This window comes from Methylobacterium radiodurans (assembly GCF_003173735.1).
In the GTDB taxonomy this organism is placed as follows: domain Bacteria; phylum Pseudomonadota; class Alphaproteobacteria; order Rhizobiales; family Beijerinckiaceae; genus Methylobacterium; species Methylobacterium radiodurans.
The window spans coordinates 1,804,824-1,857,543 of the sequence record NZ_CP029551.1 but is presented as its reverse complement, the minus strand read 5'-3'; the positions used below and the strand labels follow the sequence as shown (position 1 = coordinate 1,857,543).

63 protein-coding genes and 5 pseudogenes (2 of these 68 only partly in view) are annotated in these 52,720 nt (G+C 66.7%); 26 read left to right on the top strand and 42 right to left on the bottom strand.

Annotation, left to right across the window (positions count from 1 at the left end):
- The 4 genes from DK427_RS08510 to DK427_RS08495 all read right to left on the bottom strand — a co-directional run.
- Positions 1 to 140 carry the 5' end (the start) of a helix-turn-helix domain-containing protein gene (locus DK427_RS08510; RefSeq protein WP_109950899.1) on the bottom strand. It extends 244 nt beyond the left edge of the window, so only the first 140 of its 384 coding nucleotides appear in the window; the start codon lies at positions 138 to 140; its stop codon lies off the left edge, out of view.
- 105 nt (positions 141 to 245) lie between these two features.
- The gene (locus DK427_RS08505; protein WP_109950898.1) at positions 246 to 1,046 is read right to left on the bottom strand and encodes a SapC family protein; all 801 of its coding nucleotides are present in this window, start codon (positions 1,044 to 1,046) and stop codon (positions 246 to 248) included.
- A gap of 36 nt (positions 1,047 to 1,082) precedes the next feature.
- Positions 1,083 to 2,486 carry a methyltransferase regulatory domain-containing protein gene (locus tag DK427_RS08500; RefSeq protein ID WP_162559747.1) on the bottom strand — a complete coding sequence of 468 codons (1,404 nt, stop codon included), beginning with the start codon at positions 2,484 to 2,486 and terminating at the stop codon, positions 1,083 to 1,085.
- 248 nt (positions 2,487 to 2,734) lie between these two features.
- Entirely contained in the window at positions 2,735 to 7,201 is a 4,467-nt protein-coding gene (locus tag DK427_RS08495) for a beta strand repeat-containing protein (RefSeq protein ID WP_162559746.1), read from the bottom strand.
- Between the two features lie 129 nt (positions 7,202 to 7,330).
- Here DK427_RS08495 and DK427_RS26190 point away from each other — a divergent pair, with 129 nt between their 5' ends.
- Entirely contained in the window at positions 7,331 to 7,585 is a 255-nt protein-coding gene (locus tag DK427_RS26190) for a hypothetical protein (RefSeq protein ID WP_162559745.1), read from the top strand.
- Between the two features lie 169 nt (positions 7,586 to 7,754).
- Positions 7,755 to 8,309, top strand: coding sequence for a helix-turn-helix domain-containing protein (locus DK427_RS08490; protein WP_109950895.1), 555 nt, complete (start codon positions 7,755 to 7,757; stop codon positions 8,307 to 8,309).
- Between the two features lie 100 nt (positions 8,310 to 8,409).
- Here DK427_RS08490 and DK427_RS08485 read toward each other — a convergent pair whose 3' ends face one another.
- The 3 genes and pseudogenes from DK427_RS08485 to DK427_RS08470 all read right to left on the bottom strand — a co-directional run bounded on the left by DK427_RS08485 (position 8,410) and on the right by DK427_RS08470 (position 10,471).
- Positions 8,410 to 8,832: a helix-turn-helix domain-containing protein gene (locus DK427_RS08485; RefSeq protein ID WP_109950894.1), complete on the bottom strand. Its 423-nt coding sequence runs from the start codon at positions 8,830 to 8,832 to the stop codon at positions 8,410 to 8,412.
- 240 nt (positions 8,833 to 9,072) lie between these two features.
- Positions 9,073 to 9,840, bottom strand: a pseudogene (locus tag DK427_RS27020) (SapC family protein).
- Positions 9,841 to 9,859: 19 nt separating this feature from the next.
- Positions 9,860 to 10,471 carry a hypothetical protein gene (locus DK427_RS08470; protein ID WP_162559743.1) on the bottom strand — a complete coding sequence of 204 codons (612 nt, stop codon included), beginning with the start codon at positions 10,469 to 10,471 and terminating at the stop codon, positions 9,860 to 9,862.
- An 11-nt stretch (positions 10,472 to 10,482) separates the two neighbouring features.
- Here DK427_RS08470 and DK427_RS26185 point away from each other — a divergent pair, with 11 nt between their 5' ends.
- Positions 10,483 to 10,737 carry a hypothetical protein gene (locus DK427_RS26185; RefSeq protein WP_162559742.1) on the top strand — a complete coding sequence of 85 codons (255 nt, stop codon included), beginning with the start codon at positions 10,483 to 10,485 and terminating at the stop codon, positions 10,735 to 10,737.
- A gap of 91 nt (positions 10,738 to 10,828) precedes the next feature.
- Here DK427_RS26185 and DK427_RS08465 read toward each other — a convergent pair whose 3' ends face one another.
- From DK427_RS08465 to DK427_RS08425, 10 genes are all read right to left on the bottom strand, one after another.
- Positions 10,829 to 11,989, bottom strand: coding sequence for an ATP-grasp domain-containing protein (locus DK427_RS08465; RefSeq protein WP_162559741.1), 1,161 nt, complete (start codon positions 11,987 to 11,989; stop codon positions 10,829 to 10,831).
- Between the two features lie 327 nt (positions 11,990 to 12,316).
- On the bottom strand, positions 12,317 to 12,565 hold the full coding sequence (locus DK427_RS27520; RefSeq protein WP_425452575.1) for a DUF6894 family protein: 249 nt from the start codon (positions 12,563 to 12,565) through the stop codon (positions 12,317 to 12,319).
- 448 nt (positions 12,566 to 13,013) lie between these two features.
- A complete protein-coding gene (locus DK427_RS08460) occupies positions 13,014 to 13,481 on the bottom strand; it encodes a hypothetical protein (protein ID WP_109950889.1) in 468 nt (155 codons plus the stop codon).
- Between the two features lie 123 nt (positions 13,482 to 13,604).
- Positions 13,605 to 13,805 carry a hypothetical protein gene (locus DK427_RS08455; RefSeq protein ID WP_109950888.1) on the bottom strand — a complete coding sequence of 67 codons (201 nt, stop codon included), beginning with the start codon at positions 13,803 to 13,805 and terminating at the stop codon, positions 13,605 to 13,607.
- 2 nt (positions 13,806 to 13,807) lie between these two features.
- Positions 13,808 to 14,035, bottom strand: coding sequence for a peptidoglycan-binding protein (locus DK427_RS08450; RefSeq protein ID WP_109950887.1), 228 nt, complete (start codon positions 14,033 to 14,035; stop codon positions 13,808 to 13,810).
- A gap of 2 nt (positions 14,036 to 14,037) precedes the next feature.
- Positions 14,038 to 14,307: a Pam3-gp28 family putative phage holin gene (locus DK427_RS08445; RefSeq protein WP_109950886.1), complete on the bottom strand. Its 270-nt coding sequence runs from the start codon at positions 14,305 to 14,307 to the stop codon at positions 14,038 to 14,040.
- Between the two features lie 347 nt (positions 14,308 to 14,654).
- The gene (locus DK427_RS08440) at positions 14,655 to 15,353 is read right to left on the bottom strand and encodes an NlpC/P60 family protein (RefSeq protein ID WP_109950885.1); all 699 of its coding nucleotides are present in this window, start codon (positions 15,351 to 15,353) and stop codon (positions 14,655 to 14,657) included.
- Between the two features lie 1,026 nt (positions 15,354 to 16,379).
- Entirely contained in the window at positions 16,380 to 17,450 is a 1,071-nt protein-coding gene (locus tag DK427_RS08435; protein ID WP_245930846.1) for a phage terminase large subunit family protein, read from the bottom strand.
- Positions 17,428 to 17,898: a hypothetical protein gene (locus DK427_RS08430; RefSeq protein WP_109950883.1), complete on the bottom strand. Its 471-nt coding sequence runs from the start codon at positions 17,896 to 17,898 to the stop codon at positions 17,428 to 17,430. The genes DK427_RS08435 and DK427_RS08430 overlap by 23 nt, the downstream gene beginning before the upstream one ends.
- A 182-nt stretch (positions 17,899 to 18,080) precedes the next feature.
- On the bottom strand, positions 18,081 to 18,686 hold the full coding sequence (locus DK427_RS08425; protein WP_109950882.1) for a hypothetical protein: 606 nt from the start codon (positions 18,684 to 18,686) through the stop codon (positions 18,081 to 18,083).
- Positions 18,687 to 19,163: 477 nt separating this feature from the next.
- On the opposite strand from DK427_RS08425, the gene DK427_RS26180 reads away from it, so the two are divergent.
- Complete coding sequence (locus DK427_RS26180; RefSeq protein ID WP_162559740.1) at positions 19,164 to 20,720, top strand: hypothetical protein; 1,557 nt, start codon at positions 19,164 to 19,166, stop codon at positions 20,718 to 20,720.
- Complete coding sequence (locus tag DK427_RS08420; protein ID WP_162559739.1) at positions 20,717 to 22,021, top strand: acyltransferase family protein; 1,305 nt, start codon at positions 20,717 to 20,719, stop codon at positions 22,019 to 22,021. The genes DK427_RS26180 and DK427_RS08420 overlap by 4 nt, the downstream gene beginning before the upstream one ends.
- 389 nt (positions 22,022 to 22,410) lie before the next feature.
- Here the strand turns inward: DK427_RS08420 and nusG are convergent, their stop codons facing one another.
- The 14 genes from nusG to DK427_RS27340 form a co-directional block, all read right to left on the bottom strand.
- Positions 22,411 to 23,280 (bottom strand): transcription termination/antitermination protein NusG, encoded by an 870-nt coding sequence (gene nusG, locus DK427_RS27015; RefSeq protein ID WP_245930845.1) that lies wholly within the window; start codon positions 23,278 to 23,280, stop codon positions 22,411 to 22,413.
- Entirely contained in the window at positions 23,280 to 24,260 is a 981-nt protein-coding gene (locus tag DK427_RS08410) for a hypothetical protein (RefSeq protein WP_109950880.1), read from the bottom strand. The genes nusG and DK427_RS08410 overlap by 1 nt, the downstream gene beginning before the upstream one ends.
- Positions 24,260 to 25,720, bottom strand: coding sequence for a replicative DNA helicase (locus tag DK427_RS08405; protein WP_109950879.1), 1,461 nt, complete (start codon positions 25,718 to 25,720; stop codon positions 24,260 to 24,262). The genes DK427_RS08410 and DK427_RS08405 overlap by 1 nt, the downstream gene beginning before the upstream one ends.
- Complete coding sequence (locus tag DK427_RS08400) at positions 25,717 to 25,911, bottom strand: hypothetical protein (protein ID WP_109950878.1); 195 nt, start codon at positions 25,909 to 25,911, stop codon at positions 25,717 to 25,719. The genes DK427_RS08405 and DK427_RS08400 overlap by 4 nt, the downstream gene beginning before the upstream one ends.
- Positions 25,911 to 26,147 carry a hypothetical protein gene (locus tag DK427_RS08395; RefSeq protein WP_109950877.1) on the bottom strand — a complete coding sequence of 79 codons (237 nt, stop codon included), beginning with the start codon at positions 26,145 to 26,147 and terminating at the stop codon, positions 25,911 to 25,913. The genes DK427_RS08400 and DK427_RS08395 overlap by 1 nt, the downstream gene beginning before the upstream one ends.
- A gap of 4 nt (positions 26,148 to 26,151) precedes the next feature.
- Positions 26,152 to 26,826: a methyltransferase gene (locus tag DK427_RS08390; protein ID WP_109950876.1), complete on the bottom strand. Its 675-nt coding sequence runs from the start codon at positions 26,824 to 26,826 to the stop codon at positions 26,152 to 26,154.
- Positions 26,823 to 27,074, bottom strand: a complete 252-nt coding sequence (locus tag DK427_RS08385; RefSeq protein ID WP_109950875.1) for a hypothetical protein — start codon at positions 27,072 to 27,074, stop codon at positions 26,823 to 26,825. The genes DK427_RS08390 and DK427_RS08385 overlap by 4 nt, the downstream gene beginning before the upstream one ends.
- Complete coding sequence (locus tag DK427_RS08380; RefSeq protein WP_109950874.1) at positions 27,071 to 27,628, bottom strand: hypothetical protein; 558 nt, start codon at positions 27,626 to 27,628, stop codon at positions 27,071 to 27,073. The genes DK427_RS08385 and DK427_RS08380 overlap by 4 nt, the downstream gene beginning before the upstream one ends.
- 28 nt (positions 27,629 to 27,656) lie before the next feature.
- Positions 27,657 to 28,127, bottom strand: coding sequence for a hypothetical protein (locus DK427_RS08375; RefSeq protein ID WP_109950873.1), 471 nt, complete (start codon positions 28,125 to 28,127; stop codon positions 27,657 to 27,659).
- Between the two features lie 78 nt (positions 28,128 to 28,205).
- The gene (locus DK427_RS08370; RefSeq protein ID WP_109950872.1) at positions 28,206 to 28,418 is read right to left on the bottom strand and encodes a hypothetical protein; all 213 of its coding nucleotides are present in this window, start codon (positions 28,416 to 28,418) and stop codon (positions 28,206 to 28,208) included.
- A complete protein-coding gene (locus tag DK427_RS26175; RefSeq protein WP_162559738.1) occupies positions 28,415 to 28,834 on the bottom strand; it encodes a hypothetical protein in 420 nt (139 codons plus the stop codon). The genes DK427_RS08370 and DK427_RS26175 overlap by 4 nt, the downstream gene beginning before the upstream one ends.
- A gap of 1 nt (position 28,835) precedes the next feature.
- Positions 28,836 to 29,012: a hypothetical protein gene (locus DK427_RS26170; RefSeq protein ID WP_162559737.1), complete on the bottom strand. Its 177-nt coding sequence runs from the start codon at positions 29,010 to 29,012 to the stop codon at positions 28,836 to 28,838.
- A gap of 2 nt (positions 29,013 to 29,014) precedes the next feature.
- On the bottom strand, positions 29,015 to 29,440 hold the full coding sequence (locus DK427_RS08360) for a hypothetical protein (protein WP_109950870.1): 426 nt from the start codon (positions 29,438 to 29,440) through the stop codon (positions 29,015 to 29,017).
- A complete protein-coding gene (locus tag DK427_RS27340) occupies positions 29,440 to 29,571 on the bottom strand; it encodes a hypothetical protein (RefSeq protein WP_281276981.1) in 132 nt (43 codons plus the stop codon). The genes DK427_RS08360 and DK427_RS27340 overlap by 1 nt, the downstream gene beginning before the upstream one ends.
- A gap of 90 nt (positions 29,572 to 29,661) precedes the next feature.
- Here DK427_RS27340 and DK427_RS08355 point away from each other — a divergent pair, with 90 nt between their 5' ends.
- On the top strand, positions 29,662 to 30,165 hold the full coding sequence (locus DK427_RS08355) for a hypothetical protein (RefSeq protein WP_109950869.1): 504 nt from the start codon (positions 29,662 to 29,664) through the stop codon (positions 30,163 to 30,165).
- 20 nt (positions 30,166 to 30,185) lie between these two features.
- Here the strand turns inward: DK427_RS08355 and DK427_RS08350 are convergent, their stop codons facing one another.
- Positions 30,186 to 30,455 carry a helix-turn-helix domain-containing protein gene (locus tag DK427_RS08350; protein ID WP_109950868.1) on the bottom strand — a complete coding sequence of 90 codons (270 nt, stop codon included), beginning with the start codon at positions 30,453 to 30,455 and terminating at the stop codon, positions 30,186 to 30,188.
- Between the two features lie 96 nt (positions 30,456 to 30,551).
- Between DK427_RS08350 and DK427_RS08345 the strand changes: the two genes are divergently transcribed.
- The gene (locus DK427_RS08345) at positions 30,552 to 31,250 is read left to right on the top strand and encodes a LexA family transcriptional regulator (RefSeq protein WP_109950867.1); all 699 of its coding nucleotides are present in this window, start codon (positions 30,552 to 30,554) and stop codon (positions 31,248 to 31,250) included.
- 749 nt (positions 31,251 to 31,999) lie between these two features.
- On the opposite strand, the gene DK427_RS08340 is transcribed toward DK427_RS08345, so the two are convergent.
- Positions 32,000 to 32,257 carry a hypothetical protein gene (locus DK427_RS08340; RefSeq protein ID WP_109950866.1) on the bottom strand — a complete coding sequence of 86 codons (258 nt, stop codon included), beginning with the start codon at positions 32,255 to 32,257 and terminating at the stop codon, positions 32,000 to 32,002.
- A gap of 451 nt (positions 32,258 to 32,708) precedes the next feature.
- On the opposite strand from DK427_RS08340, the gene DK427_RS08335 reads away from it, so the two are divergent.
- The 6 genes from DK427_RS08335 (at position 32,709) to DK427_RS08315 (ending at position 34,457) form a co-directional block, all read left to right on the top strand.
- Positions 32,709 to 33,131: a hypothetical protein gene (locus DK427_RS08335; RefSeq protein ID WP_109954068.1), complete on the top strand. Its 423-nt coding sequence runs from the start codon at positions 32,709 to 32,711 to the stop codon at positions 33,129 to 33,131.
- On the top strand, positions 33,131 to 33,523 hold the full coding sequence (locus DK427_RS08330) for an HNH endonuclease (RefSeq protein WP_109950865.1): 393 nt from the start codon (positions 33,131 to 33,133) through the stop codon (positions 33,521 to 33,523). Before DK427_RS08335 ends, DK427_RS08330 begins: the two co-directional genes overlap by 1 nt.
- 108 nt (positions 33,524 to 33,631) lie before the next feature.
- The gene (locus DK427_RS08325; RefSeq protein WP_162559736.1) at positions 33,632 to 33,838 is read left to right on the top strand and encodes a hypothetical protein; all 207 of its coding nucleotides are present in this window, start codon (positions 33,632 to 33,634) and stop codon (positions 33,836 to 33,838) included.
- A complete protein-coding gene (locus DK427_RS08320; RefSeq protein ID WP_109950863.1) occupies positions 33,838 to 34,050 on the top strand; it encodes a hypothetical protein in 213 nt (70 codons plus the stop codon). Before DK427_RS08325 ends, DK427_RS08320 begins: the two co-directional genes overlap by 1 nt.
- Positions 34,050 to 34,214: a hypothetical protein gene (locus DK427_RS26165; RefSeq protein ID WP_162559735.1), complete on the top strand. Its 165-nt coding sequence runs from the start codon at positions 34,050 to 34,052 to the stop codon at positions 34,212 to 34,214. Before DK427_RS08320 ends, DK427_RS26165 begins: the two co-directional genes overlap by 1 nt.
- 3 nt (positions 34,215 to 34,217) lie before the next feature.
- On the top strand, positions 34,218 to 34,457 hold the full coding sequence (locus DK427_RS08315; protein ID WP_109950862.1) for a hypothetical protein: 240 nt from the start codon (positions 34,218 to 34,220) through the stop codon (positions 34,455 to 34,457).
- A 56-nt stretch (positions 34,458 to 34,513) separates the two neighbouring features.
- Here DK427_RS08315 and DK427_RS26160 read toward each other — a convergent pair whose 3' ends face one another.
- Entirely contained in the window at positions 34,514 to 34,783 is a 270-nt protein-coding gene (locus DK427_RS26160; protein ID WP_162559734.1) for a hypothetical protein, read from the bottom strand.
- Positions 34,784 to 35,211: 428 nt separating this feature from the next.
- Here DK427_RS26160 and DK427_RS08310 point away from each other — a divergent pair, with 428 nt between their 5' ends.
- From DK427_RS08310 to DK427_RS08285, 8 genes and pseudogenes are all read left to right on the top strand, one after another.
- The gene (locus DK427_RS08310) at positions 35,212 to 35,709 is read left to right on the top strand and encodes a hypothetical protein (protein ID WP_109950861.1); all 498 of its coding nucleotides are present in this window, start codon (positions 35,212 to 35,214) and stop codon (positions 35,707 to 35,709) included.
- A gap of 25 nt (positions 35,710 to 35,734) precedes the next feature.
- On the top strand, positions 35,735 to 36,358 hold the full coding sequence (locus tag DK427_RS08305) for a hypothetical protein (protein ID WP_245930844.1): 624 nt from the start codon (positions 35,735 to 35,737) through the stop codon (positions 36,356 to 36,358).
- The gene (locus tag DK427_RS08300) at positions 36,355 to 36,744 is read left to right on the top strand and encodes a hypothetical protein (RefSeq protein WP_109950859.1); all 390 of its coding nucleotides are present in this window, start codon (positions 36,355 to 36,357) and stop codon (positions 36,742 to 36,744) included. The genes DK427_RS08305 and DK427_RS08300 overlap by 4 nt, the downstream gene beginning before the upstream one ends.
- Positions 36,744 to 37,361, top strand: coding sequence for a DUF1643 domain-containing protein (locus DK427_RS08295; RefSeq protein WP_109950858.1), 618 nt, complete (start codon positions 36,744 to 36,746; stop codon positions 37,359 to 37,361). Before DK427_RS08300 ends, DK427_RS08295 begins: the two co-directional genes overlap by 1 nt.
- Positions 37,358 to 37,492, top strand: a pseudogene (locus tag DK427_RS27335) (helix-turn-helix domain-containing protein); the annotation flags it as partial. The gene DK427_RS08295 and the pseudogene DK427_RS27335, both read left to right, overlap by 4 nt.
- Positions 37,493 to 37,509: 17 nt before the next feature.
- Positions 37,510 to 38,574, top strand: coding sequence for a tyrosine-type recombinase/integrase (locus DK427_RS26155; protein WP_245930843.1), 1,065 nt, complete (start codon positions 37,510 to 37,512; stop codon positions 38,572 to 38,574).
- A 460-nt stretch (positions 38,575 to 39,034) separates the two neighbouring features.
- A complete protein-coding gene (locus DK427_RS26150; protein ID WP_204165289.1) occupies positions 39,035 to 39,316 on the top strand; it encodes a hypothetical protein in 282 nt (93 codons plus the stop codon).
- 26 nt (positions 39,317 to 39,342) lie between these two features.
- Positions 39,343 to 41,661, top strand: coding sequence for an MHYT domain-containing protein (locus tag DK427_RS08285; RefSeq protein ID WP_109950857.1), 2,319 nt, complete (start codon positions 39,343 to 39,345; stop codon positions 41,659 to 41,661).
- A gap of 56 nt (positions 41,662 to 41,717) precedes the next feature.
- Here the strand turns inward: DK427_RS08285 and DK427_RS08280 are convergent.
- The 3 genes and pseudogenes from DK427_RS08280 to DK427_RS27330 form a co-directional block, all read right to left on the bottom strand.
- Positions 41,718 to 41,888, bottom strand: a pseudogene (locus DK427_RS08280) (IS5/IS1182 family transposase); the annotation flags it as partial.
- Positions 41,889 to 42,001: 113 nt separating this feature from the next.
- The gene (locus tag DK427_RS08275) at positions 42,002 to 42,832 is read right to left on the bottom strand and encodes a GGDEF domain-containing protein (RefSeq protein WP_162559731.1); all 831 of its coding nucleotides are present in this window, start codon (positions 42,830 to 42,832) and stop codon (positions 42,002 to 42,004) included.
- A 26-nt stretch (positions 42,833 to 42,858) separates the two neighbouring features.
- Positions 42,859 to 43,590 (bottom strand): methyl-accepting chemotaxis protein, encoded by a 732-nt coding sequence (locus DK427_RS27330; RefSeq protein ID WP_109950855.1) that lies wholly within the window; start codon positions 43,588 to 43,590, stop codon positions 42,859 to 42,861.
- A 656-nt stretch (positions 43,591 to 44,246) separates the two neighbouring features.
- Here DK427_RS27330 and DK427_RS08265 point away from each other — a divergent pair.
- Positions 44,247 to 45,101, top strand: a complete 855-nt coding sequence (locus DK427_RS08265; RefSeq protein ID WP_109950854.1) for a S49 family peptidase — start codon at positions 44,247 to 44,249, stop codon at positions 45,099 to 45,101.
- 62 nt (positions 45,102 to 45,163) lie between these two features.
- On the opposite strand, the gene DK427_RS08260 is transcribed toward DK427_RS08265, so the two are convergent.
- The gene (locus tag DK427_RS08260; protein WP_109950853.1) at positions 45,164 to 45,406 is read right to left on the bottom strand and encodes a hypothetical protein; all 243 of its coding nucleotides are present in this window, start codon (positions 45,404 to 45,406) and stop codon (positions 45,164 to 45,166) included.
- A gap of 235 nt (positions 45,407 to 45,641) precedes the next feature.
- On the opposite strand from DK427_RS08260, the gene DK427_RS08255 reads away from it, so the two are divergent.
- The 3 genes and pseudogenes from DK427_RS08255 to DK427_RS27515 form a co-directional block, all read left to right on the top strand.
- On the top strand, positions 45,642 to 46,574 hold the full coding sequence (locus tag DK427_RS08255) for a glycine--tRNA ligase subunit alpha (protein ID WP_109950852.1): 933 nt from the start codon (positions 45,642 to 45,644) through the stop codon (positions 46,572 to 46,574).
- A gap of 45 nt (positions 46,575 to 46,619) precedes the next feature.
- A pseudogene (gene glyS / locus DK427_RS08250) lies at positions 46,620 to 48,371 on the top strand (glycine--tRNA ligase subunit beta); the annotation flags it as partial.
- A pseudogene (locus tag DK427_RS27515) lies at positions 48,351 to 48,878 on the top strand (DALR anticodon-binding domain-containing protein); the annotation flags it as partial. The pseudogenes glyS and DK427_RS27515, both read left to right, overlap by 21 nt.
- Before the next feature lie 253 nt (positions 48,879 to 49,131).
- Here DK427_RS27515 and DK427_RS08245 read toward each other — a convergent pair.
- The 3 genes from DK427_RS08245 to argH form a co-directional block, all read right to left on the bottom strand.
- Positions 49,132 to 49,788, bottom strand: a complete 657-nt coding sequence (locus DK427_RS08245) for an invasion associated locus b family protein (protein WP_109950850.1) — start codon at positions 49,786 to 49,788, stop codon at positions 49,132 to 49,134.
- Positions 49,789 to 49,915: 127 nt separating this feature from the next.
- Complete coding sequence (locus tag DK427_RS08240) at positions 49,916 to 50,185, bottom strand: hypothetical protein (RefSeq protein WP_109950849.1); 270 nt, start codon at positions 50,183 to 50,185, stop codon at positions 49,916 to 49,918.
- A gap of 92 nt (positions 50,186 to 50,277) precedes the next feature.
- A complete protein-coding gene (gene argH, locus DK427_RS08235; protein WP_109950848.1) occupies positions 50,278 to 51,678 on the bottom strand; it encodes an argininosuccinate lyase in 1,401 nt (466 codons plus the stop codon).
- 45 nt (positions 51,679 to 51,723) lie between these two features.
- On the opposite strand from argH, the gene tlpA reads away from it, so the two are divergent.
- Entirely contained in the window at positions 51,724 to 52,356 is a 633-nt protein-coding gene (tlpA, locus tag DK427_RS08230; protein WP_109950847.1) for a thiol:disulfide interchange protein TlpA, read from the top strand.
- Between the two features lie 100 nt (positions 52,357 to 52,456).
- Here the strand turns inward: tlpA and DK427_RS08225 are convergent, their stop codons facing one another.
- Positions 52,457 to 52,720, bottom strand: partial view of a response regulator gene (locus DK427_RS08225; RefSeq protein WP_109950846.1) — the 3' portion only. The gene runs 2,145 nt beyond the window's last position; the window shows 264 of its 2,409 coding nt (coding positions 2,146-2,409); its start codon lies off the right edge, out of view; its stop codon occupies positions 52,457 to 52,459.

Genomic DNA, 52,720 nt, shown 5'->3' with positions numbered 1-52,720 from the left:
TAGACCGGCGAGCCGATCTCGGCCGAGAACGAGCGCTGCGAGTGGCCCGCCTTCTCCCGCAGGTGCTTCAGGAGCTTGCCCGCGTCCTTGCGCAGCTCCTGCGTCTCCGGCGACGACAGCTTCTGCGCGTTCGTGTACATCGTGCCACACCCCTCAGCCGAACGAGAAGAACTCTATCCCAAACGAGGGATGAGCGCGAACCGCTTTCTCGAGCCGTCCGCAGTGCGCCCCGCCCCCGATCGCCCTCAGCGCCCGATCTTGCTCCAGTCCCAGTCAATCGTGCTGTCGTTGGGCAAGGTGATCAGCGGCGGTATCACGCTCGTCTGCTGCGTGGCCCGAGCCTCGGACTGAGCACGGATCTGGGCGAGGCGACTGAGGCGGGCCAGGTTGCCCATCGACAGAAGCTGCGCGTAGGCGACCGGCAGAACGCCGCGGCGGCGCAGGGCGAGGAAAGCGCCGTCCTCCAATGCGCCAAGCCGTGACTCGGCCACCCGATAGAGCCCCTCGATCGCGCGTGGCCCTTCCTCGCCCTGCACGGTGATCGGCCAGGGCTCGATCACGCCGGCCTCGGCTGCCGCATCACAGGCCTCGACGACCAGCGCCTCGCTGCGCGCCGTCTCTGCCAGGAAGGACCAGACGCGCTGGACGCCAGGGGCGAGGCCGCCGTCTTCGGCGAAGAATGGTTCGCCCTCGCGCCCGTCTGCAACCAAGCCATTCGCCTCATCGATGCAGAGCGTCGGCTCGCCGTCGCGGCGCGCTCCGATCAGGAAAGGATGCCCGCGGAAGGTTGCCGGAACATAGCTCGCCAGCCAGCCGCCCGCGGCATCGACGAAGAGGTTCTGACCCGGCACGAGGCCGAGGACGGCCGCGAGCGTCCAGTGTCCGTCGCGCCGGACGAAGGCGAGCGGCAGGGCGAGCGCGGCCGAGGTGAGTTCCGCCGCCGCCAGCGGCGCGAGAACCGTGGCGGCCGCGAAGCGGTAGCTCTCGATGCCCTGCCACCGCAGGCTCGCGTGGCGCAGTGGGGTGACCGGGTGGATGCGGCTCATCGTGTCGGGTCCAAAGGCTCGGCAGAGGGTATCGATCTAGATCACGCCGAGTTGGCGCCAGAGCGGGAGCTTCTCGGTGAGGAAGCCGTGCGCCTCGCCCTCGGTACGCGCGCGGATCACGCGCGGCTCCGTCTCCGGCTTGCCGTCCGTGAGGAAGGCGAGGCCGAGTGGCTGCATGCGCTCGGTGAGGGCCGCGCTCATGGTATCGGCCGTCTCGCGCGTCCCAGCCCGAAGCGCGGAGAGCATCAGGAGTTCGAGGTTCGTGGCCTGGACGCCGGAGCCGGCGAGCGGGGCGGCAAGGAAGTTGTAGGTGCGGCCCTGGCTCATCTTCTCGGCAAGGACGCTGTTCAGGCGCTGTGCGGGCGCGAAATCCATCGTGGGGGTTGCCGGCAGCGGCAGCACCTGGCCGCCGTGAACGAGCAGCGTCAGAGCCTGCAGGACGGTGCCCGCGCCGCCGGCCTGGAACACCGGCAGCGCGGCGATCTCGGAGAAACTCGCCGGCCCCTGCGCGAGGCGGTCGGCGATCGGGCCGTACAGCTCCGCCTTGCCGGAGAGGTCGCCCATCAGAGTCGGGAAGGTGAAAGTGACCTTCGCGCGCGGCACGGCGAGCGTGAAGCGGGTTCCTGCGATCAGGGCGCTCTGCTCCTGCCCCGTCAGCGCGCCGGTGCCCCGGCCGAACAGGTCGCGCCGAAACTGCTTGTTCGAGGCGAGGTCGCGCAACGTCTCCTTGAAGATGGGATCGGCCTCGGCCTCGATCCGCGTGCGCGCCCCGGCGGGCAAGGCCAGCCCGTCCGCGTTCTCGACCAGCGTCGCGGAACTGACGAAATCGAGCTTGGCGCGCCCGAACATCTCGGCCACGTCGGCGAAATGGAAGATGTGCCAGTTCGCGTTCAGATACTCGTGCGGCAGGTAGCCCCGGTCCATGCTCGCCATGCGCTCGAGGCGCTGGGCCAAGCCGGTGTTTGCGGCGAAGTACAGGGCGCCCTCCTTGGCGAGAGCTTGCGCCAGGTCAATCGCCGCGCCGACCGACTTGTCCGACCGGCCGCTGTTGCGCTTGCCGACCTCGCGCATCAGGCGCTGCATCGGCAGGAACGGGGCCCAGCCGGGCATGCAGTTGTAGGAGACGTAGAGCAGACCGCCGGGTTTCAGGCGCCTGCGCACGATCGTCAGGATGGCCTCGTGCGCCTCAGCCGAGACCCAGCTGAGGATGCCGTGCAGCACGATGAGATCGAGATCGTGCTGACCCTCCTGAGCCACGGCGGCGAGATCTTGGAAGCTCGCTTCGAGCAAGGAGATGTTGGATAGATCCGCCGCCTCCGCCAAGCCGCGAGCATGCGCGATGTGAAGAGGGTTGAAATCGATGCCCTCGAACTGCGTGGCAGGGTTCGAGGCGGCCGCAAGCACGCTGTTCAGTCCCATGCCGATGCCGAGCTCAAGCACTCGCCGCGGGCTCGCGACGGAACCGGGATGCCGGCCGACGGAGAGAGCGGCCAAGGCCAGATGGGCTGGAACAGTCTCTCGGTAGAAGCCCAAGGCGTACGGAATGTCGGCAACGTAGCCTTCGGACCAAGCAGCCATGGTGTGCGTTCCAGTGTCCCTCACAAGAAAACGGCAGGCCACCGTAGGTGGCCTGCCGCAGGAGTTGAGTGGCAGGGGCGGTAAACCGCCCCTGCCGATCCAAGTGCCGATCAGGTCGTGACGAGGAAGTTGGCGGTTTGGAGCGAGCCAACAGCCACGTTGTTGATCGTACCGACCAGTGCGATGTCGCCGGCCCCAACGTCGGTGTTCGCACCCGCGGTCGCCGAGTTGTAGGAGTACAGGTAGGCGTTGCCGGCGTCGTAGGCCACGATGTAGCCGATTTGGGCGCCACCCGTGCTGATCGCGCCGGTGTTGGCCAGGAGAGCCGCGCCGGTCAGATCGTTGGTGAGGACGTTGGCAGCACCACCAGCGTCGAAGTTGAACACCAGCACGTCAGCTGTAGCTGCCGCGGTCACGGCACCCGCAGCATTCGCCGCCTGGATGACAGCATTCTGGCCAGACGCCGTGCCAGCTGTAGTCTGCTCCGCGTCAAGCCGGACGATGTCGTTGGCGGCGGTGAAGCCGCTTGCGACAAACCGGTTAGCCGATGCGACCACACCCGCAGTGCCGGCGCCATCGTTGATGCCGATGGTGTCGGCCGCAGCGTTGGTGGCGTTCAGGGTGATGGTGTTGATGCCACCACCCGTCGCGTTCACGGTGTTACCAGCCGTTCCAGTGAAGGTGATGGTATCGGCACCGGTTCCATCCGTGACCGTGAAGGCACCCGCACCGGTGAAGGTCTGGGAGCTGTTGCCATTGGCCTGAATGATGCCGGCGGCCGCGGCCGAAGACACAGTCTGGATCCCAGCGGTAAGAGTCAGAGCAGTCGCACCAGCGTTGAGAACAACGTTCTCGACGTTGGTCACCGCCGCGCCGCCGCCGCCAGCCGTAGCGAGCGTGAAGGTGCCCGCCGAGTCGGTGAAGGTGAGCGTGTCGATACCGCCGTTACCGTTGATCGTGTCGTTGGCCAGGTTAGCCGCCGATCCGATGATGTTGTCAGCACCGGTGCCGCCGTTGATGGCCTGAGTCCCAGTCCCCCCGAGCGTGGCGGTGTTGGTGCCGTTGCCGAGGTTGTAGGTCTCGATGCCCGCGTTCAGCGTCAGGGTGCCGGCGTCAGACAGGGTGAGCGTCTGCGTACCGGTGGCCGTGATCGTGGTGAACGCGTTGTGCTGGGCGACGCTGAGCGTAATGGTGTTGTTGTTGTTGGTGGCATCCAGCGTCTCGACGCTCGAGAGCGAGAGACCTGTAATGTCAGCCGCCGCACCAGCAGTAATCGCCAGAACGTCGGTGCCTGCCCCACCATTGATGGTGCCGGTCTTGGTCCCCGTCACGTTGAAGACATCAGCACCGTCGCCGCCATTGGCCGTGGCACCGCTGGTGTTGAAGTTCACCGTATCGACGACGCTGCCGCCGTTGAACGTCAGGTTGGCCGAGCCGAGCGTCACGGTCGACGCATTGGCCGACGTGTTGTTGATCGTCGCGGCGGTTGCCGCGTCGGTCGTGAACGTAAGCCCAGTGCCGACAGGCGTGTTGCCGGTGAAGTTGACGACCTCGATCGTGTTGAGCGCAACCGTCTGGTCCACGGCCGTGGTCGTGGTGATGTTGAGCGTGTCGGTGCCGGCCGCGCCCTGAAGGGTAGCGCCGACGAGCTGAGCCGCGGTGGCGTTGATGGTGTCGTTGCCGCCGCCGACAGCGACGCCTTCGACCGAGTCCGCGGCCAACGTCGTGTTGAAGCCGACTTTGTTGGCTGTGAAGGTCACACCCGGAACGCCGAGCGCCGTACCACCGACCAGCAGGTTACCGGTGTATCCAGCGCCCGCCGTACCACCAGCGAAGCCCGAGGCAAACGCGGAGGTCGTGATGTTCGACAGCACCGCCACGTCGGTGACGTTGGTGATGTCGCCACCCACGATCTGGGCCGTCGCCAGGCGAACGTTGCCGGTCGCCGAGTTCGAGTAGGCCACGATCACGTTGCCGTAGGTACCGGAGCCGCCCAGGTTGAACAGCGCCGCGTTGAGCTGCTGCGCGTTGCCAGCCTGGAGAGCCGCCACGCTCGCGTCTAGGACGATGATCTCGGCCTGACCCGCCGGATTGTTCGCCGTAGCTGCAGCCGGAAGAGCACCGGTCAGCGAGGACACGAGCGCGACCGACACGTCGCCGTTCAGGACCGGCAGGTTCGGCACGTTCGTGAAGTCCAGAAGGTCGCCGTTGGCGCCGAGCTGGAAGTCGGTGATCGTGTCGACGACCGGGCTGGCGAGGTTCGCCGCGTTGCCGTTGGCGTTCAGCACGAACGTGTCACGGCCCGTACCGCCGGTGAGGCTGTCCGAACCCGTGCCCGCACCACCGTCGATGCGGTCGTTGCCCGAGCCGCCGACGATCGTGTCGTTGCCCGTGCCACCGACGAGGTTGTTGGCCACAGTGACGTTGTTGATGGTGAAGCCGACCGTGCCGCTCGTCGGAGCGCCGCTACCACGGATCGTGGCACCGGCGTTGGCGAAGGTCACGTTGGCGGTGTTCACGCCGCCCGTGCTGGCCGAAGCGTCGAAGGTCTGGATGGCGGCGCCACCGTTGTTCGCCGTCACCGTGAGGTACTCGTTGCCGGCGACCGTGATAGCCTTGGTGCTGGCATCGGTCGTGATCGCGACCGCGTCAGAACCCTGGGTCGTCAGAACCGAGTTGCTCTGGGTACGGATGGCGATGGTCTCAACACCCGGAGCCGAGATGGTTCCGAAGTCCTGAGCAGTACCACCACCAGTGCTCGTACCGAGGTTGACGTTCAGAACGTCGGTGGTGTTCGTACCGAGCGTCGCGTTGGTCTCGTTGACGGTGATCGTACCGCCTGCCGAGCCACCGTTACCGAAGCCGACAGTGAAGTTGGCGCCTGCGTTGTTAATGGTGGTGGTGTTGGCACCCGTCCCACCGAACACGATGGTGTCGAGGCCGGTGATCTTCGAAGCATCGAGAGCCTGACCACCGGCGGCAACGACACCAGCGACGTTCACGATCTCAACGTTCTTGATCACGTTCGCGGCGTTGACGACCGACTGGAAGGTCGTGGCCTGGACCGTGTCGCGGCCCGCGCCACCATCGACGGAGTCGAGAGCATCAAGGGTGCCGTTGAACGAGATCGTATCGTTGCCCGAGCCGCCAAGGAAGCTCACGGCATCGTTGTTGCCGCCAGCCTGCAGCGCGATGCTCACATTGCCGGTAGCCTTGGAAGCATCGATCGAGCCAGGACCAGCGGCGCCCACGAAGTCGATGCCGGTGCCAGCCGCAGCGTTGCCGATGGCCAGGTTGCCCGAGCCGTCGATGACGAGCTTGGTGAGACCAGTCGCGCCACCGCCGGTCGTCAAGACGTTGAGGTTCGCCAGGGTGGTGTTGCCGTTGACGTGCAGGCTGACGGTTTCGGCGCCGCTGTTCGAACCGGCAGCGCCCTGGATCGTGATAGCCGGCGCCGTTGCGGCCGTCGTGCCGGTGGCCGTGCCGACGTTGCTGACGGTAAGGTCAACCGTGTCGGAACCGCCGGCCAGCGCCGCGTTCTGGAACGTGAAGAGGACTGGGGTGCCCGTAACGCCCGTGTCGCCAACGTTGCTCACGCCGAGCTTCACGGTGTTGGCCGCGATATTCTGGACGCCAACGCCACTACCGACGGTCGCGACGTTCTGAACGTTGACGTTGGTCACGCCCGCAGACGAGGACAGATCCAGGATCTGAAAAGCAGCGGACGAGTTCGTGACGTTCACGACCTCGACCGAGCTCAGAGTCGGCAGGATCGTACCACCAGCGGAACCCGTACCGTTGGCAAGGCCAGCGTTGAGGCTGACGTTGATCGTGTCCGTACCCGCGCCACCGCTGATGTTGTCGCCGTTGTTCAGTACGCCGGGAGCAGCAGCGTTGAAGGTGTCGTTGTTGGCAGTGCCGGTGAGGGTGTCCGGGATGCCCGTAACCGCAGCGTTGGTGAGCGTGAAGGTCTGGCCGGCGTTGTTGCCACCGCCGGTACCGCCAGTCTGCGCGCTGAGCGTGCCCGTCGGGTAGGAGCCCTGGGCAACTGAGTCGAGGAAGGTGAGCGTGTTAGCTGCGTTGACCTGCGTGGCTTCCGGCGAGCCGGCGACAAGCGACAGGATCGAGGCGGCCGAACGGCCCTGGAAGAAGGCGAACTCGCCGGGAACCGGCTGACGACCGAGGATCGCCTGGAAGGTGTCCGAGATGAGCTGGTTGGTGGCGCCCGCGGCCGTGTCGGTCAGGTCGACCGAGCCAGCGGTGGCCGTCGTCTTGGCCTTGAACTCGTCCGAGGCCAGGAGCGTGCCGGTGACCGCCTCGAGGGTACTGCCTTGACGCAGCAGGAACGAGAAGAAGCGCAGGCCGTCCTGATCCGGCACGCGACCGAGTACGGTCTGGTACAGGCGCACGATCGGCGAGATGAACTGAGTGGCCTCGGCCGACAGTTCGATCTGCTGACGCACCTGGGCGTCCGAGATGTCCGTGCGGTTGGCGAAGAACTGGATGCCCGCAGTGTCGGCGTTCCGGAACAGGACGTTCTGATATATTGTATTGAGCTGGGCTGCTGAGAGAGCCATGATTATCCCCATGCGACGCGCAGTCCCATCCAACACTGTTGTGCTGTCAGGATCATGTGCTGCTTCGGACCGGTGGATCGGTCGATGGGTATCTAATTCACGAAACCAATCTCTGTCCAGCGCTTCTTCATGCGCCGTCGCATCTTTTCAGCAGAGTATGAGAAACGACGACAAAAGTATAGAGAAATGCGACTCGCTTTCGCCTTGCTGGTCAGTCGTAACACCCTCACAGTGCATCATATTTTTCAGGGTATGAAAATATCATACTTCGGGATAGCTATTCCGGCGGTGCTCGACAAACGCTCCATGGGCCAGCTCATACGAATCCTGGGACGAGCCTGCGGCAAAATTATCACAACCGGCTGGGCATTACTCAACGATTGATGCGTAGAGTATGCGCACTGATAAACTACCGTCGGTATCTTGACCTCCCTGCTTCCCGGCCCCATGAGTCTCGTAAAAATGCAGTGGTGCTTGTCGGATGCCGTGCGCCTCGACGCTTGCATGCATAAGCTCCATCTCTATAGCACTGGCCTGATCTAGGGATTGATTGATGTCCGCTCGGCCTCAGAAGCTGGCAGATTCTGAAACAACAAGCCTACGGCAGCAGGGTGGCAAGATCGTCAAACAACTGCGCGAGATAATAGGTTACTCGCAGACAGATTTCGCGCTTCACGCCGGCAGCACCAAGGTCTTCGTCTCCATGGTCGAGACTGGCCGTTCCCGCATTCCACCGTCCGAGGTGGCCGCGTGGGCTGTCGCGCTACGGTCGGAACCGCGCGACTTCGCGAAGATGATGATGCGGTACTACGATCCGCAGACGTTCGCGCTCCTCTTCGGGGATGAGGCCGAGGAGCTACAGCAGAAGTTGCAGGCTACCCTAGACGCGCGGGTCGATGAGTTCCCGAAGCGCGGACGTCGGGCCGCGCGCGAGACCGCTAGCCCCGAGCCCATGACGGCGCTGCAGGGGCAGGTCGCGGGACTGGCGGAGCAGGTTCAGATGCTGGCTCGTCAAGTCGAGGCACTCACGAGACTTGGCACGCCGCCTGTGCCGGCGAAACCTTCGATTCCGCCGGCCGCTGATGGCGCCGGCCTGCCTGAGGGCTGAGCATAGAAGGGAGCCCGCCGCGGCGAGACCAGGCATGCTGGCTGGCGGGATTTCTCAGGCCTTCAGGACTTCCCTGCGCCGCTCAAGGGTCCAGCTGGAGCTACGGCAAACCCTCCGGTGGACGAACTGGGTCTTCCTTCGCCGCGACGAGGATGCGCGAGAGGTCTGCGATCGTTTCCTCCAGCACGCGGATTTGCGCGGCTGGGTCGCTAGCCTGCAAGGCCGGCGGGACCGGCCCGAACAGGGTCGCGAAGGTGATCGGGTCGTAGTAGCGCAGGGTGATGAAAGCCAGCGCCCGCTCAGAGACGCCGAAGGCTCGCGCCCAGCCGGCGACGTGGTCTGGCGGCAGGCGTGAGCGCCCGAGCTCGACCTGGTTGACGAAGGTCTTGATCTCGTAGCCCATCAACTTGGCGAGCGAGGCCTGGGTGTGGCCGCTGCGCTCGCGCATCTCCTTCAGGAGGCACCCGCAAGCTTGGCGCAGCGCGAAGGTCTCAGGGTCGGTGCCCTTCTCGGGAGTGGCCATGCGATCGCCTGCCGTTACCGCCAACCGCTCAGGCCTTGGGTTGGGGCAGCGCTCAGCCGGACCTCCGCGCGAAACACCCACGTGTCCGGGAACAACCTCTTTGGTACGCTTGTGTACACCATAACAAACCACTCTGACACGGAAGACGGACCTTCCACAAACGGGAGTTATCTGCAAATTTTTTGCTGCATACCAGGCAGACGCTTTTAACGCCCAAGTTTGCTCCAGTCTCAATCACAATCAATTGCGTCGTCGTTGGGCAGAGTTAACGGAGGTGCCGCGCTCGCCCGCTGGGCCGCCCGAGCCAGCGCCGCGTGCTGCGCGCGCCTGGGCGAGCTTTCCGAGATCCACCGAATTCCCCATGGACAGGAGCTGTGCGTAGGCGACGGCGAGGGCGCCGCCCTGGCGTACGGCGCCAAATGCGCGGTCGTCGAGGCGATTGAGCGCTGCCTCACTGATGCGGTGAAGGCCGTTCACCTGCCGCGGGCCTTCCTCGTCCTGACCCGTGATGGGCTAGGCTTCCAGAACGGCGAAGCTCGCGAGGGTTTCACAGGCATCGACCAGGGTGGCCTCGCTCTGTGCCGTCTGCTCCAGAAAGCGCATGACCTGCGTGACCGTAGGGCTCAGGCTCCCGGCCTCATCGAAGAAGGGCTCACCCTCCCCCGGCGTGACGAGGCCGCTCGATGCATCGATACAGGGCGGCGGCTCACTATCGGCCCGTGCCCCAATCAGGAAGGGGTAACCACGAAGGGCTGCCGGGATGTAGCGGCCGAGCCAGACACCGCCTGCGTCCACGTAGAGGTTTTGGCCGGGCATGAGACCGAGCACGGCCGCCATGCTCCAGTGCCCATCGCGCTCGATGAAGGCGAGCGGCAGCGCCAGGGCAGCCTGGCTGATCTCCGCGGCCGCGAGTGGCGCAAGCGTGGTCGAGGCCGCAAACGCGAAGCTCGAAAAGCCCTTCCAGCGCAAGTGGGCATGGCGCTCGCGGGAGACGGGTTGGATGCTCATGGCGCCTCCCGTATTCGATCTACGCTGCGATGCAAGAAAACGTTGCTAGACGACCCCGAGCCGGTGCCAGACCGGCAGCTTCTCGGTGAGGAAGCTCTCCACGTCGGCCGTGACGACGCGCGCACTCGGTCGGATCGGTGACCGGTTTGCCCTCGCTGAGCCAGTTCACCCCCAGCTGCGCCATGTTGGCGATGACATGCTCGGCGGCGACACGGGCGCTCTGTCCCTGTCCGGTTAGGACGGCCGCGAGGACCAGTATGTCGGTGTTGCTCGCCTGCATACCGGAGCCCGCCACAGGAGCGGCAAGGAAGCTGTAGCTAAGACCCTGCAGCATCTTCTCGGCGCTCAGTCGATTGAGCCGCTGAGCTGGCGCGACGTCGATGGTGCCGTTCTGCGACAACACCGGCAGCACCTGCCCGCTGTGGACGTACAGGGTCACGGCCTGGAGAGCGGCGGCCGCCCCGCCCCTCTGGAACACGGGCAGAGCAGTGATCTCGCCGAAGCTCGCCGCCCTCTCCGCCAGGAGGTCCGCCACGGCGCCATGGGTTTCGGCGTTACCGTTGAGATCGCCGAGCGGGCTCGCGATCGTTAAACTGACTTTCGAGCGCGGCACTGCCAGTGCGAAGCGCACTGAGCACGCGCATGGGTGGATCGGACGAGGGCCGACGCGCGCTCGCGGCCGGGTATCTGCACGGCTGCACTCTGGAGCAAATTCTGGCTGCGTGGCGGTCGGCCTACGATGCGCCGACCTACCGCGAGGGGCGCGCCCGGCTGGCGAGGTTGGGCAACGTGATCCGGCGGTTGGCAGCCGAGGCCGATGCGCGCGAGGAATCGGCGGCGGATCACCATGGACGGCGGGCAAAGAAACGCCCGCCCGGGTGGTCCAGGGCGGGCTGAGGTGTTGAGCTCTTGGGTGCCTGGTGAACGCACAGGACCGGCTAAGGTTCATCCCGCTAAGGGTGAGGCCGCCGGTCGGATGCGTTCGCGCTTAGAACTGCTGACCGCGCGCCTGCTGGCCGCTAATGAGGCTCGTCAATCCAATGCGTAGGTTCGCCCCCAAGTCGCGGCTCAGGTAGCCCAAATATGACCATTCCAGACGGTTTAGGCCCCAGGGCTTGAGCAGGCCGAGGACAAGGCGGCTCGGCGAGCGGATCAAGAAATTCCCTTGCAAGCCTCGCGGCACGGGAGATGTAGCGCAGCCCAAAGTGACAAAATTTACGCCTGTCACCATCGCGACGTCCATGCGGTACCAGAACCGCGGATTGCACTCGATGAAGGCGACACGCCCGTCGGGGGTCCGGCGCACGTCGAAGCCGATCACGCCATCGTAGCCAAAATGGCGGATCAAGGCGGCAGCATGGTGGTCAACCTCCGGCTCCTCGACGCTCTCGACCCCTACCGTCGTACGGCGGTAGCGGAACGTCTCGAGGATCTGCCCGGCCTGACACAGATAGAACACGCAGAGATCGTCGCCCGGAAGGTAGTCCTGGCATAAAACGGGGCTGAAGCTCAGCTTGTCTGGAATCTGTTCGGGCGTGTCCAGCCGCTGGACCCCGTAACTGCCCCACATTGCGGTCGGTTTGATCATCAACGGGAATGTGACGGTGCGGTCCTCGGCTGCCTGCCGCAACTCGTTGGCAGTCGCGAACAGCCGGGTCGGTGGAGCCGGAAGCCCCAGGGCGGCGCAGACCTGCGCGAATTCCCACTTGTCGTCTAGAGCAGCGAAGGTGTCCGGTGCCGGGACAGGGAAGTGCGGCGTTTGCAGGTGCGAACCATGGGCGGCGAGGAGACGCGTGGTGCTGCTACAGCTCGGAAGTACGCAGTCGATGTGGTGCTTCGCGCACAAGACATTGAGGGCCTCGCCGCGGTGTTCGAACAAAGCGCTGAGTGGCTCGTGTGCTGGTATGTAGCGGGTACAGGCACGCGAGTGGCGCAGCTGGGCGGCCTCGCCAGTCCCGAGCACGTATATTTCGTCGAAGGCCTCGGTTGCGCAACGCAAGACCCGGTACTGAAGCCGGAAGCCTTCCGCCAGAAGGAGGGCCTTCCTTGCGGTGCGCACCCCACCGCCTGCCAGCCGCTCCTTACAGGACCCGATGTCTGGTCCCAGAGGTCCGGCGCGCGCCACGACGCCATGAACAGTGTTGTTCACCGGGGCCATCATTTTTGCGAGCGCGCCGGAACTATGATGTGATATGAATTGCTAACGATCGTACGCAATCGAAGATCCATCGCGTCTGGTGCGCTACCCCTTTGTTTCAACCCGGAAGCCGTGTTCGTACGCACAACACGGGATGAACAGATTCGGCACGCGGTGCGCCGAACCACTGCGGGCGCCGGCAATGCCCACCCGGTTGGGCACCGTCATCGGGTTCCTCGCGGCTGAGGCGGAGGTGCAGGACGAAGCTGCGGCCGACCACCCCAGGCAGCGCAGACGAAAAAGCCCGCCGCGGCGGTGAGCCGGGCGGCCCGAGTCTCATCAGGCGGTCTGCGGGATCTTCCACTCGCCCGCAAACGTGACGGTCGCCACGTAGATCTCTTGCCCGTTCTTGTCGCGAACGGTGGCGCGTAGCACACGGTGCTCACCATCTGGCAGAGCGTAGTAGGTCATAGACCCTAGCACTCGATGTGCCTCTGTCCTGGCCTGCTTTGGACAGTTGATACCAGCTTCAAGATCCCCTGGTACAAAATTACCATTGTCATCGGTATCAATTATGTAAGGCGGCATAGTAGTCTCGGACGGGAAGCGACCCTGCCAACGTAGATCAGCAATCGTGGCTTCTGTCGCCCATAAATGATAAACGGCAGTAACAAAAAGCCCGCCGCGGCGGGGCCGGGCGGGCTAAGTGGTAGGGTCCGAACTCCTGCCGCGATCCGAGGGGGCCGGAAGAGAGTGCAGCAGGAGAGCCGGCCGGGGGCTATGCTCGACCGACAGCTCGACGTTACGGCACCTACAGGCCCACGCCTTCACATGGGATACGGGAGGCACGAAAAAGCCCGCCGCGGCGGGGCCGGGCGGGCTAAGGTGTTTCATGCGATGCTGGGCCAACCTGCCGAGGAGCGGAAGGTTCACCCCGGCGGCCCGCGTGCCGCAACCACCCCGCCGATGATCAGCCCGGCCAGCAGGCACGCCAAGGCGACCACGGCGCTGAGATCCTGATCGGGCGCTGGGCAGGTCACGGCGCCCGCTCCCGCGGCAGGATCTCGAACTCCAATGCCGGCAGCATCACCACGATCGACCAGCCGAGCGCGCGCTGCAGCGGGTTGCAGTCGTAGGCCAGCACGCCGAGGATTCGGCCGCGGCCGGGCATGGCGTCGAGCGGCACGTGCGGCCCGATGACCTCGGTCTCGGAGCCGACCTCGCCGTAGGCGTCGAAGCGCTCCGGCTCGAAGTCCAGGCGCCGGCCCATGCCATCGATGATCCACCAGCGCCGCGTGAGCTCGCACTGGCGCGCCCGCACGCGTGAGCCCTGAATCAGCAGGCGCTCGCCCGGACGCACCTGTTTGCCGGGGTTCACGACCTCCCGTGAGAGCTGCCGCACCGGCGGCTCCCGGTCGATCGCCATGGACATGACCCAGGCGAAGGCGATGATCTGCATCTTCACCCAGGCGGCATCGTCCGAGGTGGGCTGCTGCTCTCCCATCAGGCTTTCTTTCGAGCTCGCGTGGCGCGTGAAGGCGGGGCGGTGCGGGCTGGCCGCAGCAGCTGTCGGGGCGCTCCCGGCGGCCATGTCACTGACGCCTCGCTCGGAATGCCGGGCGCATGATCAGCGCTCGCCCTGCGGCGCGCACACGGCCCGCCACTTCGCGTTCAGCGCGCGCAGCTGCCGGCGCGTCTCGGCGGTGTCGGTCCGGCTATAGCGGACCGGTGCCTCGACGGTCTGGCAGAAGCGGGCAGCGTCCGGCACAGGGTCTGGCGCCGAGCAGGTCAGCACGAAGAAGCCGACCGCGCAGGTGAAGGTGGTCATGCTCAGTCCCTCAGGTCGCGGGGATCGTCGGTGGCCTCGGCCGCGGCGGCGCCCGCGGTCCGGGCCCGCTGTTCCTGGCGCTCGGCCTCGCGCAGGCTGTCCGCGCGTTGCGTGGCGGCGCCGAGATCGCGCAGGGCGGCCTCGGCGCGCTTGCGCTCCGCGAGGTCGTTCAGGAAGCGGGCGAGGAAGGCGAGCGCCTGCCCCACCCACCAGCCGGGCGACCAGATCACGGTCAGCGCACCGGGACGACGTTGACCGCCGGCACCTTGTCGGCCAGGGCCGGCGCCGCGGTGATCGTCTGGACGCCCGGCACGGCCGCCGCCGCGGCGACGAGCCCGGTGTTGCGCCGCGCGTACAGGCCCCAGCCGGTCACCGCGATCGTGACGAGCGCGCCGACGATAGCGGTGGAGGTCTCGGCGTCGATCCAGCCGCGGCCAACGGCGATGCCGCCCGCGAACTGGAGGACGGTGCGCAGCAGGGAGGTCAGCTGTTCGCTGTTCATGGTGGCGCTCTCAATATGAGGAGGATGCGCGGCGGGACCCGGCCGGCTCGGGATCTCGGGTGCGCGGCCACACCGCGGGCGGCTTGCGCGTCGAAGGCGGGGATCTCAGTGTGGATCGGCCGCCGAGCCAAGCCCGATCAGCCTACGCCGGCGGTCGGCAGGGCGGTTGCGTTAGTCCCCCCTCACGCAACCGCCCTGCTGCTGGCTGCACCGTGGCTCACCGCCGGTGAGGCGGTCGAAGAGCCAGCGGCCGAGGCGGGCCCAGGGCGACGGGTTCGGCGGGAACAGGACCGGCGGGTCGCTCGCGCGGCGCGGGGCCGGCGGGAAGACGGGGCGGCGATCGTCGCTCACGCCTCGCTCACGCCGGAGCGCGCCCCCGCAATCGAGGTGGGCAGCTTCGCCGCGACCGGCAGCGGCACGTCAGCCGGCCAGCGGAAGGCGGTGAACTCGGACCGCTTGAACGCAGCCACCGAGACCTTGTCACCTTGGTTGCCGCCGAGCAGGAAGATCTGGTCCTTGTTAGCGCCGACCACGAAGCCGGTGTGGCCCTGCCAGGACGAGTTGCCCCGCTTCTTCGTGGCGATGCAGCCCAGCGCCGGCTCGGTCAGGCCGACGCCCCAGCCCTCGAACGATCGGGCCGCAAGGCTGCGCGAGCCGCGCCGGCCTGCCCGCTCCAGCATGGCGTTCACAAAAACGGCACACCACGCGGTCGCGTCGTCCTTCACGCCCGCAAAGCCGGCGTCCTTGAAGTAGGCGATCACCTTCGGGTTGTTCGCCTTGCCGATGCCCTCGACGGTGCCGAGGTCGTGGCTCGCCAGGGTCAGCCACGCGGGCTGGTCCGGCTCAGCACGGCGCTGGGTGACGTCGTCTGCCTGAAGCGCCTTCTGCGTCAGCGGTCCGGCGATGCCGTCCGGCACCAGCCCAGCCGAGCGCTGGAACGCCATCACGGCCGCGATGGTCTTGGGCCCGGCATCACCGTCGGCGCCGGCTGCGCCCAGGTCATAGCCGCGCGCGATGAGAGCGCGCTGGATCTCAGCGACGTCCATGGTGGTCCTCACGATGTCAGGGATCAAGGCCGGCAGGGCCGGCCGGGGTCAGCCCGCGCGGCTCAGTCGCCGGCTTTGCGGGAATCCTTGCCGGCCTTGTCGTCCGGCTGCTTCAGCTCGAGCTTGGTCGTGGCACCGCCGGCCGCGCCTGGTCGCAGGGTGTGGGTGACGCTGGCGATCCGGTAGGTGCCGTCGATGCCCGGCCGCGTGCCGGAGATGATGCAGGTCGCCTCCGCGCGTGCGCGCGGCTCAATGTCGATCTCGACCGTGCCGCCGCCCTTGTCCCGCTCGGAGGTGTTGGCCCGACCCTCGGACCGGTCCTTTGCGTCCTCCTTGCTGGCGGCACGCCCGCGCATGACCTTGGTCGCTGGGCCGGCGCCGGAGGTTTGACCAAGGCGGACGTCGGCCTTCTCCTCCTCGAACCGCGCCTTCTTCCGGTCGAACCACGAGAACCGGACATCGCGGAAGACCGCGCTGCCCTCGTAAGGCTCCATGTCCACGTTGATCAGGTTGTCCGGAAAGGTGGCGCGGATCGTGGGTAGGGCCTGGCCGTTCGGGGCCATGCCCTTGCCGCGCTTGGCCAGCACCGCCTTCTTGCCGGCGAACTTCAGCGTGGCGCCGTACTCGTTGGCCAGCACCTGCGCCATGTGGTGGAAGCTGCGCCCCTCGGCCGCCCAGAAGGCTCGTTTGATCTTCGCCAATTCGGGGTCGATCTTGACCGAGTAGCCGGCCTTTTTGCCCATGTCGGAGAGAAAGTCGCCGAGGGTGCCGTCCTCCTTGGTGGTCTGCTGCCCCTCCTTGCCCTTGCCCTCGGTGTCGTGGCCGGAGGCGTTCAGGATCATGATGCCGCCCTGCCCCTTGCTAAAAGTGCAGCGCGGGGACTTCAGGATCCCGCTGAACACCTGCACGCCCATGATGCCGACGCTGATCTGGGCGCCCTGCCGCGGCATGATCAGGCGACCGTCGTCGGAGAGGATGATGCGGCATGCGCTCGCTCCGGCCGTCAGCTCGACGGCGAGCTCGCCGCTATCCCGGGGGCCGACGCGGGCCACGGTGAAGGCCGGGGTGCCGGCGCGGTCCAGCAGCACCACGGTGTCGTTGGCCTGCAGCAGGTAGCCCAGCCGCGCGGCCTCGGCGGGCGAGATCCGCATGGTGTGGGTCGCGGTGCCGATCCGGGTCATGGACTGAAACTTCGAGCCCTCGCGGTTGCCTTCGAGCTCGCTGGTGGCGGCCGTTCGCGACCATCTCGGCCTTGAACCGCTCGGGGATCAGCACACCGCAGTGCGGGCAGGCCCAGGCCGCGGTCTTCGTCCGGTGCGCGACCACCACGCCCCGGCCGTCGCGCTCCTTCTCCCACTCGATCTGCTCCCAACGCGGCTCGGCGAACTCGCCGCACTCCACGCAGCGGATCTCGTAGACGCGCTGGTCGCTGGCCTCGTACTCCCGGCAGATGGTCGAGGTGTCGGCGTCGGTCGGCGTCGAGCCCCGGATGATCTTGCGGTTCGGGAACGAGAGCGTGCGCTTGATCGCCAGATCGATCGCGTCGCCCTCGTCCGTGACCTCCATGCCGTCCTCCTCGTCAATGAGGAGGACCCGGACGGTGTGACGCCGCAGGTTCCGCGGCGAGCGGGCGGCCACCACCTTGAGCGACCCGCCTGGGAAGCGGCGGTGCCGGATCGTGTTGCGGCCACTCTCGTCGACGTCGCTGGAAAGCGCGCGGGCGACCACCGGGGAGGCGTCGAAGACCGGCTCCATGTCGGACACGACGTAGTCCCGGCAGTCGTCGTCGGTGGGCAGCAGCAGCAGGAGCGGCGCCGGCTCGTTCGCGACGAAGCTCGCCAGCGTTCCCGTCAGCAGGGTGGTGTAGCCGACGCGCACGCACTTCCTGACCGTGACGCGCTCGATCTCCGGATCGGTGATCGCGTCGGCGATCGCGCGCTGGAACGGCCAGAGGCGGATCGGGCCGGCCTTCGCCGCGAGCCCCTCGGGCAGGCGAAGGTTGTCCTCCATCCAGGTTGAGAGCGGCTTGCGGGGTGGGGGCCGGAGCTTGGCGAGGGAACGGGCGACCGCGAGGTCAAGCCGCGTCGGGTTCGGCACGGCTGGCCTCGTCCATCGCATCGCGCAGCGCCCGGTCGACGGTCGCGATGTCGTGCTTCGTCATGTGCGGCGCGAGCTGCGCCACGTCGCTCGGAACGCCGAGGAGGCGCGACCGCAGCCGCACCATCTCGTCCGTCCAGCGCCGCTCAGCCTCGCTGGCGTCGATGGTCTCGCCGCGCAGCACCGCGTTCTTCAGTGCCTGGGCCTCGCGCTGCTCCCGGGCGAGCAGGGCGCGCTCCCGCACCAGTTCCTGACCGCCGCTCTCGTCGCTGCTCCGGCCGGCCGCCTGCTCGCGAAGGCCGGAGCAGTACGCCCGGATCGCCTGCGGGTGCGGGAACAGGCCCCGCGGTGTCCGAGGCAGCACGCCCTTCTCCGCCAGCTCGCGCAGGCGCCGGGTCGAGAGCCCGGTCAGATCGGACAGCGCCTGCGCCGAAATCGCCGCTTCCATGAGGACTCCTGGCGGCGGAAGGCCCCTTAGGGACCCTGTAGGGGGTGAAAAATCGGGAGCATCTCTGCCCGCAAGGGGGTGCCCCGCCCCTGGAGGACCCGCGTCACTCACATGCAGTCCGGGATGTCAACAGGCGCGGCGCAGATTTCTTGCTCGGAAGGCGATTCTCTTTCGGGCGCCCGTCAGAGCCCGGGCATGCCCATCAGGTGCCCGATCTCGTGGGCGACGCGGGCTTCGAGCTCCTCGCCCATGACGTGCATGAACGCCGCCTCGGTGGCGCCCTGGAGCATTTCATCCGGGATGTAGACGCCGGAGTTCTGCAGCTCGGTCTTGCCCCGCCACGCGTGGTTCGGGTCGATGTTCTTGAACACGTGCCCGCCCATCACGGGGCCGACGCGGTTCGGGAAGCGACCGCCATGGGTGAAGGTGCCGGCGAACATCTGGCGCCGCCCGCGGGGCTTGGCCGAGACGCCGCCCTTGACCTCCTTCGAGTCGAAGAACTTCAGGCTGATGTCGCCGCCCTTGGTGCTCAGCGTGTAGGTCAGGCGCCCGGCATAGCCGAACTGCTCGGCCGCGGCCGTCGCCCGGTTCACCTTCACCGCCTTCACGATCACCGAACGCTTGAGCCCGGTCTGCTTGGTTAGGTTTCGGATGACCTGGGTGCGGGCCTTGGCGCCGGTGTGGTTGAGGGCGCGGGACAGGGCGATCGGCGCGTTGGCGCCGAGCACCGTGAGTTGGTTGGCGAAGCGGCCGAGGAGGCCGTCGCCCGTGAAGGTCAGGGCGGACATGACGTCCTCCGCAGCGCTGTTCGGAATCCGGTAGGACTCGGTGTCAGGCGGTCCCGTTCGGGTTGGCCTGACACCTCGGGTCCGCGCTGCTCATCACTTCAACCCGTCGCCGGGGAGTACAAGGGGCGGTCGTCCTCGACGCATAGATTCAGAGTTGATTCGGTCCGTCAAGCGCCGCGTGTGGAGAACGGCGGGTGCTCTGTCCCCCATCTTGAGCACGTAGAAAGACATGCTTATTTACTTTTGGCTGATAGTCTAGGAAAATCCATCGAGGACTACCGGTCAAGGCCTGACCGTCAGTCGCCGCGACAGGATTGGGAAAATTTACGAAAATAATGCATCTTTGGCTTGTGTGACTTAATGGTTAATCAACGAAGACTCTCAATGAGCTAGATTTTTAGCTTAGAGCTTGTTCTAGTTAAACCCCGTGGGCACCACGGAGCAGGGGAAGGATTTGGCCATGAAGTGCATCCAACCATGACAAAGGCCGACCTAACCAAGGGCAGGCGGCAGTACGACTACCGTGATGCGCTGCTCATGTCAGACAACGGGGTCGCACAGGCATTGGTGGACTTCATCGCCTTTGCACTGGTCGCCGTGGTTGCGGTCGCGATCCCCATCGTCGCGCACTTCGTGGCCCCAGCCCTTGGCTACGCGTTTTGCTTTGCGATCTGCGCCCTGATCACAGTCTACGGCCGGCCGCTGATCCCAGGAGTAGTGTTATTCGCGTTCGCCTTTCAGAACTTATTCGTATCGATCATCTCGCCACTCATTGAGGATATAGATACTTTCAAGGCGCTCAAAGGCTATAGCTTCGTCTTGGTGATTTCGTTGTGGCTCTGTGTGATAGGCCGGTACGTGTTCGTGCGCCTACGGCGCTACGGGACGACGACGAGGTTGATCACGCTGACATTTGGGGTGCAAGCGCTTGTTGCTGTCTACTTCCTGCTAGGTCTCACCGGGACGCCATTTGCCGCTGTTGTCTACCTACGAAACTTGATCCTGCCGCTTTGTTTGTTTCAAATCGCTCTGGTCGTTTCGACTGAGTCGAAAGTTGACCTCAGCTGGATCATGATACCTATCTCCGCCCTGCTGGCTTTCTATGGATACTTGGAATTTTTCTACCGAGAACATCTATTTGAGCTAATAAACGCCAACACATTCTTGACTTGGAATATGAACGACCTAATAAACAGCAATTTTTTCGTCAAAGAAATGGAGAAGACTGGGCGCGTGATGCGCGACTTCTCCGAGGCACAGATGTTTGATTTCCTCAATTTGAGCTTACTCGCCGATCTTGGCCTGCGCTTCTATCGTACGCTGGGACCACCGTTTAGCTCAATCAGTTACGCATATGGCATTTTGCTGTCACTGATCCTGCTGATTGGCCACCGCCGCTACGTCGCGGCAACCCTGACTTTTCCAATTCTTATCTTGATTGGCTCAAAGGGGGCGCTCGTCACGCTGCTTTTCCTCGGCATGAGCATTGCGCTAAGTGCCCGCGCGCCACGCCTTCTCCTGCCTGTGCTGGCTATTGTTCTCAGCGTGTACGCTGCCGTAGTGATTGCGCTCGGGCGGGCCAGCGGAGATTACCACGTACTCGGCCTCATCGGCGGCCTCATGGATTTCGCGCGTGCGCCCTGGGGCGCCGGCCTCGGCGCCAGCGGTAATTTCGCGATCGACCCAACCCGCATCGACTGGCCGAAGGCACAGGCTCTTGGGCACACCGACATCGCGGTTGAGAGCGCTATCGGTGTTCTCCTGCAGCAGATGGGCGTTTGCGGTGGCTTACTCCTCGCCTTCTACGTCCACGTTGCGCGGACGGGCCTAATGATCCATCGCCGATGCGGCGATGCCGCCGTCCGAGTATTCTCGCTCGCGGTGCCGCTGCTCCTAGTCAATGGCTTGTTTCAAGAAGAGGCGCTGTTCGCGCCCCTGGCTTTCGCCAGCGTCTTCATGTGTCTCGGCTGCGCCATCGGCCGCAACGCCGAGGTTTTAGATCGGAGCGTCGTCCAGCCGGAAAGCAAGCAGTGATCGGCCCGTTCCTGCGGAAGCTCTCCGCGAATAGAAGCCATTCGCACAAGCTGCTTGCGGTGGGCGTACCTCCCAAGCTCACGGCCATGCTCAATCGCAACGATGATGGGGAGGAACCCGATTCCTCACGATGGCCTAGCGTGATCCGCTCTTCGACTAAGATTGCTCCTGAACTCTCCATCTGGCTAGACGCAATTCGGGGGCTGGCAGCCGTGGCCGTTGTCTTGAGCCACATCAATAAGCTGATGTACAGCCAAGCCTCAATGCCCGCGGAAGGTGCGGCCGTCAAAGCGGCCTACACCATCGTCAACATCGCCTCGTCGTTTGGACATTCGGCGGTCATCATGTTCTTCGCGCTGAGTGGCTACTTGGTGGGCGGCGGGGCGACCGTCAGATCCATTCGTGGCCAGCAGCAGCTCGTTCCCTATGCCGTCGCCCGGGCGGCGCGCATTGGCACAGTGCTTCTCCCTGGCCTCGCAGTAACCGCGGCGACAACGCTTGTCGCCCTGCACTTCTTTGACCTCACCGGATTTATCGCGCACCGGGCGAATTTTTATCCGGCTGGAGCTGACATTGCCGGATCACTTGGGCTCAGGGTCGCTCTATGCAACGTCGCGAGTCTGCAGATGATCGCTTGCAACCAGTACGGCCTGAACGTATCGCTCTGGAGCCTGTCAAACGAGGTCATCTACTATGTTTTGTTCGGCGTGCTGCTCATCGGTCGCTGGTGGTCCGTCGTGCTATTCGTGGCCAGTGTCCTTGCCCTTTCGCAGGTCGAGGGAATCGAACCAAACGACTTGGACCGCGCCTCAATTTACTTGGTCGGTCTCCTGATCTGGCTGTTAGCGGCGGCCCTGTTCGCCGTAGACAAAGCGCACATCTCCCTGCGCTTAGGTGTCGGAGCGGCGGTCCTATGTATCCTTCTCGCTGCCGTCTTACTCAATCCGATGCGGCCTGGCGTAGGGCGCGACCTCTTGATCGGCCTGTGCTCGCTCGGCGCGTTGTTCCTACTCGAGAAGGGCCGCCTCCGGTCGCACTTGGTCGAGCGTCTGGGCGTGCAGAGGCTGGCCCCGTTTAGCTTCACCCTCTACCTAATCCACTTCCCCGTAGTGCAACTCGTTCTCTGCGCGCTGTCGACGGCGCCATTCAATCAATCCGCCACATCCTTGGCCGTGCAGGTTGTGGTCTTCGCCGCCGCCCTGGTTTTTGCTTACGCGTTATACCTTGTTTCAGAAGCGCACACCGAGCGGGTTCGAGGCTGGATGTTACGCGCGGTCACGGTAAGACAGCGGCATCTCTAACGCGGCGGTTCTGTTGGACCGCCGGCCGGATGTGTTTCGGCGTGCAACTTTAGGGCTGGCGCACTTTCGATCCACTCGGCCTCACACGGCACCAATCATCTGCGCTTCAGGAAAATTGCGCTTGGCTCGCCCCAACGTCTGTTATTTGACAAAGCCACCGCGGGTGATCTCTTCACCAGTCTGAGCATTCGGTTAGGTCCTTGCCAGCTGTTGTGGTAACCGCCTTCGAGGCCTTCAACAGCCTTCAGAAGGCTCAAGGACATATTTCATAATCCCGTTCGACTGAGCGCTTGCATGAGGATAGCGGCTCACCCTAGCCGTTTGACCAAATATGTGCTTTCTGCCCTACGCTCACCTTGGCTACGCCGAGAGGCGGATGGCCCCACCGCCTACAGGCGCTCTACCTGCCGGTACTCGAGTTCGACCGGCGTGGCCCGGCCAAAGATCGACACCGCGACCTTCAGCACGCCGCGGCCCGCGTCAACCTCCTCGACGATGCCGCTGAAGCTCGCGAATGGCCCGTCAGCTACGCGGATCTCGTCGCCGGGCGCGAAGGGCTGGGCCATGTCGAGCACCGGCGCCGCCCCGATCAGGGTCTCGGCGAACCGCCGCAGCTCGGCGTCGGGGACGAGCGCCGGGACCAGCGCGGCGTTGCCCTCCGCATCGTGGCCCGCCACCCGCTCGTAGCGGTCGACGTGCCAGGGGAAGGCCTCGCCAGGCAGCGCCTCGACGCGGTCGCCGATCTGGACCAAGTCGTGCTGCGTGTGCTCGAGATGGCCGTAACGCTGGCCCGGCACGCGCTCGGCCAGCCACGGGAACGTCCTCTGCAGCCGGGCGAGGTGCTCGGCGCTCTCGGCCCCGACGAACACGGTGCGGGCGACGAGGGGCACGCGCAGCTTGCGCACACGGCCGTCGGGCAGGACCTGCTCGACCTCGTCCTGGGCGCGGAAGTGCGGGACGCCGGCCTTCCGCAGCTTGTCGCAGAGGTCGTTCATGCGGCCGACCGCGGCGTCGGCCATGGCCCAGGCCTTCACCGGGGCGAGATCGTGCTCAGCGCGACGCGCAGCGATCCGGGCCGCCTCTCGCTCCAGCCGCTCGCGGCGGTGCCGCTCCTGCGGGGTCTCGACGCGCTCGGCCGACCGCTCGTCCCGGGCCGCGAGCGCCTCGCGCCGGATCTCGCCGCGGCGCATGAACGCCTTGTGCGCGGCCTCGCGCTGCAACTTCATCCTCAACCGCTGCTTCCGGGTCAGCCGGGCCATCACGCAGCCTCCCCGATCAGCAGGCGGGGCGGGACCTTGCAGCCGAGTTCACCGGGCGCTGGCCCGAAGACGCTGTCGATCCACGATCCGCTCTGCCGGAACTTCGCGATGGCGAGGCGCAGCACGGTCTCGGGGTAGCGGCCGTGTGGGCTGAGATCGACGAGGTCCTCGGGCGGGGTCGGAGCCGTCGGCACCGCGGGCAGGCCCTGCGAGGCTCGGGCCTGGCGCTGGGCGCTGACACGCTCGGCGATGCGGTCGGCGTAGATCGTCCATGTCCGAATCGGCACTCGCGCCGAAGCCGCGACGTCGAGCAGGGTGGGGATCACCTCGGCTTCGAGGTCCAGCCCATCGGCGACCAGCTTCGCCATCGGCCCGATCCGCAGGTCCTGCGGGCCGCCTCCGGTTAGGGACTCGCGACAGCGGCGCTCGATTCGGTCGAAGTTCTCTCGATTGGCCCAGGCCTCGGCCCGGCCCGGCGCTGCGGGTTCGGCAACGGCCGACGGTGCCGGAGCGGGCGCAGCCTGGAGGGTTCGCGCGGGGTGAGGTTCTGCCGGGGCGGGGCTAGATTCCTTTCCCTTCCTCTCCCTTCCATTCCCTTCCTTTCCTACGCCGAACGTTCGACGATCATTCGGCGAATGCGGATCGGGATCGGTCGGCGGCTCAGGAATTTTCGAGGTCTGAGGGCGGTCGATCTTCTGGTGACGCCAGCCCGTGACCTGAAGATACTCTTTGCCTTCAACGGTGTAGAGCAGGATCAGGCCATTCGCCGACAATTCGTCGATCATTCGACGAACGTCTTCGGCCGTGAAGTCGTCCGACGGGAAGACGCTCGCCTTGATGCGCTTGTCCGAGGCCGGCATGCGGCCGGCGTCGTCGCAGAAATTCCAGAGGCCGATGAACAGGAGGCGAGCGTTCGTCGAACACTCCATGACCTGCTCGGATGTCCAGAACTCGGGCTTGATCGTGCGGATGCGAGCCATCAGTGCGGCCCCCTGGAGTGCTGAGCGATGGAGGAGGCGGCCACGTCGCACCACAGGTCGAGGGTGCAGGTCTTGCCGCTGCGGTTCTTGCCCAGGATCAGCTCCAGGGCGTGCTGGCGATCGATTAGGCGTGCGGCCGTCTCGGGATCGTTCGAGGCCTTCAGCTTGCGCTCGAGGTAGACGGACTCGCGGTAGAGCAGCAGCACCGTGTCGGCGTCCTGCTCCAGCTCGCCGGAATCGCGCAGGTCCGCCACGGTCGGGCGCCGGTCGGCCCGGCCCTCGGCCTCGACCTGGCGGTTGAGCTGGGCAAGCAGGACGACGCAGATGTCCTCGCTCTTCGCCAGCTGCTTCAGCGAGCCCGAGATCTCACCGATCTCCAGCACCCGGTTGCCCTTGTAGCGGTCGGACACCCGGACGAATTTCAGGTAGTCGATGAAGACGACCCCGAGGCTGAGCCCCTGCTTGGCGAGGCGCCGCTTCTCGGCCTTCACCGCGAAGGCGATCTGCGCGACCGTGGCGCTGGGCTCGCATTCCAGGCGGAGGTGCAGCTGCTCGATCCGCCGGGCGGCATCGTCGATGCGCCAGACCTCGTCGTCCTTCAGATCCACTCCGGCCATGATCTTGCCGAAGGGCAGCGGCCTGTTGTGGACGTAGGCGAGGTCCGAGAGGTAGCGGGACCACTGCTGATCCCGGGTCACCTCCAGCTGGAACACCAGCACGCCCGCCTCGCGCGCCGCGTTGCGGCTCAGCGTGGTCATGGCGACCGTCTTGCCCATGCCGGGCCGGCCGGCGAGGAGCCAGAGCTGCCCGCGCTGGAAGCCGCCGTTCGTGACTCGGTCGAGGTCCGCGATGCCGGTTGAGACCGACGTGGAGGCGATCAGCCCGCTGCGCAGGCTTGTGATGCGCTCCCGCATCCACGCCATGCCCTCGTGGGTGGACTGCCCGGCGAGGTGCGCCTGCGGGACGATGGCCCGCAGGTCGAGCAGCTTCTGCTCGGTGTCCTCGATCATAGCCTGCGCGGCCGTGTCGGCGGGATCGAACCGGGCCCGCTCGACCAGCGACTCGCCGACGGCCAGCATGGCGCGGCGCGTGGCCATGTCGCGCACCACCCGCGCGTGGCTCGCGGCGCTCCACCCGGACGCCTCCTGCACGATCCGCGCGAGGTAGACGTGGGCGGGCTCGCCAGCGATCGTCGGCTCCCGGAGGTAGCCCTTGATGTTGACGCCGGTCGGCTCGACGTTCGCGGCGACGAGCGCCTCGATGCAGGCGAACACGTCCTGGTGGTCAGCGAAGTAGAAGTGCTCGGGCCGCACCCACTGCGCGACCTCGGGCAGCTGGTCGGGCTTCAGCATCAGGGCGGCGAGCAACGCCTGCTCGGCCTCGACGTTGTGCGGTGGCTCGGGCGCTTGCGTGGCCGGCTCGGCCGGACCGGTGAAGGGGATGACGGCCCGCCCGCTCATAACCGGCGCTCCGCATCAGCGATGGCGTCGAATCCGATCAGGGCCGAGTACGCGTCCCATGCGCGCGCAACGCCGACCATGTTGCGGATCGTCGGCCGCCTGACCGCGAGATCGTAGGCGCGGGTAAGCGCATTCCAGGCCTCGGTCAGCGCCTGATCAGGATCGGGGCGGAGCTGGACGACCTCGCCCATCAGACCCTCCCGTCGGCGGCGAGCATCAGGGAGACCGAGGCGGCCTGCTCGAAGATCATCACCGAGGCGCGCTCGCACATGGCGTTGGCTGCCCGGGCATCGCCGCGGGCGGACACCGCGATCGCGAGGCCGATTCCCGCGAGCAGCTGGGCCTGCAGGTCCTCGGCCGCGCCGAAGTCCTCGCGTGTGTCCGCGACCGCGTCCGCGATGATGGTGTCGAGGTCGATGGGGGCCATGACGCTACTTCGCTGCCGGGAGGAGGGGCGCGGCGGCCGAGCGGGCGGCAAAGCGCACGATGTCCGTGGGGCGCGTCAGAGCACGCCGGCAGCCGGGCGGGATCCAGGTGAAGGTTGGGGCGGCCAATTGCTCTGTCATGCGCCAGACGATCCAGGCGTAGGAGGTCGCGGTCGACGCATCCGGGTCCCATCGGCCCTTCGTCATCGGCACGCGCTCGCAGAACTGCGCGATCGTCGTGGGCGGGCGATCCCGGAACAGGCGCTCGTAGCGGCCCGTCCCTTCCAGCCAGACCGAGCGCACCAGCATCGCGACGCCGACCTTGGCGCGGTCGAGCGCGCGCAGAGCAACGGCCTCGGCGATTTTGAAGGGCGGGTTCGTGATCAGCCAGTCGGCCGTGCGCTCGTCGTCGGCGAGGAAGTCCGAGACCGCGAAGCCCTTGCCGTAGTCGAAGACGTCCGTTTCCTCGACGGCCCAGAAATATTCCTGCAGCGGACCGACCATGTGGCCCTCCCCGCAGCACGGATCCCAGGCCGAGGACGAGAGGAACTCATCGCTGCTGAGCGCCAGCACGTGGGACAGCAGGGCGCGCGTCGCCCAGGGCGGCGTCGGGAAGAAATCGAGGGCGTCCGGCGGCTCGCGGCGCGAGGCCATGACGGCGGTATGGCCGGAGGGGATCATGCCGCGGCCCTCCGCGGGATGCCGTGCGAGGACTGCGGGAACAGCATCCAGCCGCGCTCCAGGCGCGGGGCCCGCTCGGTGCCGTCGTCGTAGAAGCCGCGGCCCGCGACCTCGAACGTCTTCCGGCCGGCGTCGGTCGCCACCGTGACGACGTGGAACAGCACGCCCGCGCGCTCAGCGGCGGCGAGGCCGTCCCGGTAGCTGCCGCGGAAGACGACGCGGCCATCGTGGGTGAGCAGCCACGTCATGCCGCCCTCCGCTTGAGCAGCAGCGGATGAACCCGCGGGGCGAGATCCGGCGCCCAGAGATGGCAACCGTACCACCACAGGGCGCCGGCATCGGCAGCATCCAGGCTCGGCGGCTCCCACCCCAGCGCCCGGCAGATCCGACGGGCCTCGCGCTTGGCGGCATCGCCCGGCATGTTACCGCTGCCGAGGAACTGTGCGCGCACGGTGGAGACGTGGACGCGCCGGACCATCACGCCGCGGGCGCGGGCGAAGCCGGTGATGCAGGCCCAGAGGCCCTTCGTGACGAGCTCGGAGTTCGCGTTCTTGGCGCCCGCCTTTCCGACGAAGATCGGCGCCTCAACGATGATGCGGAGGTCGCCTGCGGAGACGGCCTCGCGCTCAATGTAGAGCCGGTCGGCGATCCACCCGATCGCGCGGCCCCACGTGTCCTCCCACTCGTCGCCCTCGCGGTGCAGGTGCGCGTCGTAGAGGCGCGGGGCGCCCCCAGGTCGACCCTCGCCCACGCCGGAGTTGCCAGCGAGGTCGAGCGACATGATGATGCCGGAGTAGGACACGGGCGGATCCGAGCGTCGCTGGAGGGTGTCAGTTCAGCTTGCTGATGCCGGTCGCGAGCAGCTCGGCGCCGTTGCCGGTCGACACGGCGTCGAGCGCGGCATCGCGATCCTTCCGGGCTCCGCGGCCGCCCTTGCTGCCCTTCGCGTCGTCCTTGCCGGCAAGCGCCGCATCACCGAGCGGCGTGTCGGCCAGATCGCCCAGCGCGTGCCGGATCTGGTCGAAGCTCTCCCGGTCGATCAGGTCGAGGTCGTTGCGCATCGCCTCAAGCTTCCGCTCGGTCGCGCGCGCCTTGACGACGGTCTTCAGCGCCTTCTTCGGGATGTGCCAGGCGGTCTTGGCCTCCTCGTAGACGTCGCCGATGTCCTCATTGATGACCGCGCACTCGGCCATGTAGGTCATGTGCAGGCTCGCCTTCTTGGCGGCGAGCGCCTCGATTCGGTCGACGCACTCCTTCGTGCGCTTGGGGTCGAACCCGTTGCCGTGTTGAGCCGCTGCCATCGTCGTCTCCAGGATGCGCGGGGACGCCCCGCGTGGGCGGGCTGAATCAGCCGGAAAGGTCGGGGTGGGCCGGGGCGCTCACGGGCGACGCTCCCGGTTGTCGGAGCGCGGGTCGCCGTCGCGCTCCCAGAGGCGCGGGTCCCACTCGCGGGCGCGCTCCAGGCACTGGCGCGAGCACCACAGGATTGGCTTCGTTATCTGCACGAGGAGCCAAGCCGCGCCCATGAACGGCGCCGCCAGCCCACGGAGGGCGGCAGACAGGATGCGAAGAGCAGTTGCAGGCACGTTCATCGAGCGCCCCACAGCGCGGCGATCTCGCGCTCGATCGCATCGCGCTGACGCTCCGCCCGGGCCTGCGCGCATATCCGTGCCGCTTCCCGCAACGAGGCCGGCGAGGCATCGGGTGAGACGAATACGAACAGTTCGGGCCCGTAGACCTCGATCAGGCGGTGATAGGCATTGCCCGAGGGCGACGAGGCGCCTTCGAGCCACTTGCCGATAGTCTTGGACGAGATCTGCGTCTCGGCCTCGACACACAACGCAGTCTTGGTCGGATGGATGCCGCGCAGAAACTCCGCAATCCGCTCGCCGAAGATTTGGGGTTCGAGTACCCCAATCTTTCGCAGAGTTACCCCAGATTTTCGCATGCCGTTCCCCGATGCTGTGTGCATCGGAGACGGGCCGGAAGCGAAGGAGGCAGCGGTCATCTCAGCGCTCCCCGATCAGGTTGAGGGGGTACGCAGGCACAGAAGCGCGGCCGGGCAGGCTGGCAGGCACAAGCCGATCGCGCAGGGAGAAAGGGCAGCGCCCGGCCGAAAGGCCGGGCTGCTGCAGTCGGGCGACGCTCACGTCAAACGCCGCCGGGAGGAAGGTGCTGAGCGCCATGCCTATGCGCTCCTCGCGAGCGGCACAGGCTCGTCGGCAGGCGCAGCAGGCGCATATTTCGGTGTACAGATCAGCCGAACGTCGTCGCCCCGCTCCAAAGCAGAGAGCAACGTGAAGATCTGATCCTCATGAACGGCGAGCCGCTCAATGAAGTCGGCGATGTGCGGGAGATTGGAGACGGCGACATGGAAACGACGGGCATCCGCCAGCGTGCGCTCGGCGCCTGGTCCCATCATCTCGACGAGGGTCTGTCCGGACGCGTCCTGCTCCCGCAGCGTCGGGCCAACCACCTCGAGCGAGTAAGCGGCCTGCGTCAGATCGAACGGCTGCATCGGGAGGCTCCAGCGGGCGGTGAACACCGGAGCGGCACCTTCGCCGTCCTGACGCTGGTGGAGGGGGACGGAACGCGGTGAGGCGGGCGCGAGCATCACTCGCTCCCGAGGTGCAGGACGATGAGCTCGCCGCGCGAGGCTGAGTCCCAGCCCGCAGCGACGCCCAGCGCAATGACCGCGCAGATGGCGGCGACAACGGTGCCGGTGATGGACGCGCGGGCGCTCATCGAGCGCCTCGCTGAAAGGCGACGCCCGGCGCGCGCGAGGGGGGACGCGCGGCCGGGTGCGCTACATCAGGGGCTGCGAAACCGAACCTGATGGAGCTGAATATGCCGGACATGACAGCCATCTCAGGCCTCCTCAGTTCTCTGAAGGCCAGCACGGATCTGACGAAGTCGCTTTTGGGTATTCGCGACGCCCAGCTTGTGCGGGAGAAGGCCGTCGAACTGACGACTGAGATCATGTCCGCCCAGGCGAGCGCATTGGCGGCCCATGCGGCGCAGTCGGAACTGTCCGACCGCGTACGTGATCTGGAAAAGCAGGTAGTGGAGCTTGAAGACTGGCACCGCGAGAAGGAGCGCTACCAGCTCACCGAGGTCGCTACCTGCGTGTTTGCCTACGCGACCAAGCCGGGCATGGAGAACGGCGAGCCGCCGCATAAGATCTGTCCCAACTGCTACCAGCAACGCCGGAAGAGCATCCTGCAGAGCTACGCGCGGCCGACGCGTTGGCAGACGAACAGCTTCCTGCGCTGCGATGCATGCAAGATCGAGATCGTCACGTACACCGTTCGGCACGACCCGAATCGGCACCTGCGATGAGGGCGAGAAGCGGTGATCGCTCATGCCGCCGCTCCCGCGGTCTCGGCGGGGGCCGGGGTGGCGTCGGTGTTGGCGGCGCGACGCGCGCGCATCGCATCAGCCTGCTCGGCCCAATCGCGGACCGTGACCTTGCCGGCAGTGGCCACTTGGATGCGGACGATCGTACCGGCGTCGGGCTCCCGCTCGCCGTATTTCCATTTCTTGACTGCATGCGCGGTGCAGTCGCCGAGGCGAGACGCAAACGCCTCGTCATCGAGTTTCTCGTCGCGCATGTAGTCGAGCAGCCTCATGCGCCCATACTTCCCCAAAATGGGGATCTTTGTCAAGCGCAAGAACCCCCACAATGGGGAGCGACGACGGATCGAGCCTCAACCATTCTCCCCGACATGGGGAAATCACCGCAGCGGGCGAACAATCTGAAGGCCTTGCGCGAGCGTTCTGGGCTTACGCAAGATCAGGCCGCCGCGGCCTTCGGCATGTCGAAGAGCGGCTACGTCAAGATTGAGGATGGCGATCGAGGGCTCAAAACGGAGCGCATTCTCAAGGCTGCCGAGATCTTTGGCGTTCGACCCGAGGAGGTCTACGGCGCGCTTGCGGCCGAGGCGGCACCCAACGCGCAGCCAAACGCCCGCAGAGCCGAAACAGCTACGATAGTCGATACCGCGACATTCAAGGGCCCGCGGAACGTCCCGGTCCTCGGCACGGGCGTCGGCGGCGACCACGGCGACTTCCGGTTCAACGGACAGCGCATTGACCATGCGCCGCGACCGCCCGGGATCGCAAACCGGCTGGACGTCTATGCGATTTATGTGGTCGGGGACAGCATGGCGCCGGCCTACGAGGACGGCACGCTGATCTATGTTGATCCGCACCGCCGGCCGGCACCGCGCGATTACGTCGTGGTCGAGAAACACGGGCCAAACGAAGACGAGCCGGGCGATGCCTTCGTAAAACGGCTCATCCGCCGGTCGGCCGCCAAGGTCGTGGTAGAGCAGTTCAATCCGAAGGACGAAATTACATTCGGCGAGCAGGACGTGAAGCGCGTCCACCGGGTGATCCCGTGGTCAGAGCTGATCGGGATATGAACAGACAGTCACGGGGTGCAGATGGGCAGCGGATTTGATCATCCAGATCCTTGGATCAGAGAGCGAAGTTTCATAAGTCCAGAAAAGACCCATGCGCTCGGTTTTCTAGCGCTTATCTGGGGCTCATGCGAGCATTGGCTACATGCGCTCTTTAAACATGTCGTTGATTTACCGACTGACCAAGCTAGGATTATTAGCCACGACCTTGGCGACATAACTATATGGCAAAAGATACACGATTTAGCTGTAAAAAAAGACTTTTCGGCCGAAATGATTGACCGATTGAAGCATGCCGAAAAGTTTTATGATCGCTGCCGTGTAAACAGGAACACATATATCCATGCTGGATTGGCCGGCAGGGCAGGTAGCGATGGAAGCGTTTTGAGCCTTAGTCGCACAAAAGGCCCTGAGGTTTTTGGACCAGTATTGGATGATCACCTGAATACCGTCCGCCGCGTATGCGAGGAGTGCCAGGATCTAAAGGGCTACATTGGCGGACTTACTATGTATATGGCTCTTTACCCAGGCCGGAAACCGGGCGAGCCGCTTCCATTGCCCGAAAAACCTCCTCTGCCAGCGTATGTCTGGACACCTCCCTCTCAAGGGCGGAAAGCACAGCACCCCCCGCGTCAACCATCGCAGGGGTAAGCTCGTCTGCATGGGAGCTTGCCCGCACGTTATCTGCCATGCTGACGGGTTTGGGCTGATCGGTGCTCTGCTGCGTCATGGCTCGATCGCCTCAACCTTCCCTAGAAGGGCACGGCATCTTCAACGCCCGGCGGGACCGCCCCGTACACCTCAAAGGTGACGGTCTCGCCCTCATCGAACTCACCGCCGCCGCGCCGCATGAAGGCGGCGGCACCCGCAGCGTAACCTCCCGCGACCCGGGCGGACGCGATGCGCCGCGCTTCGTCGGCATCCTTGCAGGCGTAGGTCCTGCCTTCACCGAGCTGGCCCTTGCGGTCCAGGACGAAGGTCTGTGCGCCATACCTGTCACCAACCGACATGATCGCCTCCTGGTCTAAGGTTTTCGAGGGGCCTTCAGCACGGGACGGACAGTTACGTTCCGGCCGCTGCCGCCACGATCTACACACGAATGGCAGCGGAACTTGCTGCCGAGTCCCGGGACAGTCTTGAAGCCGCGCCGAAGCGCATCTCGGATGCGCGACTGCGGCCAGTAAGCCTTATGGCCGCAGTCATCGCACCAGATCCGCAATCCGACGACTTCCGCGAGTTCTGGTTCGGCCGTACCCGAAGCATGCCCCACCCTTCGCTCGCCACGTTTGTTCCTGTTGTGTTCTATGGTGGGGCGGCGCGTTTTGGTTGTCGAGTCCGAATCGTTTTGTCGGGGTGTGGATAAGTGGCCGCCGAAGCCGCGCGGAAAATTCCCCATTATGGGGTTGACTGAGATCCCCAAAATGGGGAGCATACCTCCATCGCCTATCGATGGAGCACGCCATGCCCCGCCGCCTCTCCTGGACCGCCGCCCTCCGCGACCTGAAGACCGACCGCGAGACCCGCGCCGAGGTTCGTGAGGAGCGCCTGCGGACCGTCGCCGGCCTGCGCGGCTCCCCGGCCCTGGCCCTCTCCGCGTGGCGGGGCCGCTCGGGCAAGCGCTACGTCGTCGGCGTCCAGTTCCCCGCCGTCCAGCCGGCCGATCTCCTCGAAACCGTGGTGCTGGCGGTGGTCCGTGATGCAGCCGGCCTCGCCACCATCCTCCGCGCCACCCACGGCCTGACCGAGGCGGGCGCCCGCTCCTGGCTCGACAGCGTGCGCCGGGCCGGCGCGAACGAGATCCACACCCACCGCCTCGCCGAGGACAACCGCGACGCGGCCGCCATCGTGGTGGACCTGACCGAGCGCGCGCAGGTCGCCGCCTAATGCCCCGCGTCGAGTTCACCAAGGCCACCCAGCGCGCCGCTCTAGAGCGCGCCGCCGGCCAATGCGAGGGCACCCTGTCGGACGGCACCCGCTGCCCGACCGAGCTTCAGGTCGGCCGCTACCAGTTCGATCACGTCATCCCGACTGAGATCTCGGCCGACGCCTCGCTCGACAACTGCGCCGTGCTCTGCCGCGCCTGCCACGCCGCGAAGACCGTCACGGATCAGGGCGTCATCGCCCGCAACCGCCGGGTCCGCGACCGCCACGCCGGCATCACCGACCCGCACCGCCAGCCCCTGCCCGGCGGCAAGAAATCCCCCTTCAAGCGCCTGATCGGCGGCGGCGTCGCGTTGCGCGCCACCGGCCAGCGCCTCGACCGCAACCCGCGCTGACGGAGCCGCCGCCGTGTCCCTCCTCGAAGCCCTCACCATCGTCGCCCCGCTGACCCTCGGCGGCCTCGCATTCTGCGCCGGTCAGGCGCGGTTCGGGTGGGGGCGGTGATGGCGACCGACCTCTCCCGCGCCGCCGTGCGCCGCGCTCTTGAAGCTCGGGCCGCGCAAATCCGCGCCGACGTGCGGGCCGAGCTGGCCCGTGCCGGCCGCGCCGCTCACCGCGCGCGGGTCAGCCGCCCGCTGCCGCGCGATCCCGACGACGCCCTTCGTCTCACCGCCACCGACCTCGGCGTCGGTCGCTTCGGGAGGTTCTGATGCGCACCGAATCCAGCCTCGCGCCCGAGACCTCGAATAGCCTCCTCCGCCGCGTCGGCGCGGATGTCGCGATCTCCGAGGCCAAGTCGCTCCTCACCCTGCTCGAGCTGGCCCGCTGCGGGGCGCCGGACGGGCCGCAGGTCGCCAGCCTCGCCCGGCGCGCGTCCGCCGCCATGCAGCGCGTCGAGCAGAAGCTGGCGGGAGCGCGCTGATGTCGGCCGCGTCCGCCCTCCTCCTCGGCTACGAGGGCGGCATCCAGGGCATGCGCAAGGGGCTGACGGCCGAGATCAAGGCCGACGCCGCGCGCCTCGCGCACTTCGAGGCCGGGCAGGCCGACGGCCGCGCCGAAGCCGCCCGCGAGCGCGAGGAGGCCTGAGCCGTGGACGTCGCTCCGACCAACACAGCCGTACTCGTGCTGCCCCTCGTGGAGGCCGAGCGGCTCTCCGAGGGCATGGCCGACCTGCTGTGCTGGGTCGGCGGCTTCCGCGCCGCCTGCCCGGAGGACCTCGACCGCCACCCAATGGGCGTCGAGGAGACCCGCGACCTCCGCATCGCGCTGAAGCGCGCGATCGCCCGGGCGCGCGGCGACTTCCCGCCGGAAGAGGAGATGCCGTTTTGATGACCCGCATCTCTCACCCGACCCGCACCGGCGCCGCGACCTTCCGTGCGGCTAGCTCATACCTTCCGCCGACCCGCAGCGGCCTGCTTGAGGGCTGCTGTCATGCGCTCGATGGCCTCGATTGTCTCCCGGTCGGGCTCATGAAGGCCGAGTTCCTCCATCGATTTGAGCTGCAGCAGCGTCGATACCAGTTTCTGTGTTTCGGCCGGGTCAATGCCTGCTTCTTTGTTCAAGTCCAAAGATCTGGCGAGTTCTTGTATGGATCTCGCCAGATCTTCCACCTTTTCTTCAAGTACGCTTTTTGTGCCCGTTCCGGTGGCAGCCATAGAGAGATAGACCTATTATTGTCTAGAACTACACAGTTTCTTGTTTCATTCCGCGATGCGGCAGGATGCAGCATACCGTCAGCTTCTGGATTTTCAAATTATCAGCGCAATCACAAGCTCTGCACTACAAGGGATCCTCGGCGCACATTGCGTAGGAGGGCCAGCCGCAGTCAGTACAGCACTCGGCTGGCACGAACCGGCTTGATTCCAAGGGCGATGGCCGGACCTCCGGCTGCGCGCCAGGGAGCTGCGGCATGACCGCGCCCGTCCGCCCATCCGTGCCGACTGCGATGCCGCTCAGCGCGGGTCCGACATGGCCACCGCCCCCCCTCGCCGCCGCACCCGGCCCGTCACGCTCGCGCGATCCGCGGCGGACGAGGTGCCCGTCGCTCTTCCGATTCCCGCCCGCCCTGTGAGGTAGCCGAGCCATGGCTGAGACAGAGACCATCACGCACGACACCGTCATGGCCGGGCGCCTGCGCGACGCCGGTCACGCGAACTACGGCAAGCTCGGCGGCGCCACGATCTGGCAGCACACCACGATCCCGCGCCTGTCCGCCGTCGATCGACCGCTTGACCGGGTCGAGGCGAAGAAGGTCGGCGCCTCGCGCGTCCGGGTCTGGTCGGTTGATGGCGCGGCCTGCGCCAGCTTGGACGAGGCGGTCGAGCGCCTGAACGTGCCGCCGATCATCACCGCCGAGGAAGCCGAGGTCCTGGCCCGCACCCCGGACGAGTGGATCCAGCTTCTGCCGTTCCGCGAACAGGTCGGCGCCGAACTCGGCCGGCAGGTCGGCATCACGATCCTGATGCTCCGGCAAAAGGGCATCGTCGAGAACGAACTGCGCCCGGCCGAGCCACGCTGGGAGCCGTGGATCCGGCGGAAGCCGGGCGCCGTGTTCACGACCGAGGAGGCCGCCCGTGGCTGACCGTCCCATCATCTTCTCGGCGCCCATGATCCAGGCGCTGCTCGCCGGTCAGAAGACGCAGACGCGGCGCGTGATTGTGCCGCCACCCCCCTTCGACATCGGCGACGATATCACCGTGCCGCTCGCCACGGGCGAGATTAGGCCGAGGTGGGCCGCGGGCGACCGCCTTTGGGTGAAGGAGACTTGGCGCGCCACGGAAGAGTGGGACGCTCGGCCGCCTCGCGCCATCCAGCCCGGCTACACCCGCTATGAGGCCGACCCTTGCACGGCCCACAGTTACGGCAAGCTGCGGCCCTCGATCTTCATGCCGCGCTGGGCCTCGCGCCTGACGCTCGTCGTTTCAGAGGTACGTGCCCAGCGTCTCCTCGACATCAACGAAGAGGACGCCGAGGCCGAGGGCATTTGCAACTTCGCGGAACAGCATGATCGTCCTGGCTCCTGGAACGGATTGTCGATGGTCGAGCGCCTAGCGCTCGTTCGAACGATCTACGGTTCACCCCGGCAAGCGTTCCGGCACCTCTGGGAGATGCTTCATGGCGTCGACGCATGGAACGCGAACCCATGGGTCGCCGCGATCAGCTTCACTGTCCTTCAGGCGAACATCGACGCGCTCCCCGCCGACGCCCTCGACATCGCGGGGACGGCATGAGCGCGGAGAAGACGGCCGGTTGCCGGATCGGTCGGGTCCTGACCGTCGAGGCGTTCGAGCGCCTTGAGGCTGAGCTGCGCAAGGTCACGGCCGAGCGTGACGCCGCCCTGAGGCAGGCTCAGCATGAGAAAGCTAGTGCCGACATGTATGCCAAGGCGTGGGTGCGCGAGCTCGGCGGCAAGCTGATCCCGAAGAGCCATCACATCGACGCTTGCGTGGTCACGACCCGGTGGATGCGCGAGCGCAGCGACCGGCTGGCTGTGATCGAGGCCGAGCAGGAGGCCGCCGCCCTCGTCGGCGAGTACGGCCCGTCGAACGAGATGATCCGCGCTCGCGCCGCTCTCACCGCCCGCCCCAGCAGCCCGACTGCGGGAGGTGCCGCGTGATGATCGCCATCCTCGCGGCGACCGACCTGTTCGGCACGCCCTTCGCCGACACCATCCAACGCGGCGCGGACCTCTCGCGCTGCGGGCTCTACCGCTGGACGCTGACCCGCACGTGGTCGAGCGAGGGCGGGCATGTCTGCTTCATCGGTTTGAACCCGAGCACGGCGGATCACAGGAAGGACGACCCGACCGTCTGCCGCTGGATGCACTTCGCCCGATCGTGGGGCTACGGCGGGTTCACGGCGGTAAACCTCTACCCGTTCCGCAGCTCGACGCCGGATCCTTGCCGGGCGTGGTCGCGGTGGCAGGAGAACGGTCCGGACTACCACGCCCGGGACCGCCTCTGGGAGAACGAGGACGTGGTCGTGCGCGAGGCCACGACCGCAGCACTCGTTGTCGCGTGCTGGGGCGCGGGCGCTTGGGACCCGATGTGGGCCGATCACGTCCTGGAAGAAATCCAGAACGGCGAGGCGCCCTGGCCCGACATCCACTGCTTCGGCCTGTCGAAGGACGGCCACCCGATGCACCCGATGGCGCGGGGCCGCTCGCGCATCCCGGACCACGCGCGGCCGGTGCTCTGGAAGGCTGGCTCACCGCAGGAAGGAGGACGCCCGTGATCTGCTACACCCCGAAGGAGGTGGCGGACCGCTGGAAATGCTCGGCGGCGCACGTCCGGAAGATGATCGACAACGGCGAGTTGCCGGCGTTCCGGGCCGGGGGCAAGCTGCTCCGGGTGCCCGAATCCGCCCTCCAGGAATACGAGCGATGCCAGAATACAAGCTCCAGCGTTTCCGTGGAGGCTGGGCCGTCGCCGTCTATAAAGGAGGGAAGCGCCTCAGCCGTCGCCAGCTTGAATGCCGCGATGCGGCGGGAGCGGCAGCGGAGTTCGGCCGAGTCGTCGAGGACGCGCAGCGCCCGGTAGACCCGACCGTCCGCACGATTTGGGAGGGCTACATCGCCGCCAAGGTGGGCCGCCGGATCGCCGAGAACATGGGCTGGACCGGGAAGGCGGTGCTCGCCTTCTTCGGCGACAGGAAGCCGGCCGAGATCACGGAGAAGCTCTGCCAAGCCTACACGGCGGAGCGCCGGGCGGCTAAGCGGGGCTCGAAGCAGCAGCAGGACCGGTTCGCGGCGAAGGGCCGGGCGGTACCGATCGGCGTGACCAACGGCACGATCCGGACGGAACTGAACCAGTTGCGGGCCGCCCTACTCTGGGCCGAGAAGGCCAACATGATCGCCAGGGCCCCCGCGATCGAGATGCCGTCGGCGCCCCAGGCACGAGAGCGCCACCTGACCCGGCCGGAGTTCGACCGGCTGCTCGACACGGCCGAGACCCCGCACCTGCGGCTCTATCTGCTCCTCGCCATCTCGACGGCCGGCCGGAACGCCGCGCTCCTTGAGCTGACCTGGGACCGCGTCGACTTCGAGCGCGGGCTGGTGTTCCTCGGGCCGCGCCATAGCCTGCGCCCGCAGAAGGGGCGCGCCACGGTGCCGATGACGAACACCCTGCGCGCCGCCCTGGCGAACGCCCTCGCCCACCGGCGGACCGAGCACGTCATCGAGTGGGGCGGCGAGCCAGTGAAGAGCGTGCGCACCGCGCTCGGCAAGGCGGCGAAGCGCGCGGGCCTGCCGAACCTGACGCCGCACATGCTTCGGCACACAGCAGCATGTTGGCTCGCCGAGGCGGGGCGGCCTATGACGGAGATCGCAGCCTTCCTCGGCCACGCGGACGACCTGATCACGCAGCGGGTCTACGCGCGGTTCAGCCCGAGCCACCTCCGCCAGACCGCGGACGCGCTGGAGGTCGGGCGGGCCCGGACGGTCCGGTGATCTATGAAGTGCTCGGAGGTTCAGGTGAACCCCTAAGGCCGAAACCATAGCGCAGAAAGCGCTCAGAGCGCAGAACGCGACGCGCACGTTGCGTAAACAAACACAGAAGATCGGCCGGCGCGCTTTTTTGGTAATGAAGAGGTCGAGAGTTCAATCCTCTCTCGCAGCACCAGCACCTTCAACGACTTAGCATAAGACTTGAGAAACGCTCCGGGGTTCTTCTGAACCTGCGAACGTCTCGCTATGTCGTATCTAAATTTAAATCGAACTGCCCTAGACCTAATATCCGGGCGCGTTAGCCGGCTCCCCCGCCTTGCTCTATTACGCGCCGATGTCTGCACACCGCGTCCCCGCTGCGATCTCCCAGCGCTACACCTGACCCTCCGGTGTAGAGAGCCTGAGGCTGGGCATGTCCCCTGCCCGCTGTCTCGACGGCGAGTGCTGGCCGAAGGCATAGGCCGTGATGCTCGACTCCTTGGCGCGGTTCGGCGCGCAGGCGGTGGAGTTCGGCTGGACCGACCTCGACCTGTTCGGCATCCATCCGCGGATCGGTACGGTGCGGATCGACCTCTGCCGCGCCCTCGTGCCGATCGGAACCCGGCAGGTCGCCGCGCGGGTACCGCTGGCCAAAGCCGCACGACGAACGATTGACACCCAGGGTTGTATGCCATCTGCCTCTTCAGATGGGGCGGCCCGCGCCGCGCCTCCGAGCGGCCCCGATGTACCGCCCCCTTATGGTTGACCCGCCCAGCAGGTATTTCCGCTCCGATGGCACATGCTGGAACACACGACGCCGTCCTCGTCGCGCTCTCCGTCCTGATCGCTGCCGCCGCTTCCTACACCGCACTCGACCTTGCGACGCGCATGCGCGCCGCCTCCGCCTGGTCCAGCCGCGCGTGGCTCGTGACTGCCGCCATCGCGATGGGCGGCGGCATCTGGTCGATGCACTTCGTCGCCATGCTGGCCTTCAGCCTGCCGGGCTTGGAAATCGGCTTCGACCTGCGCCTCACCCTTCTCTCGTTGGCTCTGCCCATTGTGGTCACGGGGCTGGGCTTCTTCGTCGTCAACCGGCCCGGTGCAGGGACGGCCTCCTTGTGCCTGAGCGGTCTCGTCATGGGCCTCGGCATCGCCGGCATGCACTACACCGGCATGGCCGCGATGCGCATGCCCGCAGACCTACGCTACGACCACCTTTGGGTCGCCGTCTCGATCCTCATCGCTATCGGCGCGGCCGTTGCAGCGCTCTGGCTCGCCTTCCACCAGACCGGCGTCAGGTTCCGGCTCCTGGCCGCTGTCATCATGGGACTTGCTGTCTCGGGCATGCACTATGCCGCCATGCAGGGTGCCGTGTTCAGCTCCGGTGCTCCCGTCGATCACGCTCGCGGCGTCACAAGCGTTAACCAGACGCATCTCGCGCTCTGGGTCACCGGGACGACCTTTCTGATCCTCGTGCTAGCCCTTGCGGCCGCCATGTTCGACCGGCACCTCTCGCAGGCGTCCGAGCGGGAGGCTGCTGCGCTGCGGGCGAGCGAGGAGCGCTTCCGCCTGCTGCTCCAGGGTGTGACCGACTACGCCATCTTCATGCTGGATTCCGAGGGTCGGATCGCCAACTGGAACGCAGGAGCCGAGCGCATCAAGGGCTACACGGCCGCCGAGATTGTGGGCAGCCACTTGTCGCGCTTCTACACGCAGGAGGACCTGCAAGCGGGCGTGCCGGCAACCGCCCTCGGAACTGCAGCGCGGGAGGGGCGCTTCGAGGCCGAAGGCTGGCGAGTGCGCAAGGACGGCAGCCAATTCTGGGCCAACGTCGTCATCGACGCGATCCGTAACGAGCAGGGGGAACTCGTCGGCTACGCCAAGGTCACGCGCGACATCACCGAGCGCAAGCAGGCGCAGGAGGCTCTGGATCAAGCGCGCGAGGCCCTGGCCCAGTCCCAAAAAATGGAGGCCATCGGCCAGCTTACGGGCGGCGCCGCCCACGACTTCAACAATCTGCTCATGGCCGTCCTGGGCAGCCTCGAACTGCTGAGAAAACGGCTGCCGGATGATCCCAAGCTCGTGCGCCTCCTCGACAATGCGGTTCAAGGCGCTCAGCGCGGCGCTGCCCTGACGCAGCGCATGCTGGCCTTCGCGCGGCGGCAGGAACTCAAGCCTGAGGTCGTTGACCTGCAGGACTTGGTCCGGGGCATAACCGACCTGCTTCAACGCTCGATCGGCCCGCAGGTGCATATCGAGACCCGCTTTCCGCTCGGCCTACCGCGCGCGATGGTGGATGCGCATCAGTGTGAACTGGCGCTCCTGAACCTCACGGTGAACGCGCGCGACGCGATGCCGGAGGGCGGCACGATTACGATCGCGGGCCGTGAAGCAGGCAACGAGGACGAAGCGAATCTGCCGGAGGGCCGCTATGTCTGCCTCTCGGTGACGGACACGGGCACCGGCATGGATGTGGACACCCTGGCGCGCGCGCAGGAGCCGTTCTTCACCACCAAGGGCGTGGGGAAGGGCACTGGGCTTGGTTTGTCGATGGTGCAGGGCTTGGCCGCCCAGTCACGGGGGCGTCTCCTACTCAGAAGCCGCTTGGGCGAGGGCACCACGGCGGAGATGTGGCTTCCAGTAGCCGAAGCGTCGGTAGGACACGAAGAGGCTCCCAGCCTCGTCAACAAGTCGCGCGCGACCATGCGGCCTCTATCGGTGCTGGTGGTAGATGACGATCCGCTTGTTCTGGAAAATACGGCTGCGATGCTGGAGGACCTGGGTCATCGCGTGATTGAGGCTCGCTCAGGTGAAGAAGCGCTCAGCATCTTGAGGCGCACGCAGAGGTTAGACCTCATCATCACCGACCAAGCTATGCCCGGCATGACCGGTCTTCAATTGGCAGCCCAGATCGCGGTCGAGCGTTCTGGGCTGCCGGTCATCCTCGCCTCGGGCTTCGCCGAGACATCAGAAGAGCCTCAACTGTCCCTACTGCGCCTAAGCAAGCCCTTCGATCAGAATACTCTCGCTCTCGCGGTTGCCGAAGCCGTTGATGTAGCTGAGGATGCTGACAAAGCTGTTGTAATCCCCCCTGGGCTTGGCACCGCTTGAAGGCCAGAAGCCTTTGCGGGAGGGCAAAACATATTATCCCGAGACGCCCAAGGTCTCCGCTGAGCCATCCGAGGAGTGATGCTGCGCGCCCGGCAATCGCGCCGGCAAGGGCGATGATCGTAGCCCTTGTCGGCGTGTAGCGTGTCGGGTCTGCGCCGTGGGCGACCGCCTCGACCTGTCCCCATGCCCGGCACCGCATCGAGCGTGGCGACCAGCAACCGGCTGTCGAAAGGTCGCTCGACTCGCAGCCGGCTCATAACAGCCTCTCGTCAGGGCCACCGAGTGAGTCGCAGTCCCGTAACAGCCTTTCGATTTGGCCACCCAGCCGCAATCAGGACGATCAAGCAGCCCACCGGAGCGTGTTTCGGCCGGCTCGCTTCGCCTGGTACAGGACCCGATCGGCGCGCTGAGCCAGATCTTCGTACCGCTCGCCTCGGTGCGAGACGGCGATACCGATACTGAGGCTGATGACCGCTACGAAACGATCATCGATCGAGATGGGCGAGGCATGCACGCCGGCGCGAATGCGTTCACCCACGGCTTTGGCAGCCTCCAACCCGGCATTCGGCAGAAGGATCATGAACTCGTCGCCGCCGAGACGGCCGATCATATCCTGATCGCGTGTGTATGACCTCAGCAATGATGCGACGTGCTTGAGCGCCTGATCACCGGCATGATGGCCCCAACGATCATTGATCTGCTTGAAATGATCGAAGTCGATCGCGATCAGACTAGCAGCATCCGACGGCTTCCCCAGCAGAAGCTGCCTGGCCGCAGCCTCAAAACCACCGCGGTTGAGGATTTTCGTCAATGGGTCGAAGGTGGCGATTGAAGTCATCTCCTGATCATGTGCAGCCAGCGCCACCATGAGGCGCGCCCGGGCTGTCACTTCGGCAGCCACGGGAAGGCAGGTCAGCAGAATGACGGCCAGAAAAACTTGGAAAGCCTGCGCTTGAGTCGCGGCATCGGCAGCGATCAGCACCACGGGCCTCTGCCCTTGCATCGTGGCGATCCCTCCGATGACCGCCACAAGCATGACAGCGGCCTCCGTGCCATGTCGGCTGAGCCTGAACGTGATCAGCATCAGGGGTGGGAAGATCGCGAACAGCAGCGGGCGATTCGTCCCGAAGAAGCTGTAGAAGGTGACGGCTCCGGCACGCGCCAGCAGCACGATCGCCTCGCACCGTTGCCACCATGTCAAACGACCTCGACAAACCTCGGGCCGACCAGGGAAGCGAGGCTGGCGGCTTCCGTGATGGTGCGAACGGACCCGACTGCGTCGCTCTGCAAGCGCTCGATGCTCGTGCGGATGTGCTCGGTCGCGCCAGCGGTCTGGCTGGCAAGAGCCTTCACCTCCGCCGTTACGACCGCGAACCCGCGGCCTTGCTCGCCTGCCCGGCTCGCCTCGATCATTGCGTTGAGCGCCAGGAGATTGGTCTGCCTGGCGATGCCGGAGATCACGTTGACGACAGTGCCAATCTCGCTTGACGACGCGCGCAGATGCTCGATCTGGCTCTGCGCGGCGCCGACGAGGCTCGTGATCTGCTCCAAGAGTTGAGCCGCCGTGTGGATCTGGGCGCTGATGCTTGTGGATGCCTGGGTCAACTCTTTAGCCGCTTGGGCCAGACGGCTGAGTGTCCCGTCCACGGTCCGCGTCTCTCTGACGAGCGCAGCAGTTCGTGCGCTGATGTCGGTCAACGACGCGCCCGCCTGAGCCACCGAGCGGCTCACCTCGGCCGAGCTCTGCTGGACCGCGTTGATCAGCGTGTGCAGATCCTGTTCGATCTGCTCAATAATGGGCTCTGCCTGCTCGCGCAGTGCAAGGCTGCAGGACAGATTTTCTGCCAATTCAGGGATTTTAATTTGCTGCCCGGACAATTTTTGACAATCGACAGGCACCTCGAATCTACGACGCAGGCGTGCCAACATAGAGCGGCCCCTCAGCGGTTACATCGCGCAAGCGAAACGATACATAAATCGTTCCTATAGGAAATATTGATCTGAATTCGTTGATCTAGAGTTATTTTAATATTCGGTCGCCGCATCTCATACGAAAACAATAAACCTTAGGTACGCCGTATCAAATAAATTTTCGTCATCAATTCGAAGGCCGTGCGCAAAAAGGTTGCGCGATAAGCGGTTCCTAATTCATGGTGACGCACGAGGTGCATGGTCCCGCGATCCGGTGTGCCGGATCGAGCCCGAGGCGTCTGGACTTCTCCTTCGAGCCTGAAGGACGTGCTCGCAGGACGGGAGGCACCGGAGGGTCTCAAGCCGACGGGCAGGATTGCAGGCATCCACGAAGCGCTGAAGCCGCGCCCGGATCTGTTCGCGCGTGCCGTGACGGCAGCGCTCGACCGTGATGATCGCGACGGTGTGGTTCATCCGCTCCGTTTGCCCATCGGTTCACGTGCGATGAGGCCCGGTCAGGAGGCGCTCGGTGCCGTGCCCGTGGCAGGCGCGTCCAACCGAGGGCCGGCCGGAGACGAACCGGTTTTCACTGACGGGCGCGGGTCGCGCCTTGCCGTTCGGGCGGCACAGCCCAACTCCCCCCGAACGGTTCCGTGAAGCCCCTGCCCCGATCCATGCCCCTCGCGTTCCCGGCGTTCCTGCGCCCCCTCCTTCCCGCCCGCTTCCGCACCCACAGAAAGCGGGTCGCGGTGGTCCGGCTCAGCGGCGTGATCGGGGCGGTCTCGCCGATCCGGCGGGGCCTCTCGATCGCGGCCGTGGCGGGGAGCCTGGAGCAGGCCTTCGGCCTCAAGAGCGTGGCCGCGGTCGCGATCGTGGTGAACTCGCCCGGCGGCTCGCCCGCGCAGTCGCACCTGATCCACACCCGCATCCGGGCGCTCGCCGAGGAGAAGCGGGTGCCGGTCATCGCCTTCGTGGAGGATGCGGCGGCGTCGGGCGGCTACATGATCGCCTGTGCGGCCGACGAGATCGTGGCCGATCCGACCTCGGTGGTCGGCTCCATCGGCGTGGTCTCGGCCGGGTTCGGCTTCGACAAGCTGATCGAGCGCATCGGCATCGAGCGGCGCGTGCACACGCAGGGCGAGGCCAAGGCGATGCTCGACCCGTTCCGGCCCGAGGATCCGGCCGACGTGGCGCGGCTGAAGGCACTTCAGGAAGACATACAGGCGGTGTTCACCGATCTCGTCCGGGCGCGGCGGCCGGGCCTGAAGCCAGGCGAGAACCTGTTCACCGGCGCGGTCTGGACCGGGCGCAGCGCCCTCGCGCTGGGGCTCGTGGACGCGCTGGGCGACGTCCGTTCGACCCTGCGGTCGCGCTTCGGCGACGACGTGGAGATCCGCCTGATCGCGGAGGCCCGCGGCTCGTTCATCGCCCGGCTGCTGCGCAGGGCCGCACCGGGCGGCACCGGCCTCGCGGACGAAGCCATTGGCGCGATCGAGGAGCGCGCCGCCTGGGCAAGGCTCGGGCTGTAACGCCCCGGATCCGAAGGGTGCAGCACCCTTCGGCCGGGTCTAGGGGCAGCGCCCCGAGGCGGTCAGCGCGTGGCGCAGGCCGCGTTCGGCGTGCCGTAGCCGCTGTAGACCACCCGGACCTTACGGGTGCAGCTCTCCGCGGCCGGCGCCACGGGGGCGACCTCGACCGGCAGCGTGGCGACCGGTAGGGCGACGACGGTGGTCTCCTCGGAGGTCGCGAGCGCCTTGGTGCCGGACATCACCAGCGGGGTCGCGACGAGGGAGGCGGCGAAGATCGCGGCGACGACAGTGAGGTCCTTGCGCATGACTTGAGTTTCCGAGGTGTCCGGCGGCTTTCGGGGGCGCCCGTCCCATCTGCCAAGTAAACGTGGCCGTGGGCTTGGCAGTTCCAGCGCCGCGCCACGTTTGCGCCACATTGCGGCCACGCTTCGGTGCGGCCCCGCACACCCGGCCCGGCCCGGTGAGCTGGGCGCCGCTCGCTTGACACCCCGCCCCGCGGGCCTAAACGCTGCCGGCCCCTCCCCGCCGCGATGCAGCAAGATGTCAGACGCCGATCTCGCGCCCACCCGCTCGTTCCAGGGCCTGATCCTGACGCTCCAGCGCTTCTGGGCGGCCAAGGGCTGCGTCATCCTGCAGCCCTACGACATGGAGGTGGGGGCCGGCACCTTCCACCCGGCGACCACGCTCAGGGCGCTGGGGCCCAAGCCCTGGAAGGCCGCCTACGTGCAGCCCTCGCGCCGCCCGAAGGACGGGCGCTACGGCGAGAACCCGAACCGGCTGCAGCACTACTACCAGTTCCAGGTCATCCTGAAGCCGAACCCGCCGAACCTGCAGGAACTCTACCTCGAATCGCTCGCGGCGATCGGCGTTGACCTGAAGCTCCACGACATCCGCTTCGTCGAGGACGATTGGGAGAGCCCGACGCTCGGCGCCTGGGGCCTCGGCTGGGAGTGCTGGTGCGACGGGATGGAGGTGAGCCAGTTCACCTACTTCCAGCAGGTCGCGGGCTTCGAGTGCGCACCGGTCGCGGGCGAGCTGACCTACGGCCTGGAGCGGCTGGCCATGTACGTCCAGGGCGTCGAGAACGTCTACGACCTGAACTTCAACGGGGGCGAGGGGCCTGACAAGGTCACGTACGGCGACGTCTTCCTCCAAGCCGAGCAGGAATACTCGCGCCACAATTTCGAGGCCTCCGATTCGGCGATGCTGTTCCGGCAGTTCACCGACGCCGAGAAGGCCTGCCGCGCCTACCTCGCGGCGGGCGAGCCCCAGTCGGAGGGCGCGCGCCACCGCATCGTGCAGCCGGCCTACGACCAGTGCATCAAGGCGAGCCACGTCTTCAACCTGCTCGACGCCCGCGGCGTGATCTCGGTCACCGAGCGGCAGAGCTACATCCTGCGGGTGCGCGAGCTCGCCAAGGCCTGCGGTGCAGCCTGGCTCCGGACCGAGGCCGGCGGCCACGCCGCCGCCTGACGCGCCCCACCCGATACGACATCACCGCGCCGCCGGACCGATCCCATGCCCGACCTGCTCCTCGAACTCCGCTCGGAAGAGATCCCCGCCCGCATGCAGCGGCGGGCCGCCGAGGATCTCAGGAAGCTCGTCACCGACGCGCTGGTGGAGCGCGGCTTCCTCTACGAGGGCGCCAAGGCCTTCGCGACGCCCCGCCGCCTCGCGCTTCACGTCGCCGGGCTGCCGCCCCGCGGCGAGGCCGTGCGCGAGGAGCGCCGGGGCCCGCGCGTCGGCGCGCCGGAGGCCGCAATCCAGGGCTTTCTGAAGAGCGCTGGCCTCGATTCGATCGATCAGGCCCGGACCGTCACGGACCCGAAGAAGGGCGAGTTCTACCTCGCGGTGATCGAGCGCGAGGGCCGCGAGACGCTGGACGTGCTCGCCGAGATCCTGCCGCAGATCGTCAAGAGCTTCCCCTGGCCGAAATCGATGCGCTGGGGTGCGGCCTCCGCGCAGCCCGGATCCTTGCGCTGGGTGCGCCCCCTGCAATCGATCGTCGCGACCTTCGGGCCCGAGACCGAGTCGACCGAGGTGGTGCCGTTCTCGGTCGACGGGATCGCGGCCGGCAACCTCACCTACGGCCACCGCTTCCTGGCGCCCGAGGCGATCGAGGTGCGCCGCTTCGACGACTACGTCCAGGCGCTGGAGCGCGCCAAGGTCGTGCTCGACGCCGACCGGCGCAAGGACATCATCCTGCACGACGCCCGCGACCTCGCCTTCGCGCAGGGGCTCGACCTCGTGGAGGACGAGGGCCTGCTGGAGGAGGTCGCCGGCCTCGTCGAATGGCCCGTGACCCTGATGGGCCGCTTCGAGGAGAGCTTCCTCGACATCCCCGCCGAGGCGATCCGCGCGACGATCCGGGCGAACCAGAAGTGCTTCGTGCTGCGCAAGTCCGGCAGCGAGGACCTCGCGCCGGCCTTCATCCTGGTCTCGAACCTGGAGGCCAGCGACGGCGGCCAGGCCATCACCGCCGGCAACGGCCGCGTGGTGCGGGCTAGGCTCTCGGACGCGAAGTTCTTCTGGGAGACCGACAAGGCGGTGCGGCTGGAGGACCGGCTGCCGAAGCTCGACAGCATCGTCTTTCATGAAAGGCTTGGGACGCAGGGGCAGCGGATCAAGCGGATCGCGGCGCTGGCGCGGGAGATTGCGCAACTGGTTGGGGCCGATCCAGAAGATGCTGTTCAAGCCGCGAAGCTTGCCAAAGCTGACCTCGTCACTGAAATGGTCGGCGAATTTCCGGAGCTTCAAGGATTGATGGGGCGCAAGTACGCGACGTTGCAGGGCGAGAACTCGAGCGTCGCTGCAGCAGTCGAGGACCATTATAAGCCACTCGGACCGTCCGATAGGGTGCCGACGGATCCGGTTTCTGTGGCGGTGGCGCTGGCAGACAAGCTCGACACGCTGGTCGGCTTCTGGGCGATCGATGAGAAGCCGACGGGCAGCAAGGATCCGTTCGCGCTGCGGAGGGCGGCGCTCGGCGTGATAAAGATCATTGTTGACAACAATATAAAACTTCCCTGGACGGCCACCATTCGCACCGCTTTTACGCCAATAGGATTGCACCTTGACGTAAACAGCGATGAAAAATTTGCTTTCAATCAATTTTTGTCAGATGCCCTATACAAAGCCCAAGACAAAAATCATGACGACGAAGATTTTGGCTTGTCACTTGAAACATCGTGGGATCGTCGCTGGGTTCACGAAGCTGTATACATAGTTGGATCTGAATACGCGGATCAGCTCCTCGCCTTCTTCGCCGACCGCCTCAAGGTCTACCTCCGCGACCAGGGCGCCCGGCACGACCTCATCGACGCCGTCTTCGCCCTGCCCGGCCAGGACGACCTGCTGATGGTGGTCCGCCGCGTCGAGGCCCTGGGAAAATTCCTCGACACCGAGGACGGGAAGAACCTGCTCGCCGGCTACAAGCGCGCGGCCAACATCCTACGCATCGAGGAGAAAAAGGACGGCCGCGCCTACGATTCCGAGCCGGATGCCGGGCTGATCGCGTCGTCCGGCCAGCCGGAGGAGCGGGCGTTGCACGAAGCGCTCGGCGTCGCGCGCGCCGAGGCGTCCTCGGCGGTGGGTGCCGAGGATTTCGAGGGCGCGATGCGGGCGCTCTCGCGGCTGCGCGCTCCGGTCGACGCCTTCTTCGACAAGGTCACGGTGAACGCCGAGGATCCGGCCTTGCGCGCCAACCGCCTCGCGCTCCTCAACGCCCTGCGCGCCGCCACGCGGGAAGTCGCGGACTTCTCGCGCATCGAGGGCTGAGGGACGCGCCTTCCGCGGTTCCGAAAGTCCGCGTCGGGTGCACGCGGATCTCCTCTCCCCGCCGTGCAGGGAGAGGGATTCGGCGACCTTGTCGTCGCCGAAGCGAGGCGGTAGCCGATGGTGAGGGGGCTTCGACGGAGAAGCCTCGTCCGTTCAAGCCCCTCACCACCGCTGCGGCTTCGCCTCCGCTTCCCGCAGGCACGACAAGGTGCCTGCGGGCCTCTCCCCGCGCGCGGGGAGAGGGAGGGACCCCCTACTTGCACTCCTCCCGGGCGCGCTTCATCGCATCGGCGAAGCCGGCCAGCGCGTACTCGTCGGCGGTCGGATTGCCGCGCATCGAGGTGGTGCGGACCGTGAGCTTCGGGGCGCGGCCGCTCATCTCGGCGACGACGCGGGCTTCCTCGGCCGGGTTCTGGAGCCAGGCGTTGTTGTCCTTGGTCACCAGTCCGTAGCGGGCCGTGCCGATGTTCAGCGACGGGTCGGTGGGGGCCGCCGCCGCACCGGGCTTCGCTTGCGCGACCGCGGGCTTGGCGGGGAAGCCCAGCATCACCGCCACCTCGTTCTGGATGTTCTCGGCCTTGCGCACCGTCACGAACAGGTAGGCGGTGTCGCGCTTCAGGGTGTTCGGCGAGCGGGTCTGGGGCTGGGCGATGGCGTAGCAGACGCGGGCCTTGCCCTGGCCGTTGGTGAAGACGTTCCAGTCGCCGATCACCGCCACCGGCACCGCCTGCTGCATGCCGGGCGGGGTCGCGGGCTTCTTCTCCCGCCCGCGGCGGCCGCGGCGCGGCTCGGCCGCGTCGGCCTCCTGGGCGTGCGCTGTCCGGAGCCCCGCCAGATCGCTCAAGCTGGCCGGCAGCGGCGCGAGGAGAGCGAGGGCTCCGACCGGGAGCAGGCAGAGGGCACGGCGCATCGGCACATCCTGAACAGCATCGTCCGGCACCGCGGCTCCCGCCGGGCGCAGGGTTTAGTGACGCTTACGCTTCAGGACGGCAAGGGGGCGTGGGAAGAGGGCGCGGGCGCGGGGCCTGCCCCCCTCCTCAGGCGACGCGGATCTCGGCCGCGTTGACGGCCGCCATGGCGGCGACCGGCAGCGCGGGCTCGGAGACCGCGATCGTCACCGCGGGCGTGATCGCGGCCACGGCGCGCGGCTGCGGGTCGTTGTAGGGGGTGTTGTAGCCCTTGCGCACGGCGGCCCAGTAGGCGTCGTGCGCGAGGCCGGAGCCCGTGAGAGCGGCATCGATCATCGCGGTCGCGGACGCCGCCATCTCCGGCGCCTCATCCGGCTTGATCCAACTCTCGACGGGCATTGCGATCTCCGATCCACACGGCCGAGCTTGTAACAGAACGGACTTAGCTGAACGGTGAACGCGGCCGTGCCGCGAAAGTTGCGGCGCACAACTCACGCAGGCTTGACCGCCCCCTCGCTGAGCCGCGCGATCCAGGCCTCGGCCTGGCTCCGGACGTTGTCGGGCGCCGTGCCGCCGTAGCTGGTGCGGCTCGCCACCGAGTTCGCGACGCCGAGCACCGCGTAGACGGCGTCGGTGATGCGGGGCTCGGCCTCCTGCATCTCCGGCAGGGTGAGTTCCTCCAGCCCGACGCCCCGGGCCGAGGCCGCGCCGACGAGGCGGCCGGTGACGTGGTGGGCCTGCCGGAAGGGGAGCCCGAGCTCGCGCACCAGCCAGTCGGCGAGGTCGGTCGCGGTGCTGTAGCCGGAGCCCGCAGCCTTGGCCAGAACCTCGGCCACGGGTTCGAGGTCGCGCACCATGCCGGTCATCGCGGCGAGGCATAGCGAGAGGGCCTGGAGCGCGTCGAAGGTGCCCTCCTTGTCCTCCTGCATGTCCTTCGAATAGGCGAGCGGCAGGCCCTTCATCACGATGAGGAGGCCCGTGAGCGCGCCGACGATGCGGCCGGCCTTGGCGCGCACCAGCTCGGCGGCGTCGGGATTGCGCTTCTGCGGCATGATCGACGAGCCGGTGGTGTAGCCGTCCGAGAGCCGCACGAAGCCGAACTGCGCCGAGGTCCAGACCACCAGCTCCTCGGCGAAGCGCGAGAGGTGCACAGCGCAGATCGAGGCGGCGGCGAGCGATTCCAGCGCGAAGTCGCGGTCGGCCACGGAATCCAGCGAGTTCGCGGTCGGCCGGTCGAAGCCGAGCGCCGCGGCCGTCGCGTGCCGGTCGATCGGGAATGAGGTGCCGGCGAGTGCCGCGGCGCCCAGCGGGCACTCGTTGAGGCGCGCGCGCGCGTCGCGGAAGCGGCCGCGGTCGCGGGCCAGCATCTCCACGTAGGCGAGGCAGTGATGCCCGAAGGTGACCGGCTGGGCCGATTGCAGGTGGGTGAAGCCCGGCATCACGGTGGCGGCGTGCTGGAGCGCCTTCTCGGCCAGCGCCCGCTGCAGCTCGGCGGCCTGTGCATCGAGCGAGTCGAGGGTGTCGCGCACCCAGAGCTTCATGTCGGTGGCGACCTGGTCGTTGCGCGAGCGCGCGGTGTGGAGCCGCCCAGCGGCAGGGCCGACGATCTCCGTCAGCCGGCTCTCCACCGACATGTGGATGTCCTCGAGTTCCCGGCGGAACACGAAGCTGCCGGCCTCGATCTCCTCTTGCACGGACTTGAGCCCGGCCTGGATCGCCGCCACATCGTCGGCGGGCAGGATGCCGGCCTTGCCCAGCATCGCCACATGCGCCAGCGAGCCGCGGATATCCTGGGGCGCGAGGCGCTTGTCGAACCCGATCGAGGCGTTGATCTCCTCCATGATCTCGGCCGGGCCGCTCGCGAAGCGGCCGCCCCACATCCGGTTGCTCATGCTCTCAACGTCCCTTCCGCGCTCACATCAGGACAGGCAAGGCTGATGCCCCGACCTATCGCGCGCCTCGCTATCGGCGCCGGCCTCGTGACGGCCCTCGTCGCTGGGCTTGCCCTATACGGGACGGGCTCCATCACCGGCAACGGGGCGGGCCCCTGCGCGCCGTCCGCCCCCGCGCTCGCCCGCGTGGCGCAGAACAGCCGCGGCGACGTCGCGGCGATGCAACCGCCCGACAGCCCGCGCCCGGCACCGGATCTCGCCTTCCGGGGGCCGGACGGGGCCGAGATGCGGCTGGCGGACCTGCGCGGCAAGCTTCTCCTCGTGAACCTCTGGGCGACGTGGTGCGCCCCCTGCAAGGCGGAGATGCCAGCCCTCGACCGGCTCCAGGCGGCGCTCGGCGGGCCGGACTTCGCCGTGGTGGCGATCAACCTCGACACCCGCAACACCGACAAGCCGCCGGTCTGGATGCGGGAGAACGGGATCGCGCAGCTCGCCTACTACGCCGATCCCGGCGGGCGGGTGCTGCCGGCGGTGCAGCGCGACACCGGATCGACCGGCCTCCCGACCACGCTGCTCATCGACGGCGCCGGCTGCACGATCGGCGTGATGAAGGGGCCGGCCGAGTGGTCGGGTGCGGATGCGCGGAAGCTCATCCAGGCGGCGATGGGGCGGGGTTAAGGCGAGGCGCCTTCCTCCCCTTTACACGCCCATGCATGGCGGCAGGGTCTCGCGTCTCTTCCCTCCCCCCTCTGCGGGGGAGGGAGAAGCGCAGAGTTCGTCAGTCCCGCTCCGCCAGCCGGTCGATCAGCCCCTGCATGCCCTGCGGCACCGGGGCGGCCTCCCGGGCGTAGAGGGCGCGCAGCTGCCGGCCGATCTCGCCGAGGCTGAGCGAGCCCTTCATGATCACCCGGTCGGCCTGCGCCTCCAGGCTGGCTTTTTCCGTCTCGGTGATCTCCTTGGCGGTGAGCACCACCACCGGGATGTCCCCGTCCGGCCGGGCGCGCAGCGCTCGCAGGAAGGCGAAGCCGTCCATCTCGGGCAT

Coding starts and splice junctions, on each gene's coding strand:
- DK427_RS08495 (WP_162559746.1), bottom strand. CDS start 7,201: ATGGCTCTCTCAGCAGCCCAGCTCAATACAATATATCAGAACGTCCTG.
- DK427_RS27340 (WP_281276981.1), bottom strand. CDS start 29,571: ATGAGCGCCCGCGCGTCCATCACCGGCACCGTTGTCGCCGCCATCTGC.
- nusG (WP_245930845.1), bottom strand. CDS start 23,280: ATGGCCCGGCTGACCCGGAAGCAGCGGTTGAGGATGAAGTTGCAGCGC.
- DK427_RS08455 (WP_109950888.1), bottom strand. CDS start 13,805: ATGACCACCTTCACCTGCGCGGTCGGCTTCTTCGTGCTGACCTGCTCG.
- DK427_RS08490 (WP_109950895.1), top strand. CDS start 7,755: ATGTCCGCTCGGCCTCAGAAGCTGGCAGATTCTGAAACAACAAGCCTA.
- DK427_RS08395 (WP_109950877.1), bottom strand. CDS start 26,147: ATGGCCCCCATCGACCTCGACACCATCATCGCGGACGCGGTCGCGGAC.
- DK427_RS08310 (WP_109950861.1), top strand. CDS start 35,212: ATGGCTGAGACAGAGACCATCACGCACGACACCGTCATGGCCGGGCGC.
- DK427_RS08295 (WP_109950858.1), top strand. CDS start 36,744: ATGATCGCCATCCTCGCGGCGACCGACCTGTTCGGCACGCCCTTCGCC.
- DK427_RS08460 (WP_109950889.1), bottom strand. CDS start 13,481: ATGGGAGAGCAGCAGCCCACCTCGGACGATGCCGCCTGGGTGAAGATG.
- DK427_RS26185 (WP_162559742.1), top strand. CDS start 10,483: ATGGGTGGATCGGACGAGGGCCGACGCGCGCTCGCGGCCGGGTATCTG.
- DK427_RS08335 (WP_109954068.1), top strand. CDS start 32,709: ATGCCCCGCCGCCTCTCCTGGACCGCCGCCCTCCGCGACCTGAAGACC.
- DK427_RS08370 (WP_109950872.1), bottom strand. CDS start 28,418: ATGAACGTGCCTGCAACTGCTCTTCGCATCCTGTCTGCCGCCCTCCGT.
- DK427_RS08425 (WP_109950882.1), bottom strand. CDS start 18,686: ATGTCCGCCCTGACCTTCACGGGCGACGGCCTCCTCGGCCGCTTCGCC.
- DK427_RS08405 (WP_109950879.1), bottom strand. CDS start 25,720: ATGAGCGGGCGGGCCGTCATCCCCTTCACCGGTCCGGCCGAGCCGGCC.
- DK427_RS08400 (WP_109950878.1), bottom strand. CDS start 25,911: ATGGGCGAGGTCGTCCAGCTCCGCCCCGATCCTGATCAGGCGCTGACC.
- DK427_RS08385 (WP_109950875.1), bottom strand. CDS start 27,074: ATGACGTGGCTGCTCACCCACGATGGCCGCGTCGTCTTCCGCGGCAGC.
- DK427_RS08505 (WP_109950898.1), bottom strand. CDS start 1,046: ATGAGCCGCATCCACCCGGTCACCCCACTGCGCCACGCGAGCCTGCGG.
- DK427_RS08265 (WP_109950854.1), top strand. CDS start 44,247: ATGCCCCTCGCGTTCCCGGCGTTCCTGCGCCCCCTCCTTCCCGCCCGC.
- DK427_RS26190 (WP_162559745.1), top strand. CDS start 7,331: ATGCGCCGTCGCATCTTTTCAGCAGAGTATGAGAAACGACGACAAAAG.
- DK427_RS08390 (WP_109950876.1), bottom strand. CDS start 26,826: ATGATCCCCTCCGGCCATACCGCCGTCATGGCCTCGCGCCGCGAGCCG.
- DK427_RS08375 (WP_109950873.1), bottom strand. CDS start 28,127: ATGGCAGCGGCTCAACACGGCAACGGGTTCGACCCCAAGCGCACGAAG.
- DK427_RS08300 (WP_109950859.1), top strand. CDS start 36,355: ATGAGCGCGGAGAAGACGGCCGGTTGCCGGATCGGTCGGGTCCTGACC.
- DK427_RS08440 (WP_109950885.1), bottom strand. CDS start 15,353: ATGGACGTCGCTGAGATCCAGCGCGCTCTCATCGCGCGCGGCTATGAC.
- DK427_RS27330 (WP_109950855.1), bottom strand. CDS start 43,590: ATGTTGGCACGCCTGCGTCGTAGATTCGAGGTGCCTGTCGATTGTCAA.
- DK427_RS08240 (WP_109950849.1), bottom strand. CDS start 50,185: ATGCCCGTCGAGAGTTGGATCAAGCCGGATGAGGCGCCGGAGATGGCG.
- DK427_RS08255 (WP_109950852.1), top strand. CDS start 45,642: ATGTCAGACGCCGATCTCGCGCCCACCCGCTCGTTCCAGGGCCTGATC.
- DK427_RS08360 (WP_109950870.1), bottom strand. CDS start 29,440: ATGCTCGCGCCCGCCTCACCGCGTTCCGTCCCCCTCCACCAGCGTCAG.
- DK427_RS08430 (WP_109950883.1), bottom strand. CDS start 17,898: ATGGAAGCGGCGATTTCGGCGCAGGCGCTGTCCGATCTGACCGGGCTC.
- DK427_RS08345 (WP_109950867.1), top strand. CDS start 30,552: ATGGGGAAATCACCGCAGCGGGCGAACAATCTGAAGGCCTTGCGCGAG.
- DK427_RS08320 (WP_109950863.1), top strand. CDS start 33,838: ATGCGCACCGAATCCAGCCTCGCGCCCGAGACCTCGAATAGCCTCCTC.
- DK427_RS08245 (WP_109950850.1), bottom strand. CDS start 49,788: ATGCGCCGTGCCCTCTGCCTGCTCCCGGTCGGAGCCCTCGCTCTCCTC.
- DK427_RS26165 (WP_162559735.1), top strand. CDS start 34,050: ATGTCGGCCGCGTCCGCCCTCCTCCTCGGCTACGAGGGCGGCATCCAG.
- DK427_RS08410 (WP_109950880.1), bottom strand. CDS start 24,260: ATGGCTCGCATCCGCACGATCAAGCCCGAGTTCTGGACATCCGAGCAG.
- DK427_RS26160 (WP_162559734.1), bottom strand. CDS start 34,783: ATGGCTGCCACCGGAACGGGCACAAAAAGCGTACTTGAAGAAAAGGTG.
- DK427_RS08285 (WP_109950857.1), top strand. CDS start 39,343: ATGGCACATGCTGGAACACACGACGCCGTCCTCGTCGCGCTCTCCGTC.
- DK427_RS26180 (WP_162559740.1), top strand. CDS start 19,164: ATGACAAAGGCCGACCTAACCAAGGGCAGGCGGCAGTACGACTACCGT.
- DK427_RS27520 (WP_425452575.1), bottom strand. CDS start 12,565: ATGCCGCCTTACATAATTGATACCGATGACAATGGTAATTTTGTACCA.
- argH (WP_109950848.1), bottom strand. CDS start 51,678: ATGAGCAACCGGATGTGGGGCGGCCGCTTCGCGAGCGGCCCGGCCGAG.
- DK427_RS08340 (WP_109950866.1), bottom strand. CDS start 32,257: ATGTCGGTTGGTGACAGGTATGGCGCACAGACCTTCGTCCTGGACCGC.
- DK427_RS08330 (WP_109950865.1), top strand. CDS start 33,131: ATGCCCCGCGTCGAGTTCACCAAGGCCACCCAGCGCGCCGCTCTAGAG.
- DK427_RS26170 (WP_162559737.1), bottom strand. CDS start 29,012: ATGGCGCTCAGCACCTTCCTCCCGGCGGCGTTTGACGTGAGCGTCGCC.
- DK427_RS08305 (WP_245930844.1), top strand. CDS start 35,735: ATGATCCAGGCGCTGCTCGCCGGTCAGAAGACGCAGACGCGGCGCGTG.
- DK427_RS08260 (WP_109950853.1), bottom strand. CDS start 45,406: ATGCGCAAGGACCTCACTGTCGTCGCCGCGATCTTCGCCGCCTCCCTC.
- DK427_RS08325 (WP_162559736.1), top strand. CDS start 33,632: ATGGCGACCGACCTCTCCCGCGCCGCCGTGCGCCGCGCTCTTGAAGCT.
- DK427_RS08350 (WP_109950868.1), bottom strand. CDS start 30,455: ATGAGGCTGCTCGACTACATGCGCGACGAGAAACTCGATGACGAGGCG.
- DK427_RS26175 (WP_162559738.1), bottom strand. CDS start 28,834: ATGACCGCTGCCTCCTTCGCTTCCGGCCCGTCTCCGATGCACACAGCA.
- DK427_RS26155 (WP_245930843.1), top strand. CDS start 37,510: ATGCCAGAATACAAGCTCCAGCGTTTCCGTGGAGGCTGGGCCGTCGCC.
- DK427_RS08445 (WP_109950886.1), bottom strand. CDS start 14,307: ATGAACAGCGAACAGCTGACCTCCCTGCTGCGCACCGTCCTCCAGTTC.
- tlpA (WP_109950847.1), top strand. CDS start 51,724: ATGCCCCGACCTATCGCGCGCCTCGCTATCGGCGCCGGCCTCGTGACG.
- DK427_RS08485 (WP_109950894.1), bottom strand. CDS start 8,832: ATGGCCACTCCCGAGAAGGGCACCGACCCTGAGACCTTCGCGCTGCGC.
- DK427_RS08355 (WP_109950869.1), top strand. CDS start 29,662: ATGGAGCTGAATATGCCGGACATGACAGCCATCTCAGGCCTCCTCAGT.